Origin of the sequence: Halomonas sp. NyZ770 (assembly GCF_020616575.1) — a bacterium.
GTDB classification, from domain to species: Bacteria; Pseudomonadota; Gammaproteobacteria; order Pseudomonadales; family Halomonadaceae; genus Vreelandella; species Vreelandella hamiltonii.
Genome location: NZ_CP085143.1, coordinates 2,180,138 through 2,237,268, shown reverse-complemented (window position 1 = coordinate 2,237,268; position 57,131 = coordinate 2,180,138). Strand labels below are relative to the sequence as shown.

51 protein-coding genes (2 of these 51 running past the window's edge) are annotated in these 57,131 nt (G+C 61.4%); 32 read left to right on the top strand and 19 right to left on the bottom strand.

What is annotated here, in order from left to right:
* The 5 genes from LG409_RS10325 to LG409_RS10305 all read right to left on the bottom strand — a co-directional run.
* Nucleotides 1-1,014 carry the 5' portion of an ABC transporter ATP-binding protein gene (locus LG409_RS10325; RefSeq protein ID WP_039179715.1) on the bottom strand. The gene continues 42 nt to the left of window position 1, outside the view, so only the first 1,014 of its 1,056 coding nucleotides appear in the window; it begins with the start codon at nt 1,012-1,014; its stop codon lies off the left edge, out of view.
* Nucleotides 1,011-2,027 (bottom strand): ABC transporter ATP-binding protein, encoded by a 1,017-nt coding sequence (locus LG409_RS10320; protein WP_081138905.1) that lies wholly within the window; start codon nt 2,025-2,027, stop codon nt 1,011-1,013. Before LG409_RS10320 ends, LG409_RS10325 begins: the two co-directional genes overlap by 4 nt.
* A 7-nt stretch (nt 2,028-2,034) precedes the next feature.
* On the bottom strand, nt 2,035-2,979 hold the full coding sequence (locus LG409_RS10315) for an ABC transporter permease (RefSeq protein ID WP_039179721.1): 945 nt from the start codon (nt 2,977-2,979) through the stop codon (nt 2,035-2,037).
* Nucleotides 2,976-4,025, bottom strand: a complete 1,050-nt coding sequence (locus LG409_RS10310; protein WP_039179723.1) for an ABC transporter permease — start codon at nt 4,023-4,025, stop codon at nt 2,976-2,978. Before LG409_RS10310 ends, LG409_RS10315 begins: the two co-directional genes overlap by 4 nt.
* A gap of 146 nt (nt 4,026-4,171) precedes the next feature.
* Complete coding sequence (locus LG409_RS10305; protein ID WP_039179726.1) at nt 4,172-5,743, bottom strand: ABC transporter substrate-binding protein; 1,572 nt, start codon at nt 5,741-5,743, stop codon at nt 4,172-4,174.
* Nucleotides 5,744-5,862: 119 nt separating this feature from the next.
* Here LG409_RS10305 and LG409_RS10300 point away from each other — a divergent pair, with 119 nt between their 5' ends.
* Complete coding sequence (locus LG409_RS10300) at nt 5,863-7,218, top strand: IS1182 family transposase (protein WP_016913619.1); 1,356 nt, start codon at nt 5,863-5,865, stop codon at nt 7,216-7,218.
* Nucleotides 7,219-7,604: 386 nt separating this feature from the next.
* Nucleotides 7,605-8,120, top strand: a complete 516-nt coding sequence (locus LG409_RS10295) for a hypothetical protein (RefSeq protein WP_227406596.1) — start codon at nt 7,605-7,607, stop codon at nt 8,118-8,120.
* 36 nt (nt 8,121-8,156) lie between these two features.
* Here LG409_RS10295 and LG409_RS10290 read toward each other — a convergent pair whose 3' ends face one another.
* Nucleotides 8,157-8,546: a glutaredoxin family protein gene (locus tag LG409_RS10290; protein WP_039179730.1), complete on the bottom strand. Its 390-nt coding sequence runs from the start codon at nt 8,544-8,546 to the stop codon at nt 8,157-8,159.
* Between the two features lie 219 nt (nt 8,547-8,765).
* On the opposite strand from LG409_RS10290, the gene mpl reads away from it, so the two are divergent.
* The 3 genes from mpl to LG409_RS10275 all read left to right on the top strand — a co-directional run bounded on the left by mpl (nt 8,766) and on the right by LG409_RS10275 (nt 11,478).
* On the top strand, nt 8,766-10,166 hold the full coding sequence (gene mpl / locus LG409_RS10285; RefSeq protein ID WP_227406595.1) for a UDP-N-acetylmuramate:L-alanyl-gamma-D-glutamyl-meso-diaminopimelate ligase: 1,401 nt from the start codon (nt 8,766-8,768) through the stop codon (nt 10,164-10,166).
* Nucleotides 10,159-10,773, top strand: coding sequence for a flavin prenyltransferase UbiX (locus LG409_RS10280; protein WP_227406594.1), 615 nt, complete (start codon nt 10,159-10,161; stop codon nt 10,771-10,773). Before mpl ends, LG409_RS10280 begins: the two co-directional genes overlap by 8 nt.
* Nucleotides 10,774-10,857: 84 nt before the next feature.
* Nucleotides 10,858-11,478, top strand: coding sequence for a LysE family translocator (locus LG409_RS10275; RefSeq protein ID WP_039179741.1), 621 nt, complete (start codon nt 10,858-10,860; stop codon nt 11,476-11,478).
* Between the two features lie 37 nt (nt 11,479-11,515).
* On the opposite strand, the gene LG409_RS10270 is transcribed toward LG409_RS10275, so the two are convergent.
* Genes LG409_RS10270 through LG409_RS10260 form a run of 3 tightly spaced genes read right to left on the bottom strand, consistent with a single transcriptional unit; the run spans nt 11,516 to nt 14,709 of the window.
* Nucleotides 11,516-12,913 carry a bifunctional DedA family/phosphatase PAP2 family protein gene (locus LG409_RS10270; protein ID WP_189463565.1) on the bottom strand — a complete coding sequence of 466 codons (1,398 nt, stop codon included), beginning with the start codon at nt 12,911-12,913 and terminating at the stop codon, nt 11,516-11,518.
* Nucleotides 12,914-12,931: 18 nt separating this feature from the next.
* A complete protein-coding gene (locus tag LG409_RS10265) occupies nt 12,932-13,858 on the bottom strand; it encodes a diguanylate cyclase domain-containing protein (RefSeq protein WP_039179747.1) in 927 nt (308 codons plus the stop codon).
* Nucleotides 13,855-14,709, bottom strand: a complete 855-nt coding sequence (locus tag LG409_RS10260; protein ID WP_096922821.1) for a hypothetical protein — start codon at nt 14,707-14,709, stop codon at nt 13,855-13,857. Before LG409_RS10260 ends, LG409_RS10265 begins: the two co-directional genes overlap by 4 nt.
* Before the next feature lie 149 nt (nt 14,710-14,858).
* Here LG409_RS10260 and LG409_RS10255 point away from each other — a divergent pair, with 149 nt between their 5' ends.
* From LG409_RS10255 to lipB, 11 genes are all read left to right on the top strand, one after another.
* Nucleotides 14,859-16,166, top strand: a complete 1,308-nt coding sequence (locus LG409_RS10255; RefSeq protein WP_227406593.1) for a glutamate-5-semialdehyde dehydrogenase — start codon at nt 14,859-14,861, stop codon at nt 16,164-16,166.
* Nucleotides 16,163-16,813: a nicotinate-nucleotide adenylyltransferase gene (gene nadD, locus LG409_RS10250; protein ID WP_227406592.1), complete on the top strand. Its 651-nt coding sequence runs from the start codon at nt 16,163-16,165 to the stop codon at nt 16,811-16,813. The genes LG409_RS10255 and nadD overlap by 4 nt, the downstream gene beginning before the upstream one ends.
* 107 nt (nt 16,814-16,920) lie before the next feature.
* Nucleotides 16,921-17,307: a ribosome silencing factor gene (rsfS, locus tag LG409_RS10245; protein WP_096922824.1), complete on the top strand. Its 387-nt coding sequence runs from the start codon at nt 16,921-16,923 to the stop codon at nt 17,305-17,307.
* Entirely contained in the window at nt 17,304-17,771 is a 468-nt protein-coding gene (rlmH, locus tag LG409_RS10240; protein ID WP_016914102.1) for a 23S rRNA (pseudouridine(1915)-N(3))-methyltransferase RlmH, read from the top strand. Before rsfS ends, rlmH begins: the two co-directional genes overlap by 4 nt.
* Before the next feature lie 65 nt (nt 17,772-17,836).
* Nucleotides 17,837-19,744, top strand: a complete 1,908-nt coding sequence (gene mrdA, locus LG409_RS10235) for a penicillin-binding protein 2 (RefSeq protein ID WP_039179763.1) — start codon at nt 17,837-17,839, stop codon at nt 19,742-19,744.
* Complete coding sequence (rodA, locus tag LG409_RS10230) at nt 19,744-20,907, top strand: rod shape-determining protein RodA (RefSeq protein ID WP_186299140.1); 1,164 nt, start codon at nt 19,744-19,746, stop codon at nt 20,905-20,907. The genes mrdA and rodA overlap by 1 nt, the downstream gene beginning before the upstream one ends.
* A gap of 93 nt (nt 20,908-21,000) precedes the next feature.
* Nucleotides 21,001-21,978 carry a lytic murein transglycosylase B gene (gene mltB / locus LG409_RS10225; RefSeq protein ID WP_096922827.1) on the top strand — a complete coding sequence of 326 codons (978 nt, stop codon included), beginning with the start codon at nt 21,001-21,003 and terminating at the stop codon, nt 21,976-21,978.
* Nucleotides 21,971-22,948 (top strand): septal ring lytic transglycosylase RlpA family protein, encoded by a 978-nt coding sequence (locus LG409_RS10220; RefSeq protein ID WP_144983138.1) that lies wholly within the window; start codon nt 21,971-21,973, stop codon nt 22,946-22,948. The genes mltB and LG409_RS10220 overlap by 8 nt, the downstream gene beginning before the upstream one ends.
* Nucleotides 22,949-23,014: 66 nt before the next feature.
* Entirely contained in the window at nt 23,015-24,220 is a 1,206-nt protein-coding gene (locus LG409_RS10215) for a D-alanyl-D-alanine carboxypeptidase family protein (protein ID WP_039179772.1), read from the top strand.
* 131 nt (nt 24,221-24,351) lie between these two features.
* Nucleotides 24,352-24,666, top strand: coding sequence for an HP0495 family protein (locus LG409_RS10210; protein WP_227406591.1), 315 nt, complete (start codon nt 24,352-24,354; stop codon nt 24,664-24,666).
* 1 nt (nt 24,667) lies between these two features.
* Nucleotides 24,668-25,321, top strand: coding sequence for a lipoyl(octanoyl) transferase LipB (gene lipB / locus LG409_RS10205; RefSeq protein WP_039179778.1), 654 nt, complete (start codon nt 24,668-24,670; stop codon nt 25,319-25,321).
* Between the two features lie 72 nt (nt 25,322-25,393).
* On the opposite strand, the gene lipA is transcribed toward lipB, so the two are convergent.
* On the bottom strand, nt 25,394-26,446 hold the full coding sequence (gene lipA / locus LG409_RS10200; RefSeq protein WP_016914094.1) for a lipoyl synthase: 1,053 nt from the start codon (nt 26,444-26,446) through the stop codon (nt 25,394-25,396).
* Nucleotides 26,447-26,531: 85 nt separating this feature from the next.
* On the bottom strand, nt 26,532-27,530 hold the full coding sequence (locus LG409_RS10195; protein WP_039179984.1) for a LysR family transcriptional regulator: 999 nt from the start codon (nt 27,528-27,530) through the stop codon (nt 26,532-26,534).
* A 226-nt stretch (nt 27,531-27,756) separates the two neighbouring features.
* Here LG409_RS10195 and LG409_RS10190 point away from each other — a divergent pair, with 226 nt between their 5' ends.
* The 6 genes from LG409_RS10190 to LG409_RS10165 all read left to right on the top strand — a co-directional run bounded on the left by LG409_RS10190 (nt 27,757) and on the right by LG409_RS10165 (nt 35,428).
* A complete protein-coding gene (locus tag LG409_RS10190) occupies nt 27,757-30,189 on the top strand; it encodes a DUF3141 domain-containing protein (RefSeq protein WP_227406590.1) in 2,433 nt (810 codons plus the stop codon).
* A 320-nt stretch (nt 30,190-30,509) separates the two neighbouring features.
* Nucleotides 30,510-33,137, top strand: a complete 2,628-nt coding sequence (topA, locus tag LG409_RS10185; RefSeq protein ID WP_039179783.1) for a type I DNA topoisomerase — start codon at nt 30,510-30,512, stop codon at nt 33,135-33,137.
* Nucleotides 33,134-33,595, top strand: coding sequence for a DUF6586 family protein (locus LG409_RS10180; RefSeq protein ID WP_039179786.1), 462 nt, complete (start codon nt 33,134-33,136; stop codon nt 33,593-33,595). Before topA ends, LG409_RS10180 begins: the two co-directional genes overlap by 4 nt.
* Nucleotides 33,596-33,655: 60 nt before the next feature.
* Complete coding sequence (locus LG409_RS10175) at nt 33,656-34,120, top strand: 2-hydroxyacyl-CoA dehydratase (RefSeq protein ID WP_144983144.1); 465 nt, start codon at nt 33,656-33,658, stop codon at nt 34,118-34,120.
* Nucleotides 34,121-34,305: 185 nt separating this feature from the next.
* Nucleotides 34,306-34,938: a L,D-transpeptidase gene (locus LG409_RS10170; RefSeq protein ID WP_039179791.1), complete on the top strand. Its 633-nt coding sequence runs from the start codon at nt 34,306-34,308 to the stop codon at nt 34,936-34,938.
* 226 nt (nt 34,939-35,164) lie between these two features.
* On the top strand, nt 35,165-35,428 hold the full coding sequence (locus LG409_RS10165; RefSeq protein ID WP_016914087.1) for an Lpp/OprI family alanine-zipper lipoprotein: 264 nt from the start codon (nt 35,165-35,167) through the stop codon (nt 35,426-35,428).
* Between the two features lie 180 nt (nt 35,429-35,608).
* On the opposite strand, the gene LG409_RS10160 is transcribed toward LG409_RS10165, so the two are convergent.
* Complete coding sequence (locus LG409_RS10160; protein WP_039179795.1) at nt 35,609-36,733, bottom strand: L,D-transpeptidase family protein; 1,125 nt, start codon at nt 36,731-36,733, stop codon at nt 35,609-35,611.
* A gap of 97 nt (nt 36,734-36,830) precedes the next feature.
* A complete protein-coding gene (mfd, locus tag LG409_RS10155) occupies nt 36,831-40,280 on the bottom strand; it encodes a transcription-repair coupling factor (RefSeq protein ID WP_227406589.1) in 3,450 nt (1,149 codons plus the stop codon).
* Between the two features lie 245 nt (nt 40,281-40,525).
* Between mfd and LG409_RS10150 the strand changes: the two genes are divergently transcribed.
* The 9 genes from LG409_RS10150 to sthA all read left to right on the top strand — a co-directional run bounded on the left by LG409_RS10150 (nt 40,526) and on the right by sthA (nt 50,118).
* Nucleotides 40,526-41,989 (top strand): glyceraldehyde-3-phosphate dehydrogenase, encoded by a 1,464-nt coding sequence (locus LG409_RS10150; protein WP_096922832.1) that lies wholly within the window; start codon nt 40,526-40,528, stop codon nt 41,987-41,989.
* 284 nt (nt 41,990-42,273) lie between these two features.
* Complete coding sequence (locus LG409_RS10145) at nt 42,274-43,623, top strand: Na(+)-translocating NADH-quinone reductase subunit A (protein WP_227406588.1); 1,350 nt, start codon at nt 42,274-42,276, stop codon at nt 43,621-43,623.
* Nucleotides 43,623-44,849, top strand: coding sequence for an NADH:ubiquinone reductase (Na(+)-transporting) subunit B (locus tag LG409_RS10140; RefSeq protein WP_096922834.1), 1,227 nt, complete (start codon nt 43,623-43,625; stop codon nt 44,847-44,849). The genes LG409_RS10145 and LG409_RS10140 overlap by 1 nt, the downstream gene beginning before the upstream one ends.
* Nucleotides 44,849-45,664 carry a Na(+)-translocating NADH-quinone reductase subunit C gene (locus LG409_RS10135; protein ID WP_039179806.1) on the top strand — a complete coding sequence of 272 codons (816 nt, stop codon included), beginning with the start codon at nt 44,849-44,851 and terminating at the stop codon, nt 45,662-45,664. Before LG409_RS10140 ends, LG409_RS10135 begins: the two co-directional genes overlap by 1 nt.
* A 2-nt stretch (nt 45,665-45,666) precedes the next feature.
* On the top strand, nt 45,667-46,335 hold the full coding sequence (locus LG409_RS10130; protein ID WP_096922835.1) for an NADH:ubiquinone reductase (Na(+)-transporting) subunit D: 669 nt from the start codon (nt 45,667-45,669) through the stop codon (nt 46,333-46,335).
* Nucleotide 46,336: 1 nt separating this feature from the next.
* The gene (gene nqrE / locus LG409_RS10125) at nt 46,337-46,954 is read left to right on the top strand and encodes an NADH:ubiquinone reductase (Na(+)-transporting) subunit E (protein ID WP_039179812.1); all 618 of its coding nucleotides are present in this window, start codon (nt 46,337-46,339) and stop codon (nt 46,952-46,954) included.
* 70 nt (nt 46,955-47,024) lie between these two features.
* Complete coding sequence (gene nqrF, locus LG409_RS10120) at nt 47,025-48,257, top strand: NADH:ubiquinone reductase (Na(+)-transporting) subunit F (protein WP_096922836.1); 1,233 nt, start codon at nt 47,025-47,027, stop codon at nt 48,255-48,257.
* Nucleotides 48,258-48,438: 181 nt separating this feature from the next.
* A complete protein-coding gene (nqrM, locus tag LG409_RS10115) occupies nt 48,439-48,693 on the top strand; it encodes a (Na+)-NQR maturation NqrM (RefSeq protein ID WP_039179819.1) in 255 nt (84 codons plus the stop codon).
* Between the two features lie 33 nt (nt 48,694-48,726).
* Entirely contained in the window at nt 48,727-50,118 is a 1,392-nt protein-coding gene (gene sthA / locus LG409_RS10110) for a Si-specific NAD(P)(+) transhydrogenase (protein ID WP_016914076.1), read from the top strand.
* Between the two features lie 297 nt (nt 50,119-50,415).
* Here the strand turns inward: sthA and LG409_RS10105 are convergent, their stop codons facing one another.
* The 5 genes from LG409_RS10105 to leuS form a co-directional block, all read right to left on the bottom strand.
* A complete protein-coding gene (locus tag LG409_RS10105; protein WP_227406587.1) occupies nt 50,416-51,378 on the bottom strand; it encodes a PA2778 family cysteine peptidase in 963 nt (320 codons plus the stop codon).
* Nucleotides 51,356-51,754: a PA2779 family protein gene (locus tag LG409_RS10100; RefSeq protein ID WP_039179822.1), complete on the bottom strand. Its 399-nt coding sequence runs from the start codon at nt 51,752-51,754 to the stop codon at nt 51,356-51,358. Before LG409_RS10100 ends, LG409_RS10105 begins: the two co-directional genes overlap by 23 nt.
* A gap of 100 nt (nt 51,755-51,854) precedes the next feature.
* A complete protein-coding gene (holA, locus tag LG409_RS10095; RefSeq protein WP_227406586.1) occupies nt 51,855-52,922 on the bottom strand; it encodes a DNA polymerase III subunit delta in 1,068 nt (355 codons plus the stop codon).
* Complete coding sequence (locus tag LG409_RS10090) at nt 52,919-53,413, bottom strand: LPS-assembly lipoprotein LptE (protein ID WP_096922839.1); 495 nt, start codon at nt 53,411-53,413, stop codon at nt 52,919-52,921. The genes holA and LG409_RS10090 overlap by 4 nt, the downstream gene beginning before the upstream one ends.
* Nucleotides 53,410-55,995 (bottom strand): leucine--tRNA ligase, encoded by a 2,586-nt coding sequence (gene leuS, locus LG409_RS10085; protein ID WP_227406585.1) that lies wholly within the window; start codon nt 55,993-55,995, stop codon nt 53,410-53,412. The genes LG409_RS10090 and leuS overlap by 4 nt, the downstream gene beginning before the upstream one ends.
* 163 nt (nt 55,996-56,158) lie before the next feature.
* On the opposite strand from leuS, the gene LG409_RS10080 reads away from it, so the two are divergent.
* The gene (locus LG409_RS10080; protein WP_039179834.1) at nt 56,159-56,677 is read left to right on the top strand and encodes a zinc ribbon-containing protein; all 519 of its coding nucleotides are present in this window, start codon (nt 56,159-56,161) and stop codon (nt 56,675-56,677) included.
* A 6-nt stretch (nt 56,678-56,683) separates the two neighbouring features.
* On the opposite strand, the gene LG409_RS10075 is transcribed toward LG409_RS10080, so the two are convergent.
* Nucleotides 56,684-57,131: the final stretch of a hypothetical protein gene (locus LG409_RS10075; protein ID WP_227406584.1), read on the bottom strand. It continues 869 nt past the right edge of the window; 448 of the gene's 1,317 nt are visible here — the last part of the coding sequence; its start codon lies beyond the right edge, outside the window — the gene reads right to left on this strand; it ends in the stop codon at nt 56,684-56,686.

The window sequence follows — 57,131 nt, the reverse complement described above, 5'->3', positions numbered from 1 at the left end:
GCCGTCATCCTGTGTTTGCAATGCCGGGATCTCCTGCTTGCAGCGGGCGTTGGCATGTGGGCAGCGGCCATGAAAGACACAGCCGCTAGGCAGATTGACCGGCGTAGGCACTTCACCGGAGAGGCGAATGTGCTGGGGTCGGTCATCTTCCAGCCGAGGAATGGCCGACAGCAGCGCCTGCGTATAGGGATGGCGCGGCTTGGCAAACAGCGTGGCCGTGGTGGCGACTTCACACACCGTGCCCAGGTACATCACCGCCACGCGCGTGCCGAAGTGCTCGACCACGGCCAGGTCGTGGGTGATGAACAGGTAGGTGAGGTGGCGGTCACGCTGGGCATCCATCAGCAGGTTCAGCACCTGGGCCTGGATCGACACGTCCAGAGCCGAGATGGGCTCGTCGGCCACGATGAATTCCGGGTCCACGGCCAGCGCCCTGGCAATGGCAATGCGCTGGCGTTGGCCGCCGGAGAACTCATGGCCAAAGCGCTTGCCCCAGTCCGGGTCGATGCCCACCGAGCGCATCACTTCTTCCACCTTGTCGAGAATCTGCTGACGATTCCAGTTTGGGTGGTGCAGGCGCAGTGGCTCTTCCAGCGTCTGCTGGATCGTCATGCGCGGGTTCAGCGACGCGTAGGGGTTCTGGAAAATCATCTGCATGCGCTTGCGATAAGGCAGCAGTTGACGCGTGGAGAGGTGGTCGATGCGCTCGCCGCCGTAACGAATTTCGCCTTCGGAGGGGGTAATCAGCCCCATCACCGTGCGTGCTACAGTGGATTTTCCGCAGCCGGATTCGCCGACCACGCAGAGCGCTTCGCCACGCTTGATCTCCAGGTTGACCCCGTTGATGGCGTGCACGTACTCCTGATGACGAACCAGCTTGCCGCCCTTGAAGCGCAGCTGCTCGAGAAAGTCGCCCGATAGCGAAAAGCGCTTTTTCAGGTCGCGTATTTCCAGCAGCGTCTCGCTGGCTGGCGCTTGCGCGGTCGTTGGGCGTGTGTCGGCCTGGGCGTTCATAGGCTCTCCTCCTTCAGGCGGCGATCTTCGAGCATTTCAGCCACCATATGGCAGGCAACGCGGCAGTTGCCTGACTCCACGAACGTGGGCACCTGCTGAGTACACGCCGGGCGCGGCTGACCGTCGCTGCGCAGGATAAAGTCGCAGCGGGGATGAAACGCGCAGCCGGTGGGCAAGTTGGAAAGCGACGGCATGCTGCCCCGAATCTGATTCAGTTTTTCGCCGGGGGTGGCCATCTGGGGCAGGGCGTTGATCAGCCCCTGGGTGTAGGGGTGCTGGGGGTCATTGATGATTTCACGAGTCGGCCCCTGCTCGATCACGCGGCCTGCGTACATGACCAGCATGCGCTGGGTGACCTGGCTGACCACGCCCAGGTCGTGGGTGATCAGGATCAGGCCCACGTTGTGCTGCTCGCAAAGCTCCAGCAGCAGCGCCATGATTTCCGCCTGGATGGTGACGTCCAGCGCCGTGGTCGGCTCATCGGCAATGATGATGTCGGGGTCCAGCAGGAGCGCAATGGCGATGATGATACGCTGGCGCATGCCGCCGGAAAGCTCGTGGGGGTATTGGTCCAGGCGCTTTTCCGGCGACGGGATCTGCACCTGCTTGAGCTTGTCCAGAGCAATGGCACGGGCCTCTCGGGTGGAGATTCTGCGGTGCGCTTTCAGACACTCGACCATCTGCTCACCGATCGAGAGCACCGGGTTGAGGGTCATCATCGGGTCCTGGAAGATCATCGAGATACGATTGCCGCGCACCTTGCGCAGGCCCCGCTCGGACATGGTGTTGAGGGTTTTACCCTCGAAGGTGATGCTGCCACCGGCAATGAATCCGGGCCGTGAAATCAGGTTGAGCAGTGAAAAGGCCGCCACCGACTTGCCCGCGCCGGACTCACCGACGATGCCCAGCCGTTCGCCACGCTCCAGGGTGAAGTTGACATCCCGTAAGGCGCGGACCTCACCCTGACGCAGGGCAAAGCGAACATCCAGTTGTGAGACTTCAAGAAGTGCCATGGTGTCTTCAGCCTTTATACAGTCGTGGGTTCATGACATCGCGCAGCCAGTCGCCCAGCAGATTGATCGACAGCACCAGCACCACCAGTACCGCGCCGGGAATCATGGTGATCCACCAGGAGCCGGATTGAATGTAGTCGAAGCCCGCCTTGATCAACGAACCCAGTGACGGGTGCGTTTCCGGCATGCCCAGCCCCAGAAACGACAGCGCCGCTTCGGAGATGATCGCGTTGGCGATCTGAACGGTAGAGATGACGAAGATCGGCGACAGCGTATTGGGCAGCACATGACGGAACATGATGCGTCGGCTGCGCAGCCCCATGACGCGGGCGGCGTCCACGTACTCCTTGTTCTTCTCTGCCAGCACCGATGCGCGCACGGTACGCGCATACTGCGGCCATTCGGCGAGCCCGATGATCAGAATCAGCATGAGCACGGCGTACTGGCTGTAGAAGGCGCTGCCCATGGTGGCTTTCACCACGGCACCGACCACGATGGCCACCATCAGCGTCGAGAACGACAGCTGAATGTCCGCCAGGCGCATCAGGAAGGCATCGACTCGCCCGCCCAGATAACCGGCCATCAGGCCAAAGGTCACGCCCAGCAGGGCTTGCAGTGCCACCGCGCCAAAGCCGATCAGCAGCGATACCCGCGTGCCGTAAAGAATGATCGACCACAGGTCGCGCCCCTGGGCATCGGTGCCCAGGGTGTAGCGCTCATCGGCTCCGTCGATCCAGAAGGGCGGCAGCTCCGACGACAGAATATCGATCTGGCGCAGGTCGTAGGGGTCGGTAGGGGCCAGCAGCGGCGCCGCGAAGGCCGCCACCACCAGGCAGATGAACACGGCCAGGCAGAACTGAGCGGTACGGTCGCGCTTGAAGCTGTACCACAGGAAAGAGTCGCGCAAGCGCTCCCAGCGGCTGGGGGCTGAGGGAGGAGTGGACGTTGTCATGCGGGCTTACCAGTCAGTTTAACGGTGGGATTCACGAAGCCGTAGATCAAATCCACGATGGTGTTGGTCACCACGAAAATGACCCCGACGATCATCAGATAAGTGACGATCAGCGGAATGTCGGCGCGGTTGATGGCATCCAGGAACATCAGTCCCATGCCCGGCCACTGGAACACGGTTTCGGTCAGAATGGTATAAGCCACCATGGTACCGATCTGAACGCCCCCCACGGTAATTACCGGGAGCATGGTGTTTTTCAGCGCATGCACGAAGTAGACCCGGCGCATGGAAATACCCTTGGCGCGGGCATACTTCACGTACTCCGATTGCAGTACTTCCATCATTTCGGCGCGGATCAGGCGGATGAACAGCGGCAGCATGATGGAGGCCAGCGAGACCGCAGGCAGCACCAGGTGCTTGATGCCATCCCAGGTGACCAGGTTGGTTTCCCAGTGGCCGACCACATGAACCAGATCGTAACCCCGGCCAAAAGAGGGCATGTTGCCCTGAGTGGAGAGAGCGCCGTTCAGCCAGGCGCCCCAGGCGGTGCCCTCCGGGAACAGCGAGACGGTCATGCCGATGGAGAAAATCTGGATCAACACGATGGCGGTCAAGAACACCGGTATCGAAATGCCGATGATCGAGGCCCCCATGAAAAAGCGTGACACGGGGGAGCGCGGTTTGATGGCGCTGTATACCCCGATGGGAACAGAGAACAATACGATGATCAGCGTAGCCGCGAACACCAGCTCGAGGGTGGCAGGCAAGTGGCGAGCAATCACCTCCAGCGCCGGTTCACGGTAGAAATAGGAGTAGCCAAAATCGCCCTGAACGGCGTTCTTGGCGAAGCGTGCGTATTGCACCAGGAAGGGGTCGTTGAGCCCCAGTCGTTCGCGAATGGCTTCACGTTCACTTTCGGGGACCGACTGTCCGACCATCTGCTGTACAGGGTCACCCAGGTTATCCTGGATGGCGAAGGCCAGTACACTGATGACAAACATCACCAATATTGCGTGCATCAGCCGCTTGATTAGAAAAGCAATCATGGCGTACGCCACCTGTGTGGAAAGTTTCACTAAACATCAGGGCAAGGCATGGCGCTGCCCGGTGGGTCGCGCCATGCACGACGCTTCGCCCTCCAGAATCCTGGAGAGCGAAGCATCCTTGCGTGGGTTATGTCGTTAGGTAGGGATCAGCGCGTAATCACCAGATCGCCCAGGTAGGGGAAGTCGGTGGCGTTGACCACCGGCTCGATGTCGACGCCGTCAGCGGCGGCATAGGCCAGGTTCTGCCAATGCAGCATGATGAAACCAACGTCTTCGTACAGCATGGCTTCGGCTTCACGCAGCATTTCACCACGTTTTTCCAGGTCGGTTTCGCTGTCGGCCTGGGTTACCAGCGCATCGATTTCCTCGTTGCAGTAGCTGCCGTAGTTGTACTGACCGGCACCGCTCTCGGTGTCGATGCAGAACGACAGGTACTGGAAGAAGTTGGCGGTGTCTTCGGTGTCCGAGTGCCAGCCGATCATGGCAATGTCGGATTGACGCGTGTCGTACTCCGGCCAGTACTGGGCCAGCGGCATGGTGCGCAGGTTAACGTTGATGTTGATACGCGCCAGCATGTTGGCCACGGCTTGGGCAATCTGCGCATCGTTCACGTAGCGGTTGTTCGGGGCGATCATGTCGACGCTGAAGCCCTCTTCGTAGCCCGCTTCCGCCATCAGCTCCTGGGCACGCTCCAGATCGTAGCGAGGCACCAGGTCCGGGTTGTGGCCGGAGTAGCCTTCCGGTGAGAACTGGCCCGCGGGCGTTGCAAAGCCACGCATCAGGCGGTCGGCGATGCCTTCCTGGTTGATGGCCAAGTCGACAGCCTGACGCACGCGTGCATCCTGGAAAGCCTCGACACGCTCTTCGTTCAGCTGGAAGCCGATGATACGCGTACCGGGGATTTCAACCAGATTGGCGCCTTGGGCATCGCGCACACGGTCCAGGTCGTTGGGCGGTACGGCATCGATGAAGTCGACGCCACCGGACAGCAGGGCCGCCACGCGGGAGGCGTTTTCGGCAATCGGCGTCAGCACGATGCTGGTCACGTTACCTTCGCTTTCGGTGTCCCAGTAGTCTTCAAAGCGTTCGAAGTCGACGCGAACGCCCTGGCGACGGTCGGTGACCACGAAGGGCCCGGTGCCGGAAACGTTACGTGATGCAAACGAGTTGCCTGCCTTGACGATTTCCGCCTTGTCGTTGCCGTCGTCGGTCTCACCCGTGTAGAACTCGCTGTCCATGGGGAAGATGTAGGTGGCCAGGTTCAACAGCAGCGGGTAAGGCTCGGTGGTGGTGATTTCGATGGTGTAGTCATCGACCGCTTCGGCGCTGGCGATCGGCTCGAAAATGGCGCGATAATCCGGGCTCTCTTTCAAGCGCTCGATGGTCCAGACCACGTCCTTGGCAGTGAACGGGTTACCGGAATGGAAGGTAACGCCTTCACGCAGGGTCATACGTACATGGGTGTCGTCTACCTGTTCCCACTCGGTGGCCAGACGCGGTTCGAATTGGAAGTCCTTGGTCCAACGCACCAGGGGGTCGAAGGCCAGATGCGAGAAGCGCAGGACACCGCCGGAAAGCTGTTCGTGCAGGTCGAGGGTTTCAGGGTCGGCCGAGTAACCGATGCGCAGGGTTTCTGCACTGGCAGTCAGCGGCAGTAGTGCGGTGCCTGCCATGGCAGCACCCACGACAGTGGCCAGTAGTGTCTTTTTCAGCGTCATGATCGTTCCCATGTGTATTGTTTATTGTTCGTTCTGCTGGAGGGGGCTAGCAGCCTGTCGGTCTTTCCGTTGCACCGTGAGATACTGACCACCGTCATCGCCGAGCTGAGAAGATCGCCATGAGCCGCTTCATCCCTGTGGATCGCCAGACCGATTACCTGCTGCCGCCTTCGGTAGACGAGTGGTTGCCCGATGGTCACCTGGCGCGGTTCGTTGTCGATGTTGTCGAACAACTGGACCTCTCGACGTTGACCCGGCGTTACATGGGGCGGGGTTCCAAGGCACATCACCCGGCGGTGCTACTGAGCCTGCTGATCTACGGCTACGCCACCGGGGTGGTCTCCAGCCGCAAGATCGAGCGTGCCACCTATGACTCGGTGGCGTTCCGCTACCTGGCCGCCAATACCCATCCCGACCATGACACGCTGGCCACCTTTCGCCGCCGCTTTCTGCCGGAACTGGAACAGTTGTTCGTACAGGTGCTGCTGCTGGCCCGCGAGATGAAGCTGCTCAAGCTTGGCACCATCGCCCTGGACGGCACCAAGCTCAAGGCCAACGCCAGCAAGCACAAGGCGTTGTCGTATGGCCATGCCAAGAAGCTGGAGGCACAGTTCAGGGCAGAGGTGAAAGCGCTGACCGAGCGGGCCGAGTCGGCGGACAAGGAGGACGCGGCCGACGGCATGGATATCCCCGCCGAGATTGCCCGCCGTGAAGCCCGCCTGGCGGCCATCGCTGAGGCGAAGGCCAAGATCGAGGCGCGCGCCGAGGAGCGGGACGCCACCGAGCAAGCCGCCTATCAGGAAAAGGTGGCGCGGCGGGAGGCGCAGCGCAAGGCCGGCAAGAAGCCCCGTGGGCGTGACCCCGAACCGCCCACTGGTGGCCCGCGTGACAAGGATCAGATCAATTTCACCGACCCGCAGTCGCGCATCATGCCGGTCACCGGCAAGGGGTTTGATCAGTGCTACAACGCCCAAGCCGCGGTTGATACCGAGAGTCTGCTGGTGACCCATGTCCACGTCACGCAGGCGACCAATGACAAGCAGCAAGTCATGCCGCTACTGACGGCCTGGCAAGGTTACCCGGAAACGCTGGGAAAACCTGACCACCTGCTGGGTGATACCGGCTACTTCAGTGCCAGCAATATCCAGGCCTGCCATGACCATGGTATCGAACCGCTGTTGGCGATGAAGCGAGACGTCCATCACCTTCCGGTCTTTGAACGTTTCGCCGCGGATCCGCCTGCCCCGGAGAGCGAGGACCCCGTCGAACAGATGGCACACCGCTTGAAGACGCAGGCGGGCCGAGCGCTCTACGCATTGCGCAAACATACCGTGGAGCCGGTCTTCGGGATCATCAAACACGTGATGGGGTTCCGGCAGTTCTCGCTACGCGGACTGGATAAGGTCAGCGGCGAGTGGCGATTGGCCACCATGGCGTGGAATATCAAGCGGATGCACCGGTTGACGGCGGGCTGAGGGCTCGCCGCGCCCAACCGGCCAGCAGGCAAGGCGTCAGAACCGCCTTGCAGAAGCTGAGGGGCAGGTTAAGAGCCACACAACAGCACCAACACCAACACCAACACAGGGGGGGGTGAAGAACCCACGCCTCAGCTCATCCATTAACCTCAAGTCCGACAGACTGCTAGTGCTTACCCATCAACAAAACAGACACGGTCAGCCCGTAAGCTATCCTGACAACATAGAGACAGGTGGTTGTGACACACAATCGAAATAATGACAGGCCTCATTCATCTACTGAATGATCAGGGCTGGCGGGGCAACCATAGGTCTTCGAATTAGACTAAAGTCGCAATATCGGAACCGTCCAATCGTGCTCAGTAGCTAGGTAACAAGGAAAGGTAATGAAAATACAAGGCGTTAAACCGTTACTGGTGGCTGTTTTGCTGGCCACCACAGGCTGGGCGGGCGCCAGTGACCCTGTGGCCGAGATCACGGGGACGCTGGATGGCGACGACCATCAGTGGTTCGTCCTCGATCCAAGCAGCGAGCCCGGCGCCACGTTCATCGAAGAGGGAGACCGTTGGGTGGTGGAGATGACCGGCTACCGGGACCCGGAGAAATGGGCGGCCCGAGACGCGCTGGTCATTCAGTTGGTGCTGGCCGATGAGCGGCTCACCGATGCCCGAGTGCTGCACCTGATCGGCGATGCCGTTCACCCGCCGTACTACACGGCCACCGACGACGAGCTGACCGTGGTGCTTGCTCGGGTGGAGCGCGAAGGCAGCCGGTTATATCTTCAGGGCACCCTCGAGGGGCTGCTGGCGCTACAGCATAGCCCGGAGGCTGACCCTCTTGCGGAAGAGGGAGTCAGCCTGGCTATCGAATTCGATGTCACGGCGCGCAAGGTCGAATTCTGAGGTGGCAGGTGCTAAGGCATCCAATCAGGCCCCCAATCAGGCCCCAAAGCGCTGATGCAGCCAGCGATTGATCTCATCGGACTCATAGAGCCACTCTTCACGACCGTCTTCATGGGCGATGCGCAGGCAGGGCACTTTGACCTTGCCGCCGCCTTCCAGCAGGGCCTGCTTGTGGTCTGGATCCAACTGGGCATCGCGCAGTTCGATCTTCAAGCCAAGCCGCGCCATCTCCTTGCGTACCTTGATGCAGAAAGGGCAGGTACGAAACTGATACAGCGCCAATGCCTCACAGGCCGCGTCGACCTCAGCCTGCTCCTCGGCGCTGCGCTCCACCGAGCGCGGCGTGGAGAGTTTTTCCGACACTAACATCACCGGGGCCAGCAGCACGCGAAGGCCACGGAAAAAGTAACGAACGATAATGCGCATGATAAAAGCTCCTCTCGCCAGCGCAGCGGGGTGGTTTAGGTCGATAGGTGCCGCATCCTGCATCAAAAGCCACCCATTGTCACTTTCCTGCCCTGTGACGAGGCATCACGAAGGGAACCAGATGAGCTGGCGTCCCGGGCATGATAATCTTTCCCCCAATGTATGCATTTAGGCTGATATTTCAGTCCGTTGTCAGGGTCATGGAAGGAGCGCTCGCCCATGCGTTTACATGTGATTGGTATCTGCGGCACCTTTATGGGCAGTCTTGCGCTGTTGGCCCGAGAGTTGGGACACGAGGTGAGTGGGTCGGATGCGAACGTGTATCCGCCCATGAGCACTCAGCTCGCCGAGGCGGGCATCACGCTGATGGAGGGGTATCGCGCCGACAATCTGCAGGGCCCGTTGGACCTGGTGGTGGTGGGCAACGCTCTCTCGCGCGGTAACCCGGAAGTCGAGGCGCTGCTCGATAGCGGCCTGCGCTACACCTCGGGTGCCCAGTGGCTGGCGGAGTACGTGCTGCCGGGCCGCCGGGTCATTGCGGTGGCGGGCACCCACGGCAAGACCACCACGGCCAGCCTGTTGGCCTGGCTGCTGGAGAGCGCTGGCCTGGAGCCCGGCTTTCTGATTGGCGGTGTGCCACGCAACTTTGGCGTCTCGGCCAGGCTTGGGGGCGCGGCGGCACCGTTCGTGGTCGAGGCGGACGAGTACGATACGGCCTTTTTCGACAAGCGCTCCAAGTTCGTGCACTACCGCCCGACGATCGCCGTGATGAACAACCTCGAATTCGACCACGCCGATATCTTTCCCGACCTGGCCGCCATCGAACGCCAGTTCCACCATCTGGTGCGTACCGTGCCAGGCCAGGGACACCTGCTGGTGGCTGACCAGCAGCCCGCGCTGGATCGTGTGCTGGCCATGGGCAGCTGGAGCCCGGTCACACGCTTTGGCAGCGAGGCCGGCAGCCAGTGGCAGCTGCGCCTGGAGCATGCCGACGCCAGCCGCTTTCAGGTGCTGTATAGCGGCGGGCAAGAGGAGGAGGATGGCGTGGTGGAATGGTCGCTCACGGGGGAGCACAACGCCCGCAACGCTTTGGCCGCTCTGGCGGCTGCGCGACTGTGCGGGGTGAGCCTGCCGCGTGCCTGCGCGGCGCTGGCACGCTTCCAGACACCCCGTCGTCGTCAGGAGGTGCGTGGCGAGGTCAACGGCATTCAGGTGATCGACGACTTTGCCCACCATCCCACGGCCATTGCCGCCACGCTGCAGGGCTTGCGTGCCGCCACACCGCGGGGGCGGCTGCTGGCCGTGATCGAGCCGCGCTCCAACACCATGCGGCTGGGCGCGCTGCGTGAACGTCTGAAAGACAGCGTTGCCGACGCGGATCACAGCTTCTGGTTCCAGCCTGCTGGCGTGGAGTGGTCGATGGACTCTTTGGTAGAGGCGCAAGGGTCGCGGGCGTCGCTGTATCGAGATATCGATGCATTGGTACAGGCAGTGGTCACCCAGGCGTCACCACTCGACCGTATCGTGGTGATGTCCAACGGTGGTTTCGATGGCGTTCACGAGCGCCTGTTGGCGGCGTTGGCAGTGGCAAACCCTGACACGGGAGTATCCGATGAGTGAGTTCAAACCCCCTGTGACGGTGGCGCTGACGGGCGCTTCGGGGGCGCAGTATGGCCTGCGCTTGATCGACGTGCTGGTCGAGGCGGGCCATGAAGTGTGGGTCATGATCTCCAAGGCGGCCCATATGGTCATTGCCACGGAAACGGATATATCGCTGCCTGCTCAGCCTCAGCGACTGGAAGAGGCCTTGGTGGCGCAAAGCGGTGCCAAGCCCGGGCAAATTCGCTGCTTTGGGCGTGAAGACTGGATGGCCCCCGTGGCCTCGGGCTCCGGCGCGCCTTCCGCCATGGTGATCTGCCCGTGTTCCACCGGCACCCTCTCTGCGGTGGCCACCGGGGCCAGCAACAACCTGATCGAGCGTGCCGCCGATGTGGCGATCAAGGAGCGGCGCACGCTGGTCATGGTCCCCCGGGAGAGCCCTTTTTCCCCCATTCATCTGGAACACATGCTGACCTTGAGTCGCCTGGGCGTGGTGATCCTGCCTGCCGCACCCGGGTTCTATCATCGCCCCCAGTCCATGGAGGATCTGATCGATTTTATCGTCGCGCGGATTCTCAACCAGCTGGGCATCGAGCACCGCTTGATGCCACGCTGGGGCGAAGGGTAATCCCGGCGGTGCCACCGCCCTTTTGTGTTTGCGATTCGCCATCTCACTGACTTTCGTCACCGTTCATCACAAGGAAGCGTCACCATGTCCTGGGCTACTCTATCGGTCTTCGTGCCAACCTTTCTGTTCGTATCGCTGACTCCCGGCATGTGCATGACGCTGGCCATGGTGCTGGGGATGACCCAAGGGGTGAAGCGTACGCTCTGGATGATGATCGGTGAGTTGATTGGCGTGGGGCTGGTGGCCGCGGCGGCAGGGGCAGGGGTGGCCGCGTTGATGTTGCGCCAGCCTGAGCTGTTCACTGCGTTCAAGTGGATTGGTGGGGCTTACCTGGCGTATCTGGGGGTGATGATGTGGCGCTCGCGGGGGCGCATGGCCATTCCCAGCGAGCTGGACACAGGGCCGCCTGCAGGCCGCTGGCAGTTGGCCATGCAGGGGCTGGTGACCGCCGTGGCCAATCCCAAGGGCTGGGCATTTTTCATGGTGCTGCTGCCGCCGTTTCTGGACAGCAGCCGCCCGCTAGCCCCCCAGCTCAGCCTGTTGATCGCGTTGATCCTGGTCATCGAGTTCGGCAGCATGCTGGTGTATGCCACGGGAGGCAAGACGCTGCGTCGTGTGCTGGGCAAAAGCGGTAACGTACGCCTGCTGAACCGCATTGCCGGGACGCTGATGTTTGGCGTGGGCGCGTGGCTGGCGCTGGGCTGATCACGCCAGCCCGTGCCAGACACGTTTTGCCGCGCCCTCAAATCGGTCCGAACAGCAGCATTCTCGCGCTCACCAGCAGCAGCGATGCTCCTGTGAGCGTCACCCAGGGGATGGGTGGTAGCGGCGTGCGATAGCGCCGCTGCCAGTTGAGCTGAACCAGAGCGCAGACCACCAGCCCCATGAGCGCGCCTCCCACCAGATCACTCAGCCAGTGCACGCCCAGAGCCAAGCGCGAGAGCGCCATCGGCAGCGTGACGACAATGGCCATCCAGTAGACCCAGGCACGCCGCTGGCGAGGCAGCCGCGCGGCCATCACGGCGGCCGCCAGCCCGATCATCACCACCCAAGTAGAGGTGTGCGCGCTGGGGTAGGCGTATGAGCCGGTCAGGTGGTCCGGGGTGGTGGGGCGTGCCCGGGCGAACAGTGCCTTGCCCGCGGTGTTGATCAGGGCAATGCCGCCAAGGGCCAGAGCCCCATGCAGCAGCGCATCGAAGCGTTTGACCACCAGCAGCCAGCACGCCCACGGGCTGACCAGGGCCACGATGCCCGCCTTGTCACCGATCATGGCCAATAGCAGGCTGGCGTGGGCAAGCCAGGGGGAGTCGAGCCAGTCGAATAGCCGCTGGGCTTCCAGATCGACCGTCAACGGCGTCACATGGTGCATCACGTACAGCGTCCAGGCGGAGGCCCCGGTGATCGCGGTAATGAGCAGCAGCAGGGAACCCAGCGGCACTTCCCCCGAACGGCTCATGGCCAACCAGGGGCGACGCATGATCGGAATGCGCCGCACGATGCGTGCCAGCGCAAAATAGATGCGCCCCTGGCGGTCCACCTGGGCGCGCCCCCATGAAAACACCACGGCCAATACCACCACCGTGGCGGCAATCAGGATGACGGCCATTTCCACGTTCGTGGGCAGGTTCAGCCGCTGCTGCCAGGTATGCCCGACCAGATAGCCAGGCAGTACATAGGCGGGAGCCCAGAGCGCTGCCGAGGTAATGTTTGCCCAGGCGAAGGTGCGTGCCGGCATTTGCATCATGCCGGCCACCAGCGGGATCACCGGGCGGACAGGCCCGACGAAGCGGCCAATGAAGACCGAGTAGACCCCATAACGTTCGAAAAAGCGTGCCCCACGACCCACCCACTCGGGGTGAAGCGACAGCGGCCAGCGGGACAACACCGCCTCACGATGCCGATAGCCCAGATAGTAGCTGACGCTGTCGCCGATGATCGCGCCAATGAACGCCGCGCCAATCAGCCAGGGCAGGTCGAGCCCTTGGTGGCCCGCCAAGGTGGCAGCCGCAGTCATCAATACGACCCCGGGGACCAGCAGGCCAATGAGTGCCAGCGACTCGACCAGGGCGATACCCAACACCAGAAGCAGCAGCAAAGGAGGGGAAAGAGTAAGAGAGAGCAGGGTATCGACAATCGCCAAGAGTGACTCCGTCTGCGGTTATAAATGGGTAATGGATTCTGCGCGTGCTTCCAGACGCTGCAAGTAGCGCTCGAAGCTCTCCTTGCGCATGGGCAGGCAAGTGGCGAGCCGTGCTTCCAACTGGCCTGTTTCCACCAATACGCGCCGTGACAGGGCGCGCTGAAGGCGCTCTTTCACGAGTAGCGCGCCGCTTTCACTGGTATCGGGCAAGACCAGCCAGAAGGTCGCACTGCCCGCACGGCCCAGAATGTCGTGATCACGGCAGCGGCTATTGACCTCGCTGCACAGCGCGCCCAGCAGCGCGGTCTTGGCGCGCTGGCCAAACTGCTCCTCTGCCATGTCCAGCTGCGGCAAGTGCAGCACCAGCACGGCCAGCCGCTTGTTGAGCATTGCGGCGCGCTGAAACTCATTCCTGAGGCGCTCCTTCAGCGTATCGATATGGTACGCATCGCAATCGTTGTCGTTGGGGTCGGTTGCCCTCAACAGCGCCTTGCGCCGGGCGTGCTCCCACGGGGGAAGCGCCAGCAGCAGGGTCAGTGCGGCGAACCCCAGCGCAGTTTCTCCCTGCAGTGCGGGCAGTTGCCAGCCTATCACGACCATGGCCATCAGGTTGATGGCCAGGGCTCCCCACAGCGGCAGCAGTATGAACGCGGCGGCCAACGGCAGCCCCAGCCAATGCAGTGACAGGTTGGCATGGGTGAGCACCGCGTGCACGACGACCAGAAACAGGCTGCCCAGCAGCAAAAGGCGCGGCAGGCACGATTTGACCCCCTGGCCCAGGTGCATCATCAGGCTGGCCAGCAGCAGGGTCGTCATGAACAGCGGTACCAGAAGCTCTCGGTAGCTGCCGATGGCATAAAGCCAGGCAGTGTAAGCACAGATGATGATCAGGCCCGCGCCGTAGGCCAGGCCCATCAGCCGTTTGGGGGGCTGGCTGGTGGTCATGTGATGTCGCTCGGCCGCTGTTTGCCCATCTGGGCAAGGGCCTCCAGGGTGAGCGCTTCCAGCTCTAGCTCCATCAAGGGCATGGGCTGGCAAACGGCGTGTTCGGGCAGTGCGGCACACAGCAAATGACGACGATGTTCGGCTTCACGGGGCGTCTTGGAAAGCATCAGCGTGGCCAGGGTCGTGGCATTGAGGCGATAAACGTTTTCGAAACTGTAAACCAGGCTGCACAGCTTGTGAGCCGCCGGCCAGAGCTGGTGGAGCCGGAGATGAATGACCAGCACTTCGGCGTGAATGGCTTCTCGTTCGGAGCGTGTCTGCTCCTTGGTCAAATCACGCAGCAGTTGCTCCCCTGCCCATAGGTTGAGCCCCGGAATCAGCCGCAGGCGCTGGCGCATGGTGCCGCTCAAGTGCACCAGCAGGTAAGTCCGCGCCATGGCCAGCAGGCACAGCGTCCCCAAGGATGCCACCAGCAGGCACCACTCTGGCAGGGTGAGCAGTGGCTGGATGATCAGGCAGGCCAGCAGGGCAGCGCAGACATTGAAGGTGGCCACCCAGCGGGGTTGCGGCAGCATGAACACCGCGCCCCAGGCCCATATCAGCAACAGGTGACGCTCAGGGGCAACGGCAATCAGCGACAGCAGGAGCGTACCGGCCAGCAACTGCCAAGGCAGTCCTCGCGAGCGTCGATGGCTGAAGTCGAGCAGTAGCGCCGTAATGAACAGCCAGGCCACGGCCAGCCATAGCGCAATGGCGGCTGCCAGCGGCGCGGTGGGTGTCCAGAAGGCCAGCGCGACGGCGGCAGCGAACAACGTCGCCCTCAGCGGGCTGATTTTGTATTTGCTTTGCATGGTGGCTTACTATCTGGCTGATAAACGAGGGTTACTCGGCCGTAGCATAACGCATTGCTTGGCTCGAACCTGTCAATCCCTCAGTATAATGCCCTCATGGCGTAATATAAGCCTACCTACTTTCAGTATCGCTTACACAGGGAGATCCCATGCGCAGCGCTGACGCATTCCAACAAGACGCCCAACACCATCTGGCGGCCGGCGATGTGGCTCGTTACATGGTGGCCGTGGGGCAGGGGGCCAGGGCGGCGGCCAGCGTATTGCGCCGTGCCGATACCCAAGCCAAGAATCAGGCGCTGTATGCCATGGCGAAGCGCCTTGAGGCGTCGCGCGGCGAGATCATGAAGGCCAATCAGGAGGACATGCAGCGGGGCCGGGACAATGGCCTGGATAGCGCGCTGCTGGACCGCCTGGCGCTCAATGACGCGCGGATCGATGCCATGATCGAGGGGCTGCATCAAGTGGCGGCGCTGCCGGACCCGGTCGGTGCCATCGATGGTATGAGCTACCGGCCCAGCGGTATCCAGGTCGGCAAGATGCGGGTTCCGCTGGGGGTGATCGGCATCATTTACGAATCGCGCCCCAACGTTACCCTGGAAGCCGCCAGCCTGTGTCTCAAGTCCGGCAATGCCTGCGTCTTGCGCGGAGGCTCGGAAGCCAGTGCATCCAATGCGGCCCTGAGCCGATGCATTCAGGCAGGCTTGGCGGACGCGGGCCTGCCCGAGGGCAGCGTTCAGGTCGTTGCTACCACGGATCGCGCTGCGGTGGGTGAGATGATCGGCATGCCCGAGTATGTCGATGTGATCATCCCGCGTGGCGGCAAGTCCTTGATCGAGCGCATTTCGCGGGAAGCGCGTGTTCCGGTGATCAAGCACCTGGATGGCGTTTGCCATGTGTACATCGATACCACCGCCGACCCTGCCAAGGCGCTGGCCATCGCACTGAATGCCAAGACCCATCGCTACGGCACCTGCAACACCATGGAAACCCTGCTGGTGGATGCCCCGGTTGCCGATCTTCTGCTGCCGGAGCTGGCGCGTGCCTACGCCGAGCACCAGGTAGAGCTGCGCGGCTGCGAGCGGACGCGGGCGCTGTTGCCCCAGGCGCTGGCAGCAACCGAGGAGGACTGGCACGCGGAGTACCTCGCCCCGGTCCTGGCCATCAAGGTGGTAGATGGCGTGGACGAAGCGATCGAACACATCGAACGATACGGCTCCCACCACACCGATGCCATTGTCACGCAGGACTACACGCTGGCGCGCCGTTTCATGGCCGAAGTGGACTCCAGCTCGGTGATCGTCAACGCCTCGACACGCTTTGCCGATGGGTTCGAGTACGGCCTGGGGGCGGAGATCGGTATTTCCACCGACAAGCTGCACGCCCGTGGCCCGGTCGGCCTGGAAGGCCTGACCACGCAGAAATACATCGTGTTCGGAGACGGCCAGGTTCGCCAATGAGCCAGCGTATCGGCATGTTTGGTGGCACCTTCGACCCGGTGCACAACGGCCATCTACGCAGTGCCCTGGAAGTGCGCGACGCGCTGGACCTGGAAGTGCTGCACATGGTGCCTGCGCCGCAGCCACCGCTGCGCGGTGTGCCGCAGGTATCGCCGCAGCAGCGCTTGGCCCTGCTGGAAGCAGGCATCGCGGATACCCCTGGCCTGCTGGCCGATGGCCGTGAGCTACGCCGAGCAGGCCCCTCTTATAGTGTGGATACGCTGACGGAGCTGCGCGACCTCTACGGCCCCTCGGCCCGACTGGTGATGGTGATCGGCATGGATGCTTTTTTGCGACTCCATCAGTGGGATCGTGCCGAGCGTCTTTGGGCGCTAGCGCACGTCGTGGTGATCGCTCGGCCCGGGTACAGCAACGATTGGCCAGCACCGCTGAAGGAACTGGTGGGCAATCGCGAAGTCTACAGCGTGGAGACGATGATGCAGCAGGCACAAGGGCATCTGTTGGTACTGGAGTTGCCCTCCCTGATGGCCATCTCCGCGACCTACATTCGCCAGCGCCTGCAAGCAGGCGAAAGCGTGCGCTATTTACTGCCCCACGCGGTGGAAACGGCCATTTTGCAACAGGGCTGGTATCAAAGCAGCGAATAGCGCTGGCAGTCGTGAAAGAAGCCGTTACAATGGCCGCCTCAAACGCCCGTTGCCAATGGCGGGCGTCTATCATCGTCAGGTCAATAATGGGGTTGTCGTCAGGAGTCATGCACATCGATACATTGAAAAACCTAGCCATCGAAGCGCTAGAAGAACTTAAAGCTCGTGATATTACGCAGTTGGACGTGTCGAAATTGACCGAGGTCACCGACCTCATGTTGATTGCCAGCGGTACGTCTACCCGTCATGTGGCAGCACTGGCGCAGAATCTCGTCGAGAAAGCCAAGGCTGCCGGTCTGCACCCTCGCGGTGTCGAAGGCGGTGAGAACGCGGATTGGGTGTTGGTCGATCTGGGTGACATCGTCGTTCATGTCATGCTTCCCGAAGCGCGCGCGCTGTATGACCTCGAGCGTCTGTGGGCAGACCTGCCCAACGATGCGGGCGCCATCGGCGATGCACTGCGTCAGGTCGAAGAGCGAGCCTCCATGTCATGAAGGTTCGGCTGTTGGCGGTGGGAACCAAAATGCCTGCCTGGGTGGAACAAGGCGTGGAGACCTACCGCAAACGGCTACCGCGTGATTTTGCCCTGGAAATCGAAGAGATCGCGCTGGGCCAGCGTGGCAAGAATGCCGACATCGCCAAAGCACGAGCTCAAGAAGCCCAGCGGATCCGCGACAAGCTGCGCGGCGATGAAATCGTCGTGGCTCTCGAAGTCAAGGGCAAGCCCTGGACCACGGAGCAGCTGGCTCAGGAAGCCGATGCTTGGCGAATGTCTGGCCAGGACGTGGTGTTGCTGGTGGGCGGCCCTGATGGGCTGGAGCCTTCTCTCTCGGCCATGGCCGACAAGGCCTGGTCGCTGTCGCCATTGACCCTGCCGCATCCTTTGGTGCGGATCATGCTCGCCGAACAGCTCTATCGGGCATGGACCCTGCTCGTGGGTCACCCTTATCACCGTTAGAAGTTACCTGTTGTCGACCCTTGTGGCCGTTGCGTTCATCGTTTGATTGAGAGTTGTCTGTTGCCATGCCCAAGCGCCGTGACACGCTAAAGAACCCTGAGCAAGAGCTGCGTATCTTCCGTGTTCGGTCGCTGCTGGCAGTATTCGTGGTCATCGTCTTGACCGGTTTGCTGGTCGGGCGGCTGGGGTATCTGCAAATCGTTCAGCACGACCTCTACAGCACCCGCTCCGAGAAAAACCGCGTGCGGGTCGAGCCGCTGCCGCCCAATCGCGGGTTGATCTACGACCGTAACGGCGCCCTGCTGGCAGAAAATCGGCCGACCTATAACCTGACGCTGGTACGTGAGCGTGTCGATAGCCTGGATGATACCCTGGCGCTGCTGGTGGAGTTGCTGGAACTTCCTGAAGAAGAGATCGAGGCCTTCAACGTGCGTTCTCGCCAGCGCCAGCGGCCGTTTCAGCCGGCGCTACTGATGAGCGATCTGAGTGAAGAGCAGATTGCCCGCCTGGCCATCAATCGCCACCGCCTGCCCGGGGTCGAGGTAGAAGCCCAGCTGCTGCGTTATTACCCGGATGCCGAAATGATGGCCCATGCGCTGGGCTATGTGGGGCGGATCAATGCCGAAGAGCTGCAAACCCTGGACACCGGCCGCTACGCAGGCACCCACTTTATCGGCAAGACCGGAGTGGAACGTTTTTACGAGTCGGAATTGCACGGCCAGGCGGGCCTTCGCAAGGTCGAAACCAACGCCCGTGGCCGGGTGCTGCGCGAGCTGGGGCGCACCGACCCGGTACCCGGTGCCAACCTGACCCTGACCCTGGACCGCTCGCTTCAGATGCTCGCCTACGAGCTGCTGGAGGGTCGGCGAGGCTCCATCGTGGCCATCGTGCCGCGCACCGGGGAAATTCTGGCCATGGTGTCGACGCCTGGTTTCGATAGCAACCAGTTCGTCACCGGGATCGATGTGGCGTCTTACCGCGCCCTGCAGGAAGACATCGACCTGCCGCTGTTCAACCGCGCCATTCGTGGCCACTACCCCCCAGGTTCCACCATCAAGCCGTTTCTGGCGCTGGCAGGACTGGTGGAAGGGGTGATCACCCCGGACAGCACCATCAATGACCCGGGCTTCTATCAGCTGCCCAATGACTCCCGTCGCTACCGTAACTGGTTGCGGTGGGGGCATGGGCGTGTCGACATGGAACGCTCCATTGCCGTGTCGAACAACACCTACTACTACTCCCTGGCCCACGACCTTGGCATCGATCGCTTGCATGATCAGATGTCCAACTTTGGCTTCGGGCAGCGGGTCGCTCACGACGTTCAGGGAGAAAGCACCGGCTTGATGCCGTCTCGTGATTGGAAGCGCGCACGCTTCAACCAGCCCTGGTACCCGGGGGAAACCCTTTCGGTCGGTATCGGTCAGGGGTATTGGCAAATTACCCCGCTGCAACTGGCCAGTGCCACGGCGGCCTTGGCCAACCGTGGTCACTGGGTCAAGCCTCGGCTGGCGCTGCGCATTGGTGAAGACCCCGTCCCGCTGGAACTGCCGGACACGTTGCCCGACATCGACCTGGCCAATGAGAACTGGTGGGACAGAGTGTTCAACGGCATGGAGAAAGTGCTGACCGGCAGCGAAGGAACGGCAAGGCGCACCGGGGTGGGCCTGGAGTATCGCATGGGCGGCAAGTCAGGTACGGCCCAGGTGTTTTCGCTGGGCCAGGATCAGCGCTACAACGCCGAAGAGCTGGAAGAGCGGCTGCGCGACCACTCGCTGTTCATGGCCTTTGCCCCGCTGGAAGAGCCTGAAATCGCCGTATCGGTCATCGTCGAGAATGCCGGGGGCGGCAGTACCCATGCTGCCCGCATGGCGCGCGCCATGACCGATGCCTGGCTGCTGAAAGAGGCGGCGCCGGAAGCCGATGAGGTCAAGGAAGTGCTGGAAGAGGATAACGGCCGCGTGGAGGGTAACTGATGATGCCGCTGCAACTGCTGACACGCTCTTGGCGAGGGCACCCGGTTCGCCCACCCGATAGCGGCATCGCCAGGCGCAAGAGCATTTGGGAGCGTATTCACATCGACCCTTGGCTCGTGGGCCTGCTGCTGGCGCTGATGGCGGGCGGCCTGCTGGTGCTCTACAGCGCTTCTGGGCAGCGCATCGAAGTCGTGATTGCTCAGGCCATGCGCTTTGGCTTGGCCCTGGTGGGCATGTTCGTGCTGGCACAGTTTTCTCCCACCACGTTTTTGCGCTGGGCGCCGCTGGCTTATGGCGTAGGGCTTGCCATGCTGGTGGCCGTGGAGATTGCTGGCGATATCGGCATGGGAGCCAAGCGCTGGCTGGAAATACCCGGCGTGATTCGCTTCCAGCCCTCTGAAATGATGAAGCTGGCCGTCCCGCTGATGGTGGCGGCATACCTCAATCGCTGTCAGCTCCCCCCGAGGCTGCGGGACATCGCGGTGTGTGCCCTGATCATTGGCGCGCCGGTGGTCTTGACGGCGATTCAGCCAGACCTTGGAACCTCGCTCTTGATGGCCAGCGCGGCGCTGATCGTGGTGCTGCTGGCGGGGCTCTCCTGGCGCTTGATTAGCCTGGTAGTGGCCCTGGTGGCGGCGGGCCTGCCGCTGCTGTGGATGAACATGCACAACTACCAGCGCCAGCGGGTGCTGACCTTTCTGGACCCGGAGAGCGACCCGCTCGGCTCCGGCTGGAACATCATCCAGTCCACCACCGCCATCGGTAGCGGTGGCCTGTGGGGCAAGGGCTGGCTGGAGGGCACGCAGTCGCAGCTCGAATTCCTGCCCGAGCGCCACACCGATTTCATCATTGCCGTGCTGGGCGAAGAGTTCGGCCTGGTCGGTATGCTGCTGCTGCTGCTGCTGTACGTCATGATCGTCGGTCGTGGGCTGTGGTTGGCGGCGGCGTCCCAGGACACCTTTGGACGTCTGGTGGCGGGCAGTATCATTCTGACGTTCTTCATTTATGTGTTTGTCAATGTCGGCATGGTGAGCGGCATCCTGCCCGTGGTGGGGGTGCCGCTGCCGCTGGTGAGCTACGGTGGCACCTCCAGCGTGACCTTGCTGGCCGGGTTCGGTATTCTCATGTCGATACACGCCCATCGGCGGCTATTGCCGCGTTGAATGATCAAAGTGCAGTCGACGCTTTTTCACAGGAGTGGTAAGCAAATGAACAGGGCGCGAAGAAGAGCGGGCGGGTATTTACTGGCGGCGCTGATGGCATGTTCAGCCTCGGCCACCTGGGCGGCCGAGGAGGTCGATTTCGACCCCCGCGTCAACGAGCAGACGCGCCAACTGGTCAGTGAACTGGTGGAGCAGGGCGTACCCGAGCAGTGGCTGACGCAAGCGCTGGAGCAGGCGACATTTCGCCAGAACGTGCTGGATGCCATGGCGGGGGCGGCAGAACGGCGTCTGCGCTGGTTCGAATATCGCGATATTTTTCTGAACCAGCAGCGTATCGAAGAAGGTGCCGAGTTCATGCGCGAGCATGCCGAGACGCTGGCGCGTGCCGAAGAAGTCTTTGGTGTTGCTCCTGAGGTGATTACCGCCATCATCGGCGTGGAAACCTATTACGGGCGCCACAAAGGCACGCACAAGGTGCTCGATTCGCTGGCAACGCTGGCCTTTCATCACCCCCAGCGGGGGCGCTTCTTCCGTGGCGAGCTGGCCGCTTTCCTGGCCATTGCCTACGAGCAGGGTGTCGAGCCGGAAACGCTCTACGGCTCTTACGCCGGGGCCATGGGCTATCCGCAGTTCATTCCTACCAGTTACCAGGCCTACGCGGTCGATTTCGATGACGACGGCATTCGCGACCTGTGGAACAACCCGGTCGATGCCATCGGCAGCGTAGCCAACTACTTTGCCGAGCATGGCTGGCAGCGTGATGGCGCCATCTACCACGATGCCGTCGGCCCACAGGAAGCCCCCGAAGGCATCGCCTTCAACCAGACCTCGCGCCCCTCCTTGACCGCCGCCGACATGGTGGAGCAGGGCATCACTAGCGAGGCGCCGCTGGCCCCTGATGCCCCCGTGGTGCCGCTATTGCTGGATTTTTCAGAAGATGAGCAAGGCTACCGTCTGGGTGAATTCAACTTCTATGTGATTACTCGCTACAATCACAGCCACCTTTACGGCATGGCCGTGGCCGAATTGGCGGACGCGATCCAGCATCAGTTTGAGAGTGAGCATGACTAACCTGTTGACCAATGCCCGTTATGTGAGCGGTTCTCTCGTGTTGGCGATGCTGGTGAGCGGCTGTGCCAGCCAAGCGCCGCAGCGTGACAGCGGCAGCGCCGCGTCGCAGCCCAGTGCTTCGCCCGTGGCCAGCGCCGCTCCCAGCGGCGAACGCTATGCCATGTCCGGCGATGCCTATCCGGTAGCACCGCCGGACGTCAGCCAGGTGCCCGATGCCGAGCCGCGCATCGAGGAGCCCTCACGTGCAGGCAATCGCCCCACCTACGAGGTGTGGGGCGAAACCTACCGTGTACTGCCGGACTCGCGGGGTTATGCTCGCCAGGGCACGGCCTCCTGGTACGGTGAAAAATTCCATGGCTACGCCACCTCCAACGGTGAGATCTACGACATGTACAAGATGACGGCGGCGCATCGCTCGCTGCCGTTGCCGACCTTTGCCCGTGTCACCAGCCTGGCCAATGGCCGTTCGGTGATCGTACGCGTCAATGACCGTGGCCCTTTCCACAGCGATCGTGAAATCGACCTTTCCTACGCCGCTGCGGCTCGATTGGGCATTCTGGATGATGGCACGGGGCCTGTTCGCGTCGAGGCCATCGACCCGGCGCAATGGTTGGCAGAGCGTGGTCGAGGTGGGGAGGCGGCCCGCTCGACGGCGGTAAGCGCACCGGTACCCGCAGCGTCGGCACCGAGTGTCGTGAGCGCCCCGGCTGCGCCAGCGTCTTCCCCTTCGCCAGCGCCCGCTCAGGCAAGCGGCGACGGCATCTTCCTGCAAATTGCCGCGTTAGGCACGGCAGAGGGTGCCCAGCAATTGCAGCAGCGCCTTTCAGGTGAGTTGGCCCATGGCGTGCGTGTGAAAAGCGAGGCCGAGGTGCATCGTGTTCAGGTAGGGCCCGTCAGTCCTGCCCAGGAAAACCAGGCCCGAGAAGATCTGCGCCGGGCGGGCTTTCCTCAAGTGTTTATAGTGCGATAATGCGTTCCAATTTAGTCACCCGGCAGCGTCACTCTGCTGCCACCCAATGTAAGTGAGACGTGTGTGATGAATGTATTGATATCGATTCGCCGGACCGCCAAGCTGTGTCTTTTCGCTGCCATGACCGTCGTGGCGATCCCTGCTTCGGCGCAGGTGATTCCTCAGCCGCAACCCCAGACCATCATTCCGGCACCTCCACAGCTGGCGGCCAGCTCGTGGATTTTGATGGATGCCAATAGCGGACGTATTCTCGCCGAGCACAATTCCGACGAGCGCCTGCCGCCGGCGAGCCTGACCAAGCTGATGACCGCCTACCTGGTCGAGCGGGAGCTGGACCGTGGCACCATCAACCTGACCGACATGGTCAATATCAGCGAAAATGCCTGGCGTACCGGTGGCTCCAAGATGTTCATCGAGGTAGGCGACCGCGTATCGGTGGATAATCTGCTGCACGGTATCATCATCGTGTCCGGCAACGATGCCAGCGTGGCCATGGCCGAGCATCTGGCCGGCGGCGAAGCACCGTTTGCCGACCTGATGAACCAGCATGCCACGCGCCTGGGCATGCACAACACCAATTTCCAGAACGCCACCGGGTTGCCGGGTGACCAGCACTACTCCACGGCGCGAGACATGGCCATCCTGTCTCAGTACATCATCAACGACTACCCTGACCACTACGCCATCTACTCACAGCGCAACTTCTCCTTTGGCGGCATCGACCAGCCCAATCGCAACCGTCTGCTGTGGCGTGACCCGTCGGTGGATGGTCTGAAAACCGGCTGGACCACCGAAGCGGGCTACTGCCTGGTGTCGTCTGCCGAGCGTGATGGCATGCGCCTGATCTCCGTGGTCATGGGCACCAGCTCCGAAGAGGCTCGCGCCCAAGAAACCCAGAAGCTGCTCAGCTACGGCTTCCGCTTCTATGAAACCATGAAGCTCTATGAGCGCGGTGCCGTATTGGCCACGCCGCGGGTGTGGGGTGGTGACACCAATGAACTACGCGTGGGTGTCGATGGTGAAGTCTTCATGACGCTGCCGCGCAACCGTAACGAAGAGCTGCGCGCGCGTCTGAATCTGGATAGCGACCTGAGTGCGCCCGTTGCCGTTGGCGACGAAGTCGGTACTCTGGAAGTCTACCTGGGTGACGAAATGGTTGGCGAGCGCCAGCTGGTGGCGCTGGAAAACGTCGAAGAGGGCGGCCTGTTCAAGCGCTTCTTCGATCAGGTGCAGCGCTTCTTCAGCAACCTGATCGGCAACTTCAGAAGCTGACGAGCCTCGAGCACGCTGGGCAGGCCGACGTGGCCTGCCTGCGATGCCCCAGCCTCCCGGTCGCAACCAGAAGCTCTGGCGTCATCGTCAGGGTTTCATTCGTTTTAGCATTCGTCATAGATAGGCAACCCATGAAAAAAGATACCAAGTCTCCGCTGCGTGACCTGCGCCAGCCCTCTACGGCCAGTGAGCCGCCCAAGATCACTTTTCCCTGCGACTACTCGCTCAAGGTGGTAGGCGATGCGGCGGATGATTTTCCCGCTTGTGTATGCCAGGTCATCGTCAAGCACGCGCCGGATTTCGACGAAACCACCCTGCAGGTGGTGGATAGTCGCAATGGCCGCTTCCAATCGGTACGGGTGACCATCGTGGCTACCGGTGAACAACAGCTGGCCAGACTGTTCGATGAGCTGAAAGCCACGGGCCGCGTGCACATGGTGGTGTGATATGAGCCCCGCACCCATCGAGCTGCACCGCCTGGGGCGTCGGCCCTACCAGCCTGTCTGGGAAGCCATGCGCGAGCTCACCGACTGCCGTGACGAGCATACGCCCGACCAGTTCTGGCTGGTCGAGCACGACCCGGTCTTCACTCAGGGGCAGGCGGGCAAACCCGAACATTTGCTGATGCCGGGCGATATCCCGGTGGTCAATACCGACCGTGGCGGCCAAGTGACCTACCACGGGCCTGGGCAAGTGGTGCTTTACCCGTTGCTGGACGTGCGGCGTGGCAAGATCGGTGTGCGTGAGCTGGTCAGCGCCCTGGAAAATGCGGTGATCGACGTGCTGGCCCGCCATGGTGTCGATGCCTGGGCCAAGCCGGATGCGCCGGGCGTGTATACCCGCACGGTGATGGGGGAGGCCAAGATTGCATCGCTGGGGCTGCGCATTCGTCGAGGGGCCAGTTACCACGGTGTTGCATTGAACGTGGACGGCGACCTGTCGCCGTTTGGCCGCATCAACCCCTGTGGCTATGCAGGCATGCAGGTGACGCGCTTGGGCGACCTGGTAGCGTTGGACGATGGCGCAGATATCGGGGGGGCACTGGCCCTGGCGCTGGCGGAGCAGCTAGGCCGATCACTGGTGGATTCGGCGTCGTCGTGATCGAGTAAGTGCTGCAAAAGACGGGTTCACCGGCATGCCGAAAGGGCATGCCGGTGACATTCGTGCGGGGTATCAGCCGACGTTGAAGGCCGGAATACGGTTGCTGTCGGTTTCCTGGCCAGGCACTGCGGCAGGGGCGGCCAGGCCCAGGTTGTTCTTTTCGAACACGCGGTCGGCGCGGTAGCTCGAACGTACCAGCGGGCCGGAGGGAACCTCCATGAAGCCCTTCTCGAGGCCCAGCACGCGATAGCGCTCGAACTCTTCCGGCGTGACATAGCGCTCTACTGCCAGATGGTTCTTGGTGGGGCGCAGGTACTGCCCCAGCGTGACGATATCCACACCGATGGCGCGCAGGTCGTCGAACGTCTGCAGAATCTCTTCTTCCGTTTCACCCAGCCCCAGCATCAGGCTGGTCTTGGTGATCACGTCCGGGCGGTGGCGCTTGGCATGGGCCAATACGTCCAGCGTCTTGCGGTAACCGGCACGCGGGTCGCGTACCTTGGAGGTCAGCCGCTCCACGGTTTCCACGTTCTGGGCAAACACTTCCAGGCCGGAGTCGACCACGCGCTCGATGGCGGCCTGATCGCCGTCGAAATCCGGCGTCAAAGCCTCCACCACGACCTCGGGGGTGCGTGCCTTGATGGCGCGAATGCACGAGGCGTAGTGCGTGGCACCGCCATCTTCCAGGTCATCCCGGTCGACCGAGGTCAGCACGATATAGCGCAGGCCCATCAGCTCGACGGACTTGGCGGTATTCTCGGGCTCTTCCTTGTCCAGCCAACCCTTGGGATTGCCGGTGTCCACCGCGCAGAAGCGGCAGGCGCGGGTACAGACGGAGCCCATCAGCATGATGGTCGCGGTGCCGTTGCTCCAGCACTCGCCCATGTTGGGGCAGTGGGATTCTGCGCACACCGTGCTCAGCCGGTGAGTCGATACGTTTTTCTTGACGGCTTCGAAACGCTCGCCGCCTGGAATCTGGGCGCGCAGCCATTTGGGCTTGCGTTCAAGGGCGGGCGCATCGGCCTGCGCCTTGCGCTGCTTCATGCCGTCCTTGATCACCGTCATGCCGTGTTCGTTGCGGAATTTTTCGCCGCTGGGCACGCGCTGGGAAGGGGTGTTGCTCATAGGAGAGAGCCTCGAGTCACGCTAACTGATACGTAGGTGGTAGATAATGTAACATATCTGGCAATCAACAAGACACCGTCGCGCATCACGGGGTCTGTTCGACGCTCAGGCCTGGCAGGCAGGAAACGCCGTGGCTGGGGAGGGGGCTGGGGGGCGCCTGGAAATGCGCACGCAGCTCGCTGAGGTGTTCGCGGGTGAAACGCAAGAACAGCTCCGCCACCGGCGTGGGGAAGTGGTCGCGGCGATAGACGGTGCACCAGGCGCGGCGGATCGGAAAGTGGGGCAGCGCCAGCGTGGCCAGCAGCCCCTGTTCCAGCTCCAGCTGAATGGCCATGCGCGGCAGTACCGCCACGCCCAGATGCGCCATCACGCCTTGCTTGATCGCTTCGTTGGTGCCCAGCTCGATACGGTGGGGCAGCCCGACTTCCTGATCGACCGCCAGCTGCTCGAAGGCGCTGCGCACGCCTGACCCCGGCTCACGCATCAATACATAGTGGCGGGCAAAGTCCGAGAGGGTAGGGTTGGCCAGTTGGAGCAGCGGATGCTCCGGCCATACCACGGCCACCAGCTCATTTTCCAATACCGGCATGACCACCAAGCCATCGTCCTCTGGCACCATGGCCATGATGACCACGTCATCCTGCTGGTCGGCGAGGCGCTCCAGTGCCTGGCTGCGGTTGCATACTTTCAGGCGTAGCTGCACATCGGGGTAGCGGGCGCGAAAGCGTGACAGCAGGTAGGGCACCACGTATTGGGCAGAAGAAACCGCTGCAATGCTCAACTTGCCGCTGATCTTGCCGTTAATATCTGAAAGGTGCATCTGCAGGCGCGAGAGCTGCCCGAAGATTTCCCGAGTGGAAAGCGCCAGCGTATCCGCCGCAGGCAGTACATGCAGGGTTTTACCGGCATAGCGAAACAGCGGCTGCCCCAGTGCCTGCTCCAGCTGGCGAATCTGGGCGCTCACGGCGGGTTGAGTCAGGCCCAGCTGTTCGGCGGCACGCGAATACGAGCGCTGGCGATGTACGGCCTGAAACACCTGCAGTTGGCGAAACGTCAAGCGGTTGAGCAGCGACGGGGATGACATAACCACCTCGAGGTAAACGTGCTCGGTCAGCGTCAGCGACTCCCAAGCGCGTGGGTCCATGTCGAAATGCTACCATCCTTTGCCCGCTAACGCCTTGAATCGCTGTCGCTCAATGGTTCATGCATGGGTAATGATCGACGTCTGGCAAGGAGTGGCCTAAACTATACTGCATTGCAGCATCATGGCTTCGGGCTTGGTGCCCCGCATCAACCCCACGGGAGACTCTATGAACTTTCTCGCTAATCCCTTGCTTTCCCCCACTCTGGGCAACAGCGCGCTGACGAGCATGATGGACCCGTTCGGGTTTGGCCGTGCTGCCTTGAGCTACTGGCGCGATAGCGTCGAGCGCAATGTGCTGTACTGGGATGTGATGCGCGAACGGGGCAACCAGTACCTGGCCCACATGGAGCAGACCAAGCCCAACGTGCTAGGGTTCGATACCGAAGTGCTGATGGACGGACGGACGCTGCCCAACCCGACCAATTACGAACTGCTGCGCGTATTGCCCAAGGGCGATACGGTCACCGATCCCAGCAAGCGCCCGTTCGTGGTGGTCGACCCACGGGCCGGGCATGGCCCAGGCATCGGCGGCTTCAAGCCCGACAGCGAACTGGGCGTGGCGCTCAAGGCGGGTCACCCGTGCTATTTCATTGGCTTTCTGCCCTTTCCAGAGCCCGGCCAAACGGTCGAGGATGTGGTCGAAGCCGAAATCGCTTTCCTGCGTCATGTCATCGAGCTGCATCCAGAAACCACTGAAAAGCCGATGGTGGTAGGCAACTGTCAGGCGGGCTGGCAGATCATGATGGCAGCGGCACTGGAGCCCGATGTGTTCGGACCCATCCTGATTGCCGGTGCGCCGCTCTCTTACTGGGCGGGCGAGCACGGCAAGGCGCCGATGCGCTATACCGGCGGCATGGTGGGCGGTAGCTGGATCACGGCGCTGACCAGTGACATGGGCAATGGTCTGTTCGATGGCGCCTGGCTGGTGCAGAACTTCGAGCGTCTGAACCCGGCCAACACCTACTGGAAAAAGCAGTACCACTTGTACGCCAATATCGACACCGAAACCTCGCGTTATCTTGAGTTCGAGCGCTGGTGGGGTGGTCACGTGGTGCTGGGTGGAGAAGAAATCCAGTACATCGTCGATAATCTGTTCGTGGGCAACCGGCTCTCCACGGCCCAGCTGGTGACCCGCGACGGGCGCCGCATCGATCTGCGCAACGTGCGTTCGCCGGTGGTGGTGTTCTGCTCCCGTGGCGACGACATTACCCCGCCGCCGCAGGCGCTGGGATGGATCCGTGATCTGTACGAAGGCGAAGAGGACATCATCGCCAACGACCAGACCATCATCTACTGCCTGCATGACACCACGGGCCATCTGGGAATCTTCGTTTCCGGCAGCGTTTCCCGCAAGGAACACTCCGAATTCACGGCCAATATGGATTACATCGACGTGATGCCGCCAGGGCTTTACGAAACGACGATTTCCCATGCCAGTGAACGAGCCGATGCCGAGCTGATCGAGCGTGACTACCTGCTCGAATTCAACCCGCGCAACTTCGAGGAGTTGGATCGGGATGTCATGCACAAGCCCGAAGATGACCGCCGTTTCGCCACCGTTGCACGCATCTCGGAGATCAATCTCGGGCTGTATCGGATTTACATGCAGCCCTGGCTGCAGGCGGTAATGACGCCCGAGGCCGCACGCTGGATCCGACGCATGCACCCCATTCGCCTGGGCTACAAGCTGCTGTCGGACCGCAACCCGCTGAGCGTGCCGCTGCCGGTGATGGCCGATTACGTGCGCAAGCATCGTGAGCCGGTAGGGCAGGACAACGTGTTCAAGGCGTTCGAGACCATGGCCTCGGATCAGATCGTCGCCAGCCTCAATGCCTGGCGCGATTTCAGGGACAGCAGCACCGAGCGACTGTTCATGGATATCTATGGCCAGCCACTGCTGCAGGCGGCCGTCGGGCTTTATGGTGATGCCCATGTGCATCGTCGCCGTCCGGGTGCCGAGCCGGAGCATCGTCGCTTCATCCAGCATCAGCAGGATGAGCTGCGCAAGCAAATCACCCAAGGTGGCCCGCATGCAGCCGTGATGCGAGCGGTGATCTACGTGCTGGGCGGTGCGCCCGCCACCGACGAGCGCAACTTCAAGCGGTTGCGCGCCTCGCGTGCGAAGCTCGAGCCCAGCAGCTCGTTGAGCGAGTTCAAGCGCCTGGTGCGTGAACAGTTCTTCATTCTCAAGCTGGATCGCGAACAGGCCCTGAGCACGCTGCCCGTGTTGCTGGAAGGTGAGGACAATGCGGCCATCGATGGTCACCTGGAGCATCTGGAGCACGTGTTCTCGGCCAGCGGTGAGCTGACTGCCCATGCCGCCGAGCGTTTCGAACAGGTCAAGGCGCTGTTTGGTCAAGCGCGTCCTGCGCTGCCTGCAACCGCCGACAGCTTGGAGGCTGAACCTGACACCAAGCCTCAGGTCAAGCCTGAGAACAAGTCAGAGGCCAAGGCCGAAGTCGTCACCGATACCGACACCGAGGGCGCGACCACTCAGGAAGCCAAGCCTTCAGCGGCATCTTCAGCCCCTGCCGCGGCTGCTAAAAAGCCTGCGACCAGGTCAGCCAATGCGCGGCGCGGAACGTCACGCAAGCGCTAGCCGTTCGTGTCATCACCGCCGACGCCCCCGCTTTTCAGCGGGGGCGATTGGTTGGAGAACCCCGCTTAAGGTTGCCGAGTGCTATACGGCAGTCTAGTGTCTAGCTACTCGATATAAAAAAAGCACGGTCGATTGCGACGGCCTCTTCGAGGAGGCACTACCTCATCGTGTGTACCGCTGCACAAGGTTGCTACTAGCGCTTGGGCAAGGGCTGGGGTAGGGTAGGCGCATTTTTCTCATGGTCGCCAAGGCATGATTTAGGGCGACAACGTATTTAGCGCCGGGGCGATAGCGCCTCGGCATCAGGAAAGTGGAGCACTATGGGCAAGTCACTGGTCATCGTCGAATCGCCCGCGAAAGCGAAGACGATTAATAAGTATCTCGGCAACGATTTCATCGTGAAGTCGAGCGTAGGTCACATCCGTGACCTGCCGACCAGCGGCTCGGGTAAGGCAGCCTCCGACCCAAAGGAGCGCGCTCGCCAGGCCGCGGCAACGCGCAAGATGTCAGCGGAAGAGAAAGCCGAGTACAAGCAGCGCAAGGCCCACGACCAGTTGATTCGCCGCATGGGTATCGACCCGGACAACGGCTGGGCGGCCAACTATGACATTCTGCCCGGCAAGGAAAAGGTCGTGGCCGAGCTGAAGAAGCTGGCCGAAAAAGCCGATGCCGTCTATCTCGCCACGGATTTGGACCGCGAGGGGGAGGCGATTGCCTGGCACCTGCGGGAAACCATCGGTGGTGACGACAGCCGCTACAAGCGCGTGGTGTTCAACGAAATCACCAAGAATGCCATCCAGGATGCCTTCAAGACCCCCGGTGTGCTGAACATCCCCCGTGTGGAAGCTCAGCAGGCGCGCCGTTTCCTCGACCGCGTGGTGGGCTTCATGCTCTCGCCGCTGCTGTGGGCCAAGATTGCCCGTGGCCTGTCTGCCGGCCGTGTACAGTCGGTGGCCGTGCGTTTGATCGTCGAGCGTGAGCGGGAAATTCGCGCCTTCATCCCCGAAGAGTTCTGGGACGTGCATGCGGACCTGGTCTCGCCCGAGGGTGAGCTGGTGCGTTTTGCTTTGGCGCGGCAGGATGGCCAGGCCTTCCGCCCCACTTCGGAAAAAGAGACCCTGGAGCGAATTGCCAAGCTGCGCAAGGCCAAATTGTCGATCACGTCTCGCGAAGACAAACCGACACGCTCCAAGCCCACCGCTCCCTTCATTACCTCGACGCTGCAGCAGGCGGCCAGCGGGCGGCTAGGGTTCTCGGTCAAGAAGACCATGACCATGGCCCAGCGGCTGTATGAAGCTGGCTACATCACTTATATGCGTACCGACTCGACCAATTTGTCCAAGGATGCGGTCGAGAGCGTGCGTTCGTTTATTGGTGATGAGTATGGGGAGCGCTACCTGCCCGAAGCGCCCAACCGTTACAGCAGCAAAGAGAGCGCACAGGAAGCCCACGAAGCGATCCGCCCCTCCAGCGTGGAGCGCAAGTCCACGGATCTGGTGGGCATGGAGCGTGACGCCGAGCGCCTGTATGAGCTGATCTGGCGGCAGTTCGTGGCGTGCCAGATGACCCCGGCCGAGTATCTTTCCAGCACCCTGAGTGTCGAGGTCGATGGCTACGAGCTGCGTGCCAAAGGGCGCGTGCTCAAGTTCGATGGTTACACCCGAGTCATGAAGCCGACCGGCAAGAACGAGGATCAGACCCTCCCCGACCTGCCTACCGGCACGCCCATGGGGCTCGAAGTGCTCGACCCTCAGCAGCACTTCACCAAGCCGCCTGCACGTTACACCGAAGCCAGCCTGGTCAAGGAGCTGGAGAAGCAGGGCATCGGGCGTCCATCTACCTACGCCTCGATCATTTCCACGATTCAGGATCGGGGGTATGTGAAGCTGGAAAGCCGCCGCTTCTATGCCGAAAAGCTGGGCGATATCGTCACCGAGCGCCTCAAGGAGTCCTTCCCTGACCTGATGGATTACTCCTTCACGGCGCGCATGGAAGACAGCCTGGATGAAGTCGCCGAGGGCGAGCGCAACTGGCAGGCGCTGCTGGATGCTTTCTACGACGAGTTTCGTCATGAGCTGGCCAAGGCCGAGAGCGATGAAGGGATGCGCCCCAATCAGCCGGTGGCGACCAACATCGACTGCCCCAGCTGTGGCCGTCAAATGCAGATTCGAACCGCTTCCACCGGTGTGTTCCTGGGGTGCAGCGGCTACAACCTGCCGCCCAAGGAGCGTTGCAAGACCACCATCGACCTCATTCCCGGTGAAGAAGCCGTGGCTGAAGATGCCGGGGAAGAGGCAGAAACCGATGCACTGCGCGCCAAGCGTCGCTGCCCGAAGTGTGGCACGGCCATGGACAACTATCTGATCGACGAAACCCGCAAGCTGCATATCTGTGGCAACAGCCCGGATTGCGATGGTTACGAAGTCGAGGGCGGCAAATTCAAGATCAAAGGCTATGATGGCCCGCTGATCGAATGCGACAAGTGTGGCTCGGACATGCAGCTCAAGACCGGACGCTTCGGTAAATATTTCGGCTGCACCAACAGCGAGTGCAAGAACACCCGCAAGCTGCTGCGCAGCGGCGAAGTGGCACCGCCCAAGATGGACCCGATTCCCATGCCGGAGCTGGCCTGTCAGAAGGTGGAAGACCACTACGTGCTGCGTGATGGTGCCAGCGGCCTGTTCCTGGCGGCCAGCAAGTTCCCCAAGAACCGTGAAACACGCCCACCGCTGGTTCACGAGCTGAAGGCCCATGCCGATGAGCTGCCCGAGAAGTACCACTTCCTGCTCAAGGCGCCCAGCGAAGACCCGGACGGCCGCCCGGCGCAGATTCGTTACTCACGCAAGAATAAAGAGCAGTACGTGATGACCGACGAAGAGGGCAAGGCCACGGGCTGGAAAGCCACCTACGAAGGCGGTAAATGGCACGTGGAGGACAAGCGCAAGTGAGTGCCCGTTCGCGTACTAACCAGCTCGTCTATCAAGCCGAGCTGATGATTGGGCTTCCGGTGGGCGATGACGAGCACGCTGCTGCCCGTCAGATGGCGCTGGAGGAGGGCGCGCTGGCGCTGTTCGAGCTGGCGCTGGTGTCGTTGTTGAAAGAGGTCACCGAGCATGCGCGCTTGCCGGATCATGACTGGCGGCGGCTGCTGGCCAGCGACGGCCCGGCTCTTGCCGAGCTGCAGCGCCTGCGTGACGAGCTGCAGCGCCCGGATAGCTGGCTGGCGTGGCTCACAGCGCAACTGGAGAAGCTGCATGGCGACGAGGGCGCAGCCCGCCGTCAGGTGCATAACCCCGCCATGATCGCCGTAGGCGCTCAGGCGTCCCTGGGCGAGCAATTGCTGGAACATCTTCAGTCGGCGAAGCGTGAAATGGCGCTGCTCAGGGAGACCAGCCTGGAGTGGTAGGCTTGAAAAATGGCCGATCATGTCCATGCTATGGAGTGTGTCATTCAACAGGAGGCAAGGATGCGATACAACCAAGTGAAGGATCTGATGCAGTGGGCTGCTGGCTACCATGAGCGTATGGCGCGCCAGTACAGCGCAGCAGCCGATGCGGCAGAACACGAACGGCTGGCCATGGCGCTCAACTATCTCGCCAGCAGTGAATTGACCATGAAGTCCGGGCTGGAGGCGCTGTTTCACGATGGTTCGGATCAGCGCGAAGTGCTGGAGCTATGGTTCGACGAGTCCGGCGATTTTCCTCAGCCGCCGGTGCTGGAAGCCTTGGCAGAGCGAGACGTGGCCGGTTCACTGGATGAGTTGACCGCCACGGCCGTGGAGTCGCACGAGCAGCTTCAGGCCCTCTACGAGCATCGCGCCTCGCGGGCCAGAGTGGCCCCTGAGGAAACGTTCTTTACGACCTTGGCCCAAGGGCATGCCGCCGAAGCGCGCAAGCTGGTGGCTAGCCTGCAGGAGCTGGAGGGCGTCTAGCGCCAGCCTGCAAAGCTTCGTTGAAGCACAGTTGGCGGTTGAGATGGCGGGCATTTTGGGCGTTTATTGTGGGGTCGATACGCTGACAAAAGCCGCATGAATAGGGTATAACAGCCTCCATCCATGCGTTATCGGTCGGCCTTGGCTTACCTGATGTCGAGCCGACCCCATTTTCGAGAGCAACAATGATGCCTGTAAACCGTCGCCGATTTTTGGCGCTGGCACTGGGCTGGCCTGTAGTGGCCAGTGCAGCGGCTACCAGTGCCCTGCCTGATTACGAGCCTACCGATCTGGTCGCCACCTTGCTGGCCAGAGCAGACGTGCCCCGTCACAGCAACGAGGTGTGGGTGCTGGTAGACGACAAGGAGGCGACGCTGAGCGTGTTTCGTGGTCATGCGCTGCTGGAGCGGTTCGCGCCGGTATCGCTCGGCCGTGGGGGCGCCAGAACGCATCGTATACGCGGCGGTAACGTGACGCCGCTGGGTGAGTTCAGAATTAATCGATTTAATTTCGAAAGCCAGTGGCATATCTTCATCAGTATCGATTATCCTACGCCACCTCACGCGCGCATGGCGCTCGAAAAAGGCATCTACTCCCAGGCGGACTACGAGGCCTATTTCGACCACTATCGCCGTTACGGCTCCCCACCGCAGGATACCGCGCTGGGGGGAGCCATTGGGATTCACGGCATTGGCCGAGGAGACCCCGATATCCATGGCAACTTCCACTGGACCCAAGGGTGTGTGGCAGTGACCAATGAGCAAATCGAGCGGGTTGCCGAGCTAGTAGGAGTTGGCACGCGCGTGGTGATCCGCTAGGCTTATGTTGTTGAAGGAAGTTCCAGGTTTTTGGACACGCGACTATAGACAACCGCTGTGGTCTATTATAAAACAGCGTTTGACTTGCGTACCCCACGGGTAAGCCCTGGTACAAGTCGGTGAAAAGAACCTGCATCGCAGGTAGACAAATCTAAGCTAATAATTTAGCTTTATTTTTTGTCATACCCTTAAACGTAGTACCCAAGGAAGACTCAAGGAGAACATCATGACTCTTAAGACTGCTCTGAAAATGACCGCCGCTGCCGCTTCTCTGGCAATCCTGGCTGGCTGTGCTTCTACCAGCGCTCTGGAAGAAGTTCGCATGACTGCTGAATCTGCACAAGCTGACGCTGCAGAAGCTCGCAGCATGGCTTCACAGGCTCTGAACACTGCAAACCAGGCTCAGCGCGACGCGCAAGCTGCCCTGCAGATGTCTGAGCAGAACCGTGAAGAAATGAACCGCATGTTCCAGCGTTCCATGCAGAAGTAATTCTGCTTGGGTCGTCAGGTTCGTCAAGAACCCGACGGCTGCTGTTAGATGTGAAAAAACCCCGCCAACTGGCGGGGTTTTTTTTGGCGTTTTTTCAGGTTTGGCTTTCATTCCGGTCGCCAATCGTCGAGCGAGCTTGGCGGAGGATGACAGGGCCGCCAGAGGCGGCCCTGGAAGGCGTTAAGCGTCGCCTTCGATACGAACCACGGTAGACAGTTCGATGTCGCCTAGAATGCCTTCCAGCTGCGGCTGCTGCGCTTCAGGCTGGGGCTGTTCTTCAACGGCGGCTTGCGGGCCGTGAAGCGCGACAAAACGGCCGTCAGGCTCGGCGATGGCGCGCTGGATCTGGGCTTCGTCGATATCCACCTGGTCTTCCACCAGGGCGTTCAGGCGCTCCATGGCGTCGCGCAGGGGCTCAGAGCCTTCGACGTTCTCTTCCAGCTGCGGGTAAGACTGCACGAACAGCGTGCCGTCAGCCCCCCAGCCTGCCTTGAAGGGAGCATCCATCAGGTTGACCTGAGTGCCGCTGGGCAGGCGCTCGTAGAGCGACTCGATATCTTCGGGGTACATACGGATACAGCCACGGCTGGCACGCATGCCGACGCCGTCAGGACGGTTGGTGCCGTGAATCAGGTAGCTCGGCATGGCCAGCAGGATGGCGTGGCGGCCCAGCGGGTTGTCAGGGCCTGGCGGTACGATGGCCGGGGCAGGCTCGCCACGCTCGGCGGCTTCACGACGCATGGAGGCGGGCGGTGCCCAGGCGGGGTCCTTGACCTTGACGGTGGTGCGGGTAATGCCGACCGGGGTGGCGAAACCGTCACGACCGACGCTGACCGGGTAGGTCTCGACGATGCCGGGGTTGTTGGCCGGGTAGTAGTACAGGCGCAGTTCCGACAGGTTCACCACCACCCCTTCACGCGGTGCGGGGGGCAGGATGTATTGGGCCGGAATGACGATTTCCGTGCCTTCGCCAGGTACCCACATGCTGACGCCAGGATTCGCCATGCGAATCTCTTCGTAGCCGATGTTGTGGCGACGGGCGATGTCGATCAGGGTCTCTTCGGGGTTGTCCACCGTTACCGTGTAGTACTCACCGATGATGTCACCCTGCTCGGGCAGGCGAAAATGCCCGCGTGGCAGTTCGTGGCGCGCCTCGGCGACCTGTTCGGCACCGGCAGTGGCTTCACTGCTGACCGCAGCCTGCTCTGAGGCGGGCTGGGCATAAACGGGTCCGGTCAAGCTGGCGGCCAGCAGGACCGCCAGACTGGTGGGGCCCCAACGGTTGATGATCTTGCGAGTCTTCATGGTCGTTCCTAATCAAGTATGCACTGCAGAGACGCCTGGCGGTGGTTGGCCATGCGTTGGCAGGGTTGTCTGCTTAATGACAAGTTTGCCCCAAGGTTCACGCCTTCGCTACTTTTTGATTAAGGGTGTTTAACAGTGTTTCAACCTTCTCAAAGCGTTGCTCGGCGGCTTCCATCGCAAATTCAAATCTTAACGTGTCGGAACCGTCCAGTCGGTAGTGCTGAGGGGCGGTCTGGATCAGCGTCACCAGGGTCAATGGGTCGACCTGGGTAGAGCCGTCGAACAGCACTCGGCCCCTGGATTCACCGGCCTCGATGCGGGCAATGCCGAGCTGCTCGGCGCGCTGGCGCAGCCGCGTCTGGCGGATCAGGTTCTTCAGCGGCTGAGGCAGCAGGCCGAAACGATCGATCAGCTCTACCTGCAGCTCTTTGAGCTCGCCATCCGACTGGGTGTTGGCAATGCGCTTGTACATCACCAGACGCTGCTGCACGTCGTGCAGATAGTCGTCGGGAATCAGCGCGGGCAGGTTCAGGCTGATTTCCACGCCGGTGTTGAAGGGGGCGTCGATGTTGGGCGTCTTGCCTGCCCGAATGGCCTTCACGGCGCGGTCGAGCATCTCCATGTAAAGCGAGTAGCCGATGGTTTCCATCTGGCCGCTCTGTTCGTCGCCCAGCAATTCCCCGGCACCGCGAATTTCCATGTCGTGGCTGGCCAGTGTGAAGCCCGCGCCCAGGTCGTCGGAGGCGCTGATGGCTTCCAGGCGTTTGACGGCATCCCGGGTCATTGCCTTCGGCGAAGGCGTGAGCAGATAGGCGTAGGCCTGGTGGTGGCTGCGGCCCACGCGCCCCCGCAGCTGGTGCAGCTGGGCCAGGCCGAACTTGTCGGCCCGCTCGATCAGAATGGTGTTGGCGCTCGGCACGTCGATGCCGGTTTCGATGATGGTCGAACACACCAGCACGTTGAAGCGCCGATGATAAAAGTCGGACATCACGCGTTCAAGGCTACGCTCCGGCAGCTGGCCGTGGGCCACCGCCACTCGCGCTTCCGGCACCAGCTCGCGAATCTGTTCGGCGGCGTTTTCGATGGTCTTGACTTCGTTGTGCAGGAAGTAGACCTGGCCGCCGCGCAGAATTTCCCGCAGCAGGGCCTCCTTGATTACGCTGTCGTCGCGCTGCTGGACGAAGGTTTTGACCGACAGGCGGCGGGCGGGTGGCGTCGCGATGATGGAGAGGTCGCGAATGCCGCTCATCGCCATGTTCAGCGTTCTCGGGATGGGCGTGGCGGTCAGCGTGAGAATGTCGATCTCGGCCCGCAGGGTCTTGAGCTTCTCCTTCTGGGCGACGCCAAAACGGTGCTCTTCATCGATGATCAGTAGCCCCATCTTGGGCAGCTCGACGCTCTTGGACAGCAGCTTGTGGGTGCCGATGACGATATCGGTATGCCCGCTCTTGATGCTCTCCAGGGTCTGGGTCATCTCTTTGCCGCCGGTAAAGCGCGAGATCAGGCTGATGTTCACCGCCGTGTCGGCAAAGCGGTCACGGAAGTTTTCGAAATGCTGGCGTGCCAGCAGGGTAGTGGGCACCAGGACCACCACCTGCCTGCCCGACTGCACGGCCAGGAACGCTGCGCGCATGGCGACTTCGGTCTTGCCGAAGCCCACGTCGCCGCAGACTACGCGGTCCATGGGCTGGGGCGATACCATGTCGCTGATCACGGCTTCGATGGCGGCCTGTTGGTCGGGAGTCTCCTCGAAGGGGAAGCTGGCCGCGAAGCGCACGTACTCTTCGCCGGGGGCTTCGTAGACCACCCCTTGCTGGGCCTCGCGTCGGGCGTAGATGTCGAGCAGTTCGGCGGCGGTGTCGCGAATCTTCTCGGCGGCCTTGCGGCGGGCCTTCTCCCACTGGTCGGAGCCCAGCTTGTGCAGCGGTGCCAGCTCGTCGTCGGCACCGCTGTAGCGAGAAATCAGGTGCAGGCTGTCCACCGGAACGTACAGCTTGGCCCCGTCGGCATAGGAGAGCGCCAGGAATTCGTTGGCCTGGCCCCCGGCTTCCAGGGTTTCCAGGCCCAGATAGCGGCCCACCCCGTGGGCCTGGTGGACCACCGGCGCGCCCTCGCGGAGTTCCGACAAGTGGCGAACTGCCAGTTCGTTGTCATCGGTGGCTTTCTCGCGGCGGCGGCTCTGTCGAACCACGTCGCCGAACAGCTCGGTTTCGCTGATCACCGCCAGGTCGGGCGTTTCCAGCCACAGGCCGCTGGCCACCAGGCTTTCGGTGATCGCCAGGGGCTGATTGCCTTGCAGGAAGGCGTGGAAGCTCTCTACGTGGGGTAGCGAGAGTTTGAGTGGTGCCAGGACTTCTTCGAGTGCTTCTCGGCGGCCACGAGATTCCGCCACGAACAGCAGGCGCGTATCGGGTTGCGCCGCCATGAAGTTTGCCAGCTCGGCCAGCGGCTGCTTGGCCCGCGCATTGATGGCCAGCGAGGGCAGGGCGCGGGCTTGGGGTGCCAGCGCATGGCGCTGCTGCTCGTCCTCGGTGAACTCCACTCGGGGCCGTGCCTTGATGGCCGCAAACACGTCGCTGACCGGAAAGAACGCACGATGGGGCGGCAGCAGGGGGCGTGTCGGGTCGACGCCCAGATTGACGTAGCGCGCTTCGATGGCCTGCCAGTGCTGTTCGGCGGCAGCGAAGACGCCCGGCAGCAGGGCGATCCGGGTGTCATCTGTCACGTGGTCGAACAGCGACGCGGTTTCGTCGAAGAACAGCGGCAGGTACTGTTCCAGCCCCGGTGAAGGAATGGCCTTCAGGGCGTCGTTGTAGAGCGGGCACTGGCGCGGGTCGACGTCGAACAGGGTCTCGAACTGCTCGCGGAAGCAGGCAATGGCGCTGCGGCTCAGCGAGTACTCGTGGGCGGGCAGCAGTTCGATGCCGTCGATTTTGTCGGTAGAGCGCTGGCTGCCCGGGTCGAAGTGGCGCAGGGTGTCGATCTCGTCATCGAACAGGTCGATACGAATCGGCTCGTCCATGCCCATGGCGAACAGATCGATGATGGCCCCGCGCATGGCGTATTCGCCCGGCTCGTAGACCGTTTCCACCGCGCGATAGCCCGCCCGTGAAAGCGATTCGCGGAAGGTTTCACGGTCGAGCCTGGCGCCGGACTGCAGGGTCATGACGCGGCCTGCAATGTAAGACACCGGTGGCAAGCGCTGCATCAGCGTATTGATGGGCACCAGCACGATGCCGCGCGCGCCGTCCTGCAGCTGCCTCAGCGTGCGCAGGCGGGCGGAGATAATATCCTGATGCGGTGAAAAACTGTCGTAAGGCAATGTTTCCCAATCGGGGAACGGCAGCACCGGCACGCTGCTGTAAAAGGCCAGATCCTGCTCCAGGCGCTGGGCGCTGGCGGTATTGGGCGTAATGACCAGCAGTGGTGCGCTGGCCGCCACCTGGGCCAATGCCAGCGCAGTGGCGCTGCCCGGCGGCGCTTTCAGGTAGAGCGTATCGCGTATCCCTTGCGGCTGAGGCGGTTCGAGCAGAGAAAAAGAGGTCATGGAGTCGGCTTCGTTTTGCGCTGGAACGGAACCAGAATCATACACGAACGACACTTTTACGCAGCGCCTTTCGGCCCGTGGGTCGGGCGGGGTCGTCATCGCGCGTTGCATCATTGGCGTTTGTAGTCAATGCCCTATTTCTGTAATACCCCTACATCCTGTGCGACTATCCATTCATTGCGGCCACGCCGCTGGCTCCGGATAATGCCCCCTGAAAATCCCCTTCACTACCTATGAGGCCGCCCGTGAGTCAGCAAACTCTCGACAACGTTTTCCAGGATTGGCAGAACAACGAAGCTCTGGCTGAGCAAATGATCCCGCTGGTCGGGAAGCTGTATCGCCAGAACAACGTTGTCGCCACCATGTTCGGACGTTCTCTGATCAAGCGGTCGGTTATTCGAATTCTTAAAGACCATCGTTTCGTGCGCAAGATCGAGGGCACCGAGCTGTCCGTGGAAGACACTTTCCCGATCGTCCAGGCCATGAGCGAGATGAACCTGGGGCCAGCCCACGTCGATGTGGGCAAGCTGGCGGTGATGTTCAAGCGCCAGGGCGGCGGTGACCTGAACGCTTTCCTGCGCGGCGAGCTGAACGACATCATCGATGGCTACCAGCCCGGTGCCAGCACCGGTGAGCCCCAGGACGTGGTGCTTTACGGGTTTGGCCGTATCGGTCGCCTGCTGGCCCGTGTCATGGTCGAAAAAGCCGGTGGCGGCAACCTGTTGCGTTTGCGTGCCATCGTGGTGCGTGGCCGTGGCGACGTGGGCAAGGACCTCGAGAAGCGCGCCAGCCTGCTGCGTCGTGATTCTGTCCATGGGCCCTTCGATGGCACCATCACGGTAGACGCCGAAGCGCGTACGCTGACCATCAACGGTAACGTGGTTCAGGTGATCTACGCCGATTCGCCCAGCGAGATCGACTATACCGCTTACGATATCCATAACGCCGTGGTGGTGGACAACACCGGCATCTGGCGTGATGAAGCGGGCCTGGGCCAGCACCTGGAGTGCAAGGGCGCGGCCAAGGCGCTGCTCACGGCGCCGGGCAAAGGCGATATCAAGAACGTCGTGTTTGGCATCAACCACGAAACCATCGGCGAAAGCGACCGCATCGTGTCGGCGGCGTCGTGCACTACCAACGCCATCGTACCGGTGTTGAAAGTGCTCAACGATGAGTTCGGTGTGGTGACCGGCCATGTAGAAACCGTGCATGCCTACACCAATGACCAGAACCTGATCGACAACTACCACAAGGGCGACCGTCGCGGACGCAGCGCTGCCCTGAACATGGTATTGACCGAAACCGGTGCGGCCAAGGCCGTCGCCAAGGCGCTGCCCGAGCTGGAAGGCAAGCTGACCGGCAATGCCATCCGCGTGCCTACGCCCAACGTCTCCATGGCGATTCTGAATCTGACCCTGGAGAAGGGCACCGATGCAGTGGCGCTCAACGACTACCTGCGTCGCATGTCCATCGATTCGGCCTACCAGAAACAGATCGACTTCGTCGATTCTGCGGAGGTGGTCTCGTCCGATTTCGTCGGCAACCGTCATGCCGGTATCGTGGACGCCAAGGCGACCATCGCCAACGGCAACCATGCCGTGGTCTACGTCTGGTACGACAACGAATTCGGTTACAGCTGCCAGGTCATCCGCATTCTTCAGCACATGTCCAACGTGCAGTTCCTGAAACTGCCGCGTCAGGCCAGCTGAGCGGTCGGGGAGGGTGTTCGACTAATACAGCATTAGATGAAACACCATGCCTTTCAAGCGCCACCTTCGGGTGGCGTTTTTGTATATAGCACTTTCGGAGGCGGTCAGGGATGTGGTCATTGGCCGCGCTTATCTTTATAATACGATGGATTTTTTCGGGGTGGTCCAAGCTTGCTTGGGCCGGACTGGTAACAATCTGAACAGAAAACAAGAATTCGCTGAGCAGAAATTAAGCAATCGAACCCCTTACCTTCGTATATCCGATCCATCAACTGGGCGAGACTATGATCGAAGTCAAAAAAGGCCTGGATCTCCCCATCACGGGAGCGCCTGAGCAGCGTATTGAAGATGCGCAGCTTGTGCGTCACGTGGCAATCCTGGGCACCGACTACGTTGGCATGAAGCCAACGATGGAAGTTCAGGAAGGGGATAAGGTCAAACTAGGCCAACTGCTCTTCACCGACAAGAAAGTCGACGGCGTGCGCTTCACCGCACCCGCCGCTGGTGAAGTGGTAGCTATCAACCGTGGCGAAAAACGTCGTTTGCTGTCTGTGGTCATTAAAGTCGACGAAAATGAAGAAGCGATGACATTCGCTTCCCATGATCGTGGCACTTTAGGACAGTTGGATCGTCAGACCGTTGTCGACCAACTAGTCGAGTCGGGTCTCTGGACTGCCTTGCGCACCCGTCCCTTCTCGCGCACGCCTGCCATCGACAGCGTTCCTGCCGATATCTTTGTCACCGCCGTGGATACCCATCCGCTCAGCGCTGACCCGGCACTCATCATCAATGAAAACTCCCAGGCATTCGAAGACGGCCTCAAGGTGCTAACCCGCCTGACCGAGGGCAACGTTTTTCTGTGCACGGGTGCCAACGCATCACTGCCCGGCAGCGATGTCAGCGGCGTCAAGACCGAAACCTTTGCCGGGCCGCACCCCGCAGGTCTGGTCGGCACGCACATTCACTACCTGTCGCCTGTCGCGCTGCACAAGAAAGTGTGGCACATCGGTTATCAGGATGTGATCGCGTTCGGCAAACTGTTCGTGGAAGGCAAGCTGGACGTCACCCGCATCGTCGCGGTAGGCGGCCCACGCGCCGAGAAACCTCGTCTGCTGCGCACCCGCGTGGGCGCCAGTACCCAGGAACTCCTGGCAGGCGAAGTGATCCAACCCGAGGACACTCGTGTCATCTCCGGTTCGGTATTTTCAGGCTTTGCCGCCGAGGGCAATATCACCTATCTGGGTCGCTTCCATAATCAGGTCAGCTTGTTGGAAGAGGGTAACAAGCGCACCTTCATGGGATGGCTCTCGCCGGGTGCGAACCGTCACTCCATCATGGGCATCTACCTGTCCAAGTTCAAAGGCCTGAGCAACTACGCGCCAACCACTTCCACCAATGGCTCCGAGCGTGCCATGGTGCCGGTGGGCAACTACGAGCGCGTCATGCCGTTGGATGTCATGCCGACGCAGCTGCTGCGTTCGCTGATTGTGGGCGACATTGAGGTTGCCATGCAGCTCGGGTGTCTGGAGCTGGACGAAGAGGATCTGGCGCTGTGTACCTACGTTTGCCCCGGCAAATACGAGTACGGCCCCATCCTGCGTGACAATCTCACCATGATCGAGAAAGAGGCCTGATGATGGGTATTCGACAAACACTCGATAATCTCGAGCCGCATTTCCACAAGGGTGGCAAGTACGAGAAGTTCTATCCGCTGTACGAAGCGGTAGACACCATCTTCTACTCACCCCCGAGTGTCGCCAAGACCACTGCCCACGTTCGTGACGGCGTCGATCTGAAACGCATCATGATCACCGTGTGGATGTGTACTTTCCCGGCCATGTTCTTCGGTATGTGGAACGCTGGCTGGCAAGCCAACACCGCCATCGAAGCAGGTTATGCTTCCATGGGCGGCTGGCGCGAAGCGATCATGATGACCCTGGCGGGTGGCCATGATCCGGGTAGCCTGTGGGCCAACTTCGTCCTCGGTGCCACCTACTTCCTGCCCATCTATCTGGTGACCTTCGCGGTCGGCGGTTTCTGGGAAGTCCTGTTCGCGGTCAAGCGTGGCCACGAAGTCAACGAAGGCTTCTTCGTCACTTCCGTGCTGTTCGCACTGATCCTCCCGGCGACCATCCCGCTCTGGCAGGTGGCCCTGGGTATCACCTTCGGTGTGGTGATCGGCAAGGAAATCTTCGGCGGTACCGGCAAGAACTTCCTGAACCCCGCGTTAACTGGTCGTGCTTTCCTCTACTTTGCTTACCCGGCACAGATTTCCGGCGACGCAGTATGGGTGGCCGCCGATGGCTACACCGGCGCCACGGCACTGTCTTTGGCGTTCCAGGACGGCATGAGCGCACTGACCAGCACTTACACCTGGTGGGATGCCTTCATTGGCTACGTGCCGGGCTCCGTGGGTGAAGTGTCGACCCTGGCGATCCTGATCGGTGCTGCGGTACTGCTGTGGACCAAGATTGCCAACTGGCGCATCATGCTGGGCGTTTTCTTGGGCATGGTGATCACCAGCACGCTGTTCAATCTGATCGGTTCCGACACCAACGCCATGTTCGCGATGCCCTGGTACTGGCATCTCGTGGTGGGTGGTTTCGCCTTCGGTATGGTGTTCATGGCAACCGACCCCGTGTCGGCCGCGATGACCAACCAGGGCCGCCTGCTGTTCGGTGCGCTGATCGGTGTCATGACCGTGCTGATCCGCGTGGTGAACCCGGCCTTCCCGGAAGGCATCATGCTGGCCATCCTGTTTGCCAACCTGTTCGCACCGCTGATTGACCACATGTTCGTCCAGGCCAATGTCAAGCGCCGTCTCAAGCGTACTGGCACACCGGCCGAGGAGACTGCCTAATGGCACAAGGTAACAACTCCATCAAGAAAGTACTGATCGTAGCGTTTTCGCTGTGCATCGTGTGCTCGGTCATCGTTTCGACGGCGGCCGTGGCACTGCGCCCTGCGCAGCAGCTCAATCAGGAACTCGACCGTAAGACCAACATCCTGCGCGTTGCCAATCTCTATGAGAGCGGCATGGACGTAGAAGCCGCTTTCCGTGAGGTAACCCCACGCGTGGTCAACCTCGAAACGGGCGAGTACTCGGACCAGCACGATCCCGAGACCTTCGACGGCTTCGAAGTTCGTCGTGATCCAGCGGCTTCGCGCACCCTGTCAGGTGAGCGTGACCCGGCGGGTCTGTCCAGCGTCGAAAACTACGCCACCGTCTACCTGGTGGGCGACCCGGACAGCCCCGAGCAGATCATTCTGCCCATCCGTGGCCAGGGCCTGTGGGGCCTGATGCGCGGCTTCCTGTCGGTCGAAGGTGACGGTAATACCATCGTCGGTATCACCTACTTCGAGCACAGCGAAACGCCAGGGCTGGGTGCCGAGGTCAACAACCCCCGTTGGCAGGCTCAGTGGGAAGGCAAGCAGATCTTCGACGAAGAGGGTGATCTGGTACCGGCTATCCGTGTCGTGAAGGGTAGCGGTAGCGGTGACTATGAAGTCGACGGCCTGTCGGGTGCCACCCTGACCGCTAACGGTGTTAACAACATGCTGCAGTTCTGGCTGAGCCCGGAAGGCTTCGGTGAATACCTGGCCAAGTTCCGCAGCGGCGTTGACCAGGAAGACGTTCAGGACGCTGACGTCGAACTCGAAGCGGAAGGAGCTTGATCATGGCGGACGTAAATGCAAAAAGCGTCTTGACGGCGCCGGTCTTCAAGAATAACCCGATTGCCCTGCAGATCCTCGGTATCTGCTCTGCGCTGGCGGTGACCACCAGCATGAGCGTATCGCTGGTCATGGCCCTGGCGGTAATCTTCGTAACGGCTTTCTCGAACCTGTTCGTATCGCTGATTCGGAACCACATTCCGTCCTCGATCCGTATCATCGTTCAGATGACGATCATCGCCTCGCTGGTTATCGTAGTCGATCAGATTCTGAAAGCCTACGCCTACGAAATGTCCAAGCAGCTGTCGGTCTTCGTCGGTCTGATCATCACCAACTGTATCGTCATGGGACGTGCAGAAGGTTTTGCCATGACCAACTCTCCCGGCATGTCCTTCCTGGACGGTATCGGTAACGGCCTGGGCTACGGTTTCGTGCTGATGGTCGTTGGCTTCTTCCGTGAACTGCTGGGTGCGGGCAGCATCTTCGGCTTCACCGTACTGCCCACCGTGCAAAACGGCGGCTGGTACGTGCCGAACGGTCTGCTGCTGCTGCCGCCGTCTGCCTTCTTCATCATCGGTCTGTTGATCTGGGCAATTCGTGCCTACAACCCCGAGCAGGTAGAAGACAACGAGTTCAAGATGAAGCACAACACCAAGCCGAAGGAGGCTGTGTAACATGGAACACTATCTAAGCCTTTTCGTTGCTTCGGTTTTCGTCGAGAACCTGGCGCTGGCTTTCTTCCTCGGGATGTGTACCTTCCTGGCGGTTTCCAAGAAGGTCTCGGCGGCATTCGGTCTGGGCATCGCGGTCATCGTGGTACTGACCATTGCCGTACCGGTGAACAACCTGGTATTCAACCTGCTGCTGGCAGAGGGCGCACTGACCTGGACGGGTATCAGCGGTGCAGAGAACATCGACCTCTCGTTCCTTGGCCTGCTGAGCTACATCGGCGTTATTGCTGCGCTGGTGCAGATCCTGGAGATGTTCCTGGATAAATACGTACCTGCGCTGTACAACGCGCTGGGCGTATTCCTGCCGCTGATCACCGTAAACTGCGCCATTCTTGGTGGCGTACTGTTCATGGTGGAGCGTAACTACAACTTCGGCGAATCCGTCATGTACGGCTTCGGTTCGGGAGTAGGCTGGGCGCTGGCCATTACCGCGCTGGCCGGTATCCGCGAGAAGCTGAAGTATAGCGACGTGCCTGGCGGCCTGCAGGGTCTAGGCATCACGTTCATCACCGTTGGCTTGATGTCACTGGGCTTCATGTCCTTCTCGGGCATCCAGCTGTAATCGGAGCCGGTTTTCTCGGCAGCCCCTGGGCTGCCGAGGTACAGAAAACCTTCAGCAATAGGAAACCGACATGGTTGATACATCTGTCATCTTGCTCGGTGTTGTCATGTTCACGATCATCGTCATCAGCTTGACGGCGATCATTCTGGCAGCGCGAAGCAAGCTAGTGAGTAGCGGGGACGTGACGATCGAAGTCAACGGCGACCCCGAGCACACCCTGAGAACCCAGGCTGGCGGCAAGCTGCTGAACACCCTGGCGGCCAACGGCATCTTCCTGTCGTCTGCCTGTGGTGGCGGCGGTTCATGCGCCCAGTGCAAATGCCGAGTGGAAGAGGGCGGCGGCTCTATCCTGCCCACCGAAGAATCTCACTTCACCATGCGTGAGAAGAAAGAGGGCTGGCGTCTTTCCTGTCAGGTACCTGTGAAGCAGGACATGAAAGTGGAAGTGCCGGAAGAAGTCTTCGGCGTGAAGAAGTGGGAAACAGAAGTCACCGCCAACCCCAACGTGGCGACCTTCATCAAGGAGCTGAACCTGAAGCTGCCTGAAGGTGAAGAAGTGGCCTTCCGTGCGGGTGGTTACGTGCAGCTGGTGGCACCGCCTTACGATATCAAGTTCTCCGATTTCGACATCGAAGAAGAGTATCGTGGCGACTGGGAAAAATTCGGCCTGTTCGATATTACCCACAAGAACAACGAGGAAGTCATCCGCGCCTACTCCATGGCGAACTATCCGGAAGAGAAAGGCCTCCTCAAGTTCAACATCCGTATCGCCACGCCGCCTCCGGGCAGCAGCCATCCGCCTGGCCTGATGTCTACCTACGTATTCAACCTGAAGCCGGGTGACAAGGTAACGGTCATGGGTCCGTTTGGTGAGTTCTTCGCCAAGGACACCGACGCGGAAATGGTCTTCATCGGTGGTGGTGCCGGTATGGCCCCGATGCGTAGCCATATCTTCGATCAGCTCAAGCGACTGAAGTCGGACCGCAAGATTTCGTTCTGGTACGGTGCGCGCTCCTGGCGCGAGACCTTCTACAACGAAGAGTACGACCAGTTGGCCGAAGAGTTCCCGAACTTCGAGTGGCATCTGGCGCTGTCCGATCCGCAGCCGGAAGACAACTGGGAAGGCCCGACGGGCTTCATCCACAACGTGCTGTACGAAAACTATCTGAAGGACCACCCGGCGCCTGAAGATTGCGAGTACTACATGTGTGGGCCGCCCATGATGAACGCTTCCGTCATCAAGCTGCTGCTTGATATGGGAGTCGAGCCGGAAAACATCCTGCTGGATGACTTCGGCGGCTAAGGTAGCGCAGACGCGCTCCACAACGGGGCTGACCTTCGGGTCAGCCCCGTTGGCGTTTATGCCTGATCATTTTGTGTTGGCTGAGGTACAATAGGGCCAACTTTCAAGGCACTTATTGGCCCAACCGTGGTCGGCAGGTGTGACCATTCAACGATGCTAGCAACACAGCTGGGAGAACATCATGGCAATCTGGCTACTGGTATTTGGCTTCATGGCGCTGGTAATGACCGCAATGGCGGTGGGCGTATTGATGGGACGCAAGCCCATTGCAGGCTCCTGTGGCGGGCTCAACCAGCTCGGTTTGAAAGATGGCTGCGATATCTGCGGCGGCAAGGACGAAGTATGCGAAGAAGAGAACCGCAAGCGTAACAGTGCGCGCCGCCGCAGCGACGAGAGCCGCGGTGCCGACCTGGGCTACGATGCCACGCGTCGCTAAGCTCCCGTTTATTTTCAAGGAGAACGAAACCCTATGGCGGTTCACAATTATGATGTCGTGGTAATCGGTACTGGCCCGGCTGGCGAGAGCGCTGCCATCAACGCAGCCAAACATGGCATGCGCGTGGCCATCATCGAAAAGCAGGCGCAGGTAGGGGGCAACTGTACCCACTGGGGCACGATTCCTTCCAAGGCGTTGCGCCATCAGGTCAAGCAGATCATGGCCTTCAACACCAACCGCATGTTCCGCGACATCGGTGAACCCCGCTGGTTCTCGTTTCCCAAAGTGATGGAGCGCTCTCGCGGCACCATCGACAAACAGGTCGAAATGCGCACCACCTTCTATGCGCGTAACCGCATCGACCTGTTCCATGGCGTTGCCCGCTTCAAGGACGAACACACCGTGGTGGTGCGTGACCGTCAGGAAGGCATGGAAGAGCTGGTGGCCAAGAAGATCGTCATTGCCACGGGCTCCCGGCCTTACCGCCCGGCAGACATCAACTTCCGCCACCCGCGCATCTACTGCTCGGATACCATTCTCAGCCTGTCGCATACGCCGCGTACTCTGGTGATTTTTGGTGCCGGGGTCATTGGCTGTGAATATGCCTCGATCTTTTCCGGCCTGGGCGTCAAGGTGGACTTGATCAACAACCGCGATAGCCTGCTGTCGTTCCTGGACGACGAGATCAGCGATGCGCTGTCGTATCATCTGCGCAAGCACGGCGTGCTGATTCGTCACAATGAAGAGTACGCCAGTGTCGAAGGCGACGAAGCCGGGGTAGTGGTGCGCCTCAAATCCGGCAAGAAAATCCGCGCTGATGCCTTCCTGTGGGCCAACGGCCGCACCGGCAACACCGACAGCCTGGGGCTCGAAAACATCGGCCTGGAGGCCAACGGTCGTGGCCAGCTGAGCGTGGATGAACACTACCGCACGGGGATTCCACATATCTATGCAGCAGGCGACGTGATTGGCTGGCCAAGCCTGGCCAGTGCCGCCTACGATCAGGGGCTCAACTCGTGCAACGAGCTGCTGGAGAAGGAGTACCGTTTCGTCAGCGACGTGCCGACCGGTATCTATACCATTCCTGAAATCAGCTCCTTTGGCCCCAACGAGCGCGAGCTGACCGAAGCGAAAGTGCCTTACGAAGTCGGCAAGGCGTTTTTCAAGGATACCGCCCGTGCCCAGATCACCGGCGATACGGTCGGCATGCTGAAGATCCTGTTCCACCAGGACACCCTGGAGATTCTCGGTATCCACTGCTTTGGCGACCAGGCGTCGGAGATCCTGCACATCGGCATGGCCATCATGCAGCAGGAGGGCAAGGCCAATACGCTCAAGTACTTCGTCAACACCACCTTCAATTACCCCACCATGGCAGAAGCCTACCGAGTGGCTGCGCAAAATGGTCTGAACCGGGTGTTCTAAGCGGTCAGGGCGGGCCTTCCTGCAAAGGTTGGCCCTGCCTGTCAGTATCGGTGGGAGGCCGCTTTAGCGGGCGAATGGTGCCGTCAGACGCCTCGGCCAGGCCCCCATCGCGAGCTGAAGCTCCCTCCCACGGGTGCGTTTCAGGCTTCACGCTTCTGTGGGAGGCCGCTTTAGCGGGCGAATGGCGCCGTCAGGCGCCCTGGTCAAGCCCCCGTCGCGAGCTGAAGCTCCCTCCCACGAGTGCATTTCAGCACCGTCGCGAGTTGAAGCTTCCTCCCACGACTCCTCAGGGCGATGTCATAGCGTTTCCAAAAGCTGTCTAGCCCGGGGCTGCCATTCGCCTTCAAGGGAAGCGGCTTGGGTAAGCGATGCTCTGGCGTCTGCAAGGCGCGCTTGCTGGTATTGTAAAATGGCCAGGTTGAGCCACGCAGCACCCATCTCCGGGTCGAGGCTCGTGGCCGTCTGGAAGGCGGCCAGGGCGGCTTCGGGCTGGCCATCGGCATACAGCGCATTGCCTAGCGCAAACTGCCCAGTAGGATTTTGCGGGAAGCGTTCACTGAATGCCTGCCAACTGCTCAGCGTTTTCTCTGATCCGTGCTGCTCTTCAAAGGCACTAATGGCCTCTAGCGCATTGCGCGCCGTGACACCTTCGGGCAGCGTGCCCGGCTGGCTGACCACGAACCCCCAGCGCTGGCTGCGGGCCCAGGTGGCATCGAAGCGGCTGAACGACAGGCGATGGCGCTCGATCTCGCCGCTACGCAGCAACAGCGTTTCATCGGGCAGGTCGTAGCCAATGGCTACCGCGTAGTGCCACATGGGGAAGGCGGGCAGCGCCAGGTTCTGCATGACCACCACCGGGTCACCCGCCGCCAGGTGGCCCAGCAGGGCATCCATGGTGGCGCGAATGGGGATCGCCAGCCGCTCCTGGCGACGCACCGTGGCCAGCATTTCCGGTTGCACGCTGCCATCTCGCCCCGGAATGAACACCTGGGGGATCAGCTCATCGACGCTGGTGTCCACCCCTTCATGGGTCAGCACCATGGCCAGGGTGGCGGGGCCACACTGGTACTCGGTCTGGGCGAAGAACGGCACGTCTTGCAGCTCTGCTTGCGGCGGCAGGTCACGCTGGGTGCTTTCCAGCAGCACGGGGGCGCGGGCACAGCCACCAAGCAGCAGTACCAACGCTAAAACGCCCGCAGTGCGGGCGTTGAACAAGCGGTGGAGCAGGCCGAGGCGCTTAGCGGGTAAACGGATAGACATCGGTCAACCCGAGAATGTCGGTGATCAGCAGAATGATGAAGACCGCAAACAGGGCTCCGATCACGCCCGCACCGGCCGGCAGTTCTTCCAGCTGTTGGGCCATCTGTTGCGCTTCTGCATCACTCAGCGCCGCCACACGGGCTTCCACATCGGCGGGGTTCACACCCTGCTTTAGCAGTTGATCCTGCACATCGGCACGGGCGAGGATTTCATTGATACGCTCGCGGTCCGCACCGGCACGGTCGCCTGCTAAAACAGACTGCGTCGATACCAGATCCATGCCTTGAGGCGCGGTGGGTGCCGCCACGACGGGCAGGCTGGCCAGCACTAACGCAGCAATCAAAAGGGTCGAGAGGTAAGCACGCACTGTTTTCATCGTCTTCTTCCTTAGACTGGTCGGGGAGCAAGCGTTTTTAGCGCTTGAATCAATAGTATAGAAACAAACGTCAAGAGATTTAAGACAAAATGGAAAAGTGCTAATTATTTGCACTAATCCGGTAGGTCCAGGGGGTTTCGGAGAGAATGCCCCGGGCGCCTGCCATGCTCATGGCCAGGTCGTGAAGCCCGGCCCAAAGCGGCACCGGCGATGCTCCTTTCACGGCCAGATCCAGCCGCTGGGCCATCAGCAACAGTTTGTGCAGCCGCTTCATGGGTAGCCGCTGGATGGCTTTCTGATACGCCGGGCGGCGCTTGTCGAAAATCATCGGCTTCTGGCTTTTGCAGGCGTGCTCGAAGCTTTGCCCTTGATCCAGATGCTGATGCAGCGAGAGCAGGGTGCGCAGCTCGCGGGTCAGTGCCCACAGCACGATAGGCGCTTCCACGCCTTCGCTTTTCAGGCCGTTGACGATGCGCGAGGCACGGCTGGGCTCCCCCTTCAGGCAGGCATCCGCCAGGTTGAAGACATCGAAACGCGAGCTGTCTTCCACGCCCTGGGCGATGCTTTCGACCCCCAGGCGGGCCTGGGACGGGTGCATCAGCGCCAGTTTCTGCAGCTCCTGGTCGGCGGCCAGCAGGTTGCCTTCGGTGCGTTCGCCCAGCAGCCTGGCGGCGTCCAGGTCGAGCTGCAGGCCATGCAGGGCCGCCCGGTCACGTAGCCAGTAGCCCAGCCGCGAGGCATCGACCGGCCAGACCGGCACGAACAGGCCGTGCTTGTCCAGCGCCTTGAACCAGGCCGACTTCTGCTGTTTGGCATCGACCTTGCCCATGCTGATCAACAGCAGGTCATCGCTGCCTTCCATCAGTTCGGCGTACTGGGCCAGCGCCTTGCTACCATCCTGCCCCAGCTTGTGGTTGCCCAGGCGCAGCTCCAGCAGCTTGTTGGATGCGAACAGCGACAGGTTGCTGGCCGTTTCCAGCAGCCGCCCCCAGGCAAAGTTGGGCTCCACATCGAGCACTTCGCGCTCTTCGATACCGGCCTGGCGCGCCGCTGCACGCACCGCATCGCAGGCATCGCGGTGCTGCAACGGCTCGTCTCCTGCCACGATGACTGCCTTGGGCAGCTTCTTGGCCAGGGCCGCAGGCAGCTGGTCGGCAAATACCTTCACCGCAGCGCCTCGAGATTGGCCAACCGCTCGACGATTCGCTGGGCCAGCTGGCGAGTCAGGGTCTGCTCGGCTTCTTGGAACAGCGTCTCGCGGTTCAGCAGGTCGTCATCGCTGACGCGAATCCGCGTGCTGGTACTCAACGTGGCGTTGTTCAGAGCGTAGGCATTGGTTTCCCGCTGCTGCACCGACAGCGACGTACTCAGCGTCAGCTCATGCTCACGGCTGGCACGGCCATCGGTGCCAATGCGCCGCTCCTGAAGGGAAGGAGTGCCCAGGGTGACGCGCCAGGGCGCGCCGTTTTCCACCTCAGTGCCCAGCTGCTGCAGGCGGGTGCGCAGCTGTTGGGCGAGGGTGCTGTTGGCATCCCCCTCCAGGGCCAGCGGCGGCAGGTTGGGCATGGAGTCGGTGCCGCGCAGGCGGAACCCGCAGCCGCCCAGCAGCGCCACCGCACAGGCGGCGCTGCCAAGGGTCAGGAAATGACGTCGATTCATCCGCTCACCACGATGTTGACCAGCTTGCCCGGCACCACGATCACTTTACGGACCGTCTTGCCTTCCAGATGGCGCTGGACGTTGTCGCTCTCCATCGCCAGTTTCTCGATGGCGGCTTTGTCGGCGCTGGCCGGGGCTTCCAGGCGAGCGCGCAGTTTACCGTTCACCTGTACTACCAGCTCGATGCTGTCGCGGGTGAGGGCGGCTTCATCCACCGCTGGCCAAGGCGCTTCGATGGCAGGCTGGGTGTGGCCCAGCTGCTGCCACAGCGTGTGGCACAGGTGCGGGGTGATCGGGGCCAGCAGCAGTACGCAGGCTTCCAGCGCTTCACGGCTCACCGCCAGGCCCAGCTCAGAGCGGTCGTCGAACTTGGCAACCGCGTTGGAAAGCTCCATCACGGCGGCAATGGCAGTGTTGAAGGTGGTGCGGCGGCCAATGTCGTCGCTGGCTTTCTTGATGGTCTCGTGGGTCTTGCGACGCAGCGCTTTCTGGTCGTCGTTCAGCGCGTCCACGTTCAAGGTGCCGGGGGTGCCCGCCGCCAGATGCTCGGTGACCTGACGCCAGATCCGCTTCAGGAAGCGGTGCGCACCCTCTACACCGGAATCGGACCACTCCAGCGACTGCTCGGGCGGGGCGGCAAACATCATGAACAGGCGCACGGTGTCGGCCCCGAACTTGTCGATCATCGACTGAGGATCGACGCCGTTGTTCTTGGACTTGGACATCTTCTCGATGCCGCCCATCTCCACCGGCTGGCCGTCGCTCATCAGCACGGCGCTCAGCGGGCGGCCTTTCTCGTCGCGCTGCACTTCCACATCGGCAGGGTTGAACCACTCCTTGCCGCCGTTATCCTTGATGCGGTAGAAGGTTTCGGCGATCACCATGCCCTGGGTAAGCAGCTGCTGGAACGGCTCGTCGGAATCGACCATGCCGAAATCGCGCAGCAGCTTGTGGAAGAAGCGGGCGTAGAGCAGGTGCAGAATGGCGTGTTCGATGCCGCCAATGTAGAGATCCACCGGCAGCCAGTAGTTGGCGCGCTCGTCCAGCATGGCCTCGTGGTTATCCGCACAGCAGAAGCGGGCGAAGTACCAGGAAGACTCCATGAAGGTGTCGAAGGTGTCGGTTTCACGCACCCAGCCGTCGCCCAGCTCGGAGAACTCGGGCATCTTCTTCAGCGGCGAGCCGGAGGCATCCACGGTGACTTCCATGGGCAGGGCCACCGGCAGCTCATCATCGGAGAGCGGCACGGTCTGGCCTTCCGGGCCGTACTTCACCGGAATCGGCGCGCCCCAGTAGCGCTGGCGGGCAATGCCCCAGTCGCGCAGGCGGTAGTTGGTTTTCACCTCGCCACGGCCCAGCTCGGCCAGTTTCGCGGCAATGGCATCGAACGCCGCCTGGAATTCCAGGCCGTCGAACTCGCCGGAATTGATCAGCGTGCCGTGCTCGGTGTAAGCGCCTTCGGAGATGTCCGGCGTGTTGCCGTGCTCGTCGGCGACCACCGGCTTCAGCTCGACGCCGTACTTGGTGGCAAACTCCCAGTCGCGCTGGTCGTGGGCGGGAACGGCCATCACCGCGCCGGTGCCGAACTCCATGAGCACGAAGTTGGCCACGAACACGGGCACTTCTTCACCGCTCAGCGGGTGGATGGCCTTGTGGCCGGTGGCCATGCCCAGCTTCTCCTTGGTGGCCATTTCCGCCTCGGAAGTGCCGCCCTTGGCGCACTCTTCACAGAACGCAGCCATCTCGCTGCTCTGCTCGGCGGCCTGCTTGGCCAGCGGATGGCCAGCGGCCACAGCCACGTAGGTGACGCCCATCAGCGTGTCCGGGCGGGTGGTGTATACCGCCAGCGGCTCGCAGGCGCTGCCATCGGCGGCTTTGATATCGAAGCTCAGCTCGACGCCACGGGATTTGCCGATCCAGTTGCGCTGCATGGTCTTGACCTGCTCGGGCCACTCGACGTTGTCCAGATCCGCCAGCAGCTCATCGGCGTAGTCGGTGATCTTCAGGAACCACAGCGGGATCTCCTTGCGCTCAACCGGCGCACCGGAACGCCAGCCGCAGCCGTCGATGACCTGCTCGTTGGCCAGCACGGTCTGATCGACCGGGTCCCAGTTCACCGTGGACATCTTCTTGTAGACCAGCCCTTTCTCCACCAGCTTGGTGAAGAACCACTGCTCCCAGCGGTAGTAGCTGGTATCGCAGGTGGCGAATTCACGGCTCCAGTCGTAGGCAAACCCCAGTGCCTTCAACTGATTACGCATGTAATCGATGTTCTGGTAGGTCCACTTGGCGGGCGGAACCTGATTCTGGATGGCGGCATTTTCCGCCGGCATGCCGAAGGCATCCCACCCCATGGGCTGCATGACATTTTTGCCCTGCATGCGCTGGAAACGTGAGACAACGTCGCCGATAGTGTAATTACGCACGTGGCCCATGTGCAGCTTGCCGCTGGGGTAGGGGAACATGGATAGGCAGTAGAACTTCTCGCGGTTGGCGTCTTCTACGGCTTTGAAGCACTGGTGCTTTTCCCAGTACTGCTGAGCATCACGTTCGATATCACGGGGGCTGTAGTGTGCGTCCATCGGTGTTTTCAAGGCCTTGGGGTCATTCGCCCAAAAAAGGGCGCAAAGTGAATAGTGGATGACGACTGTCAGATAAGTAACGTCGATTGTATCCTATGCCGGTGTATCCTTGAACGGCTAGCCGATGATAGGCAGCACCTGTGGCAACAAAAGGAGAGGACCCATGGAAAAACATAACGATCATCGCCTTCGCGAAGGCTACGAGCGCCTGCTGGAACGCATGCAGGATGGCGCCAACGAACTCACCTGGGAAAACCTGCAAAAGGATTTGGACGACGCCGTTGCCTTTGAAGCCGAACTGGAAGAGTACACCAAGGACGAGCTGGCCCTGCTGCGCGCCTGGGTAGAGCGCGACCTGAAAGACATGCGCTACTACATGGCCGATACCGGCAAGCAGGTAGCCAGCTGGCTGGGCATCGACCTGGACCGGCTTTCCCGCCGCGTGGCAGAGTCGCTGCTTTCCATTGCCGACCGCAGCATCGTCGAGCGGGAGCGCTTCGAAGACGATCTGGAAGCCGCCCGTGCCGACTACTGCGAAGGCGAAATCGCCGCGCCGGGCCTGATGGCCTGCACCCACTGCGACGCCCAGGTGATGCTCAACGAAGTCGCCCGGCTGGAGCCCTGCCACCAGTGTGGCCACCGCTACTTCTACCGCTTCCCCAACAAGATCATCGAAACCTGAGCCGCCTTACAGGCCCAACCAGGCGCTCAAGCCTGCTATCGCGCCCAGCGACAGCAGGCTCATGAGCGCCGCGTAGGGCAGGTTGTTCTTCATCATCTGGTAGCCGCTGACCCCATAACGCCCCTGTAACGAGAGGTTGATACCGGAAAGCGGCCCCACGCTGGTGCCCACCGCCCAGGCGCTCAGCCCCACGAACGCAAACAGGGTTTGCTCCGCTCCGCTGAGGCTGAGCACCGAAGCCAGCACCGATACGCCAATGATCGGGTGCAGCCCCACCAGCGCGCTCAGGGCAATGGCTGCAAAGCTGGCCATGGCCTGGGGCGCACCAAACCGCGCAAACAGCGTCCAGGCATCGCCTGCCGCTGCGGCCACCAGCGTGGAAAGCCCCACGGTCAGCAAGCCCGCCGCCAGAAACAGCGAAATCTCCCCGCGCATGGCCGGTAACCGTGTGACG

Bases quoted from the DNA above. Each gene is read 5' to 3' on its own strand.
- lipA (WP_016914094.1), bottom strand. From the start codon at position 26,446: ATGAGCAACACCCCTTCCCAGCGCGTGCCCAGCGGCGAAAAATTCCGC.
- LG409_RS10140 (WP_096922834.1), top strand. From the start codon at position 43,623: ATGATGGGTATTCGACAAACACTCGATAATCTCGAGCCGCATTTCCAC.
- nqrM (WP_039179819.1), top strand. From the start codon at position 48,439: ATGGCAATCTGGCTACTGGTATTTGGCTTCATGGCGCTGGTAATGACC.
- LG409_RS10280 (WP_227406594.1), top strand. From the start codon at position 10,159: ATGAGTGAGTTCAAACCCCCTGTGACGGTGGCGCTGACGGGCGCTTCG.
- LG409_RS10305 (WP_039179726.1), bottom strand. From the start codon at position 5,743: ATGACGCTGAAAAAGACACTACTGGCCACTGTCGTGGGTGCTGCCATG.
- LG409_RS10290 (WP_039179730.1), bottom strand. From the start codon at position 8,546: ATGCGCATTATCGTTCGTTACTTTTTCCGTGGCCTTCGCGTGCTGCTG.
- nadD (WP_227406592.1), top strand. From the start codon at position 16,163: ATGAGCCAGCGTATCGGCATGTTTGGTGGCACCTTCGACCCGGTGCAC.
- LG409_RS10265 (WP_039179747.1), bottom strand. From the start codon at position 13,858: ATGACCACCAGCCAGCCCCCCAAACGGCTGATGGGCCTGGCCTACGGC.
- LG409_RS10220 (WP_144983138.1), top strand. From the start codon at position 21,971: ATGACTAACCTGTTGACCAATGCCCGTTATGTGAGCGGTTCTCTCGTG.
- LG409_RS10135 (WP_039179806.1), top strand. From the start codon at position 44,849: ATGGCACAAGGTAACAACTCCATCAAGAAAGTACTGATCGTAGCGTTT.
- nqrE (WP_039179812.1), top strand. From the start codon at position 46,337: ATGGAACACTATCTAAGCCTTTTCGTTGCTTCGGTTTTCGTCGAGAAC.
- LG409_RS10275 (WP_039179741.1), top strand. From the start codon at position 10,858: ATGTCCTGGGCTACTCTATCGGTCTTCGTGCCAACCTTTCTGTTCGTA.
- nqrF (WP_096922836.1), top strand. From the start codon at position 47,025: ATGGTTGATACATCTGTCATCTTGCTCGGTGTTGTCATGTTCACGATC.
- LG409_RS10300 (WP_016913619.1), top strand. From the start codon at position 5,863: ATGAGCCGCTTCATCCCTGTGGATCGCCAGACCGATTACCTGCTGCCG.
- mltB (WP_096922827.1), top strand. From the start codon at position 21,001: ATGGCATGTTCAGCCTCGGCCACCTGGGCGGCCGAGGAGGTCGATTTC.
- LG409_RS10315 (WP_039179721.1), bottom strand. From the start codon at position 2,979: ATGACAACGTCCACTCCTCCCTCAGCCCCCAGCCGCTGGGAGCGCTTG.
- rlmH (WP_016914102.1), top strand. From the start codon at position 17,304: ATGAAGGTTCGGCTGTTGGCGGTGGGAACCAAAATGCCTGCCTGGGTG.
- LG409_RS10170 (WP_039179791.1), top strand. From the start codon at position 34,306: ATGATGCCTGTAAACCGTCGCCGATTTTTGGCGCTGGCACTGGGCTGG.
- LG409_RS10260 (WP_096922821.1), bottom strand. From the start codon at position 14,709: ATGCAAAGCAAATACAAAATCAGCCCGCTGAGGGCGACGTTGTTCGCT.
- rsfS (WP_096922824.1), top strand. From the start codon at position 16,921: ATGCACATCGATACATTGAAAAACCTAGCCATCGAAGCGCTAGAAGAA.
- LG409_RS10195 (WP_039179984.1), bottom strand. From the start codon at position 27,530: ATGTCATCCCCGTCGCTGCTCAACCGCTTGACGTTTCGCCAACTGCAG.
- LG409_RS10165 (WP_016914087.1), top strand. From the start codon at position 35,165: ATGACTCTTAAGACTGCTCTGAAAATGACCGCCGCTGCCGCTTCTCTG.
- LG409_RS10210 (WP_227406591.1), top strand. From the start codon at position 24,352: ATGAAAAAAGATACCAAGTCTCCGCTGCGTGACCTGCGCCAGCCCTCT.
- mrdA (WP_039179763.1), top strand. From the start codon at position 17,837: ATGCCCAAGCGCCGTGACACGCTAAAGAACCCTGAGCAAGAGCTGCGT.
- LG409_RS10160 (WP_039179795.1), bottom strand. From the start codon at position 36,733: ATGAAGACTCGCAAGATCATCAACCGTTGGGGCCCCACCAGTCTGGCG.
- LG409_RS10320 (WP_081138905.1), bottom strand. From the start codon at position 2,027: ATGGCACTTCTTGAAGTCTCACAACTGGATGTTCGCTTTGCCCTGCGT.
- LG409_RS10090 (WP_096922839.1), bottom strand. From the start codon at position 53,413: ATGAATCGACGTCATTTCCTGACCCTTGGCAGCGCCGCCTGTGCGGTG.
- rodA (WP_186299140.1), top strand. From the start codon at position 19,744: ATGATGCCGCTGCAACTGCTGACACGCTCTTGGCGAGGGCACCCGGTT.
- LG409_RS10105 (WP_227406587.1), bottom strand. From the start codon at position 51,378: ATGTCTATCCGTTTACCCGCTAAGCGCCTCGGCCTGCTCCACCGCTTG.
- LG409_RS10145 (WP_227406588.1), top strand. From the start codon at position 42,274: ATGATCGAAGTCAAAAAAGGCCTGGATCTCCCCATCACGGGAGCGCCT.
- LG409_RS10130 (WP_096922835.1), top strand. From the start codon at position 45,667: ATGGCGGACGTAAATGCAAAAAGCGTCTTGACGGCGCCGGTCTTCAAG.
- LG409_RS10310 (WP_039179723.1), bottom strand. From the start codon at position 4,025: ATGATTGCTTTTCTAATCAAGCGGCTGATGCACGCAATATTGGTGATG.
- mfd (WP_227406589.1), bottom strand. From the start codon at position 40,280: ATGACCTCTTTTTCTCTGCTCGAACCGCCTCAGCCGCAAGGGATACGC.
- sthA (WP_016914076.1), top strand. From the start codon at position 48,727: ATGGCGGTTCACAATTATGATGTCGTGGTAATCGGTACTGGCCCGGCT.
- LG409_RS10100 (WP_039179822.1), bottom strand. From the start codon at position 51,754: ATGAAAACAGTGCGTGCTTACCTCTCGACCCTTTTGATTGCTGCGTTA.
- LG409_RS10295 (WP_227406596.1), top strand. From the start codon at position 7,605: ATGAAAATACAAGGCGTTAAACCGTTACTGGTGGCTGTTTTGCTGGCC.
- topA (WP_039179783.1), top strand. From the start codon at position 30,510: ATGGGCAAGTCACTGGTCATCGTCGAATCGCCCGCGAAAGCGAAGACG.
- LG409_RS10175 (WP_144983144.1), top strand. From the start codon at position 33,656: ATGCGATACAACCAAGTGAAGGATCTGATGCAGTGGGCTGCTGGCTAC.
- LG409_RS10215 (WP_039179772.1), top strand. From the start codon at position 23,015: ATGAATGTATTGATATCGATTCGCCGGACCGCCAAGCTGTGTCTTTTC.
- leuS (WP_227406585.1), bottom strand. From the start codon at position 55,995: ATGGACGCACACTACAGCCCCCGTGATATCGAACGTGATGCTCAGCAG.
- mpl (WP_227406595.1), top strand. From the start codon at position 8,766: ATGCGTTTACATGTGATTGGTATCTGCGGCACCTTTATGGGCAGTCTT.
- LG409_RS10080 (WP_039179834.1), top strand. From the start codon at position 56,159: ATGGAAAAACATAACGATCATCGCCTTCGCGAAGGCTACGAGCGCCTG.
- LG409_RS10255 (WP_227406593.1), top strand. From the start codon at position 14,859: ATGCGCAGCGCTGACGCATTCCAACAAGACGCCCAACACCATCTGGCG.
- LG409_RS10190 (WP_227406590.1), top strand. From the start codon at position 27,757: ATGAACTTTCTCGCTAATCCCTTGCTTTCCCCCACTCTGGGCAACAGC.
- lipB (WP_039179778.1), top strand. From the start codon at position 24,668: ATGAGCCCCGCACCCATCGAGCTGCACCGCCTGGGGCGTCGGCCCTAC.